Origin of the sequence: Fuerstiella sp. (assembly GCA_022447225.1) — a bacterium.
GTDB lineage: Bacteria > Planctomycetota > Planctomycetia > Planctomycetales > Planctomycetaceae > S139-18.
In genome coordinates this window covers 253,886-311,556 of record JAKVAZ010000009.1, presented here as the reverse complement: position 1 = coordinate 311,556, position 57,671 = coordinate 253,886, and the positions used below count along the sequence as shown (strand labels likewise).

Annotated in this window: 32 protein-coding genes (1 of these 32 cut by a window edge); 16 read left to right on the top strand and 16 right to left on the bottom strand. The window is 52.9% G+C overall.

What is annotated here, in order from left to right; genetic code table 11:
• Both MK110_11890 and MK110_11885 read right to left on the bottom strand, forming a co-directional pair.
• On the bottom strand, nucleotides 1–2,343 hold the 5' portion of the coding sequence (locus MK110_11890) for a PSD1 and planctomycete cytochrome C domain-containing protein (protein ID MCH2211997.1). Its footprint begins 78 nt before the window's first position; only the first 2,343 of its 2,421 coding nucleotides appear in the window; it begins with the start codon at nucleotides 2,341–2,343; the stop codon falls past the left edge of the window.
• Between the two features lie 28 nt (nucleotides 2,344–2,371).
• Complete coding sequence (locus MK110_11885; protein MCH2211996.1) at nucleotides 2,372–4,885, bottom strand: DUF1559 domain-containing protein; 2,514 nt, start codon at nucleotides 4,883–4,885, stop codon at nucleotides 2,372–2,374.
• A 374-nt stretch (nucleotides 4,886–5,259) separates the two neighbouring features.
• On the opposite strand from MK110_11885, the gene MK110_11880 reads away from it, so the two are divergent.
• Together MK110_11880 and MK110_11875 are read left to right on the top strand one after the other, a co-directional pair.
• A complete protein-coding gene (locus MK110_11880) occupies nucleotides 5,260–6,453 on the top strand; it encodes an aldose 1-epimerase family protein (protein MCH2211995.1) in 1,194 nt (397 codons plus the stop codon).
• A 130-nt stretch (nucleotides 6,454–6,583) separates the two neighbouring features.
• Nucleotides 6,584–7,375 (top strand): class I SAM-dependent methyltransferase, encoded by a 792-nt coding sequence (locus MK110_11875; protein MCH2211994.1) that lies wholly within the window; start codon nucleotides 6,584–6,586, stop codon nucleotides 7,373–7,375.
• Between the two features lie 5 nt (nucleotides 7,376–7,380).
• Here the strand turns inward: MK110_11875 and purE are convergent, their stop codons facing one another.
• Nucleotides 7,381–7,839, bottom strand: coding sequence for a 5-(carboxyamino)imidazole ribonucleotide mutase (gene purE / locus MK110_11870; GenBank protein MCH2211993.1), 459 nt, complete (start codon nucleotides 7,837–7,839; stop codon nucleotides 7,381–7,383).
• 1,125 nt (nucleotides 7,840–8,964) lie between these two features.
• On the opposite strand from purE, the gene MK110_11865 reads away from it, so the two are divergent.
• Entirely contained in the window at nucleotides 8,965–10,968 is a 2,004-nt protein-coding gene (locus MK110_11865) for a DEAD/DEAH box helicase (protein ID MCH2211992.1), read from the top strand.
• A gap of 414 nt (nucleotides 10,969–11,382) precedes the next feature.
• Here MK110_11865 and MK110_11860 read toward each other — a convergent pair whose 3' ends face one another.
• The 3 genes from MK110_11860 to MK110_11850 form a co-directional block, all read right to left on the bottom strand.
• Nucleotides 11,383–14,070, bottom strand: coding sequence for a hypothetical protein (locus tag MK110_11860; protein MCH2211991.1), 2,688 nt, complete (start codon nucleotides 14,068–14,070; stop codon nucleotides 11,383–11,385).
• The gene (locus tag MK110_11855) at nucleotides 14,067–17,123 is read right to left on the bottom strand and encodes a hypothetical protein (GenBank protein ID MCH2211990.1); all 3,057 of its coding nucleotides are present in this window, start codon (nucleotides 17,121–17,123) and stop codon (nucleotides 14,067–14,069) included. The genes MK110_11860 and MK110_11855 overlap by 4 nt, the downstream gene beginning before the upstream one ends.
• Nucleotides 17,124–17,296: 173 nt before the next feature.
• Complete coding sequence (locus MK110_11850; GenBank protein MCH2211989.1) at nucleotides 17,297–19,750, bottom strand: DUF1553 domain-containing protein; 2,454 nt, start codon at nucleotides 19,748–19,750, stop codon at nucleotides 17,297–17,299.
• Nucleotides 19,751–20,129: 379 nt separating this feature from the next.
• On the opposite strand from MK110_11850, the gene ribA reads away from it, so the two are divergent.
• A complete protein-coding gene (gene ribA / locus MK110_11845) occupies nucleotides 20,130–21,353 on the top strand; it encodes a GTP cyclohydrolase II (GenBank protein ID MCH2211988.1) in 1,224 nt (407 codons plus the stop codon).
• A 190-nt stretch (nucleotides 21,354–21,543) separates the two neighbouring features.
• Here ribA and clpX read toward each other — a convergent pair whose 3' ends face one another.
• From clpX to MK110_11830, 3 genes are all read right to left on the bottom strand, one after another.
• On the bottom strand, nucleotides 21,544–22,830 hold the full coding sequence (gene clpX, locus MK110_11840; GenBank protein MCH2211987.1) for an ATP-dependent Clp protease ATP-binding subunit ClpX: 1,287 nt from the start codon (nucleotides 22,828–22,830) through the stop codon (nucleotides 21,544–21,546).
• A 359-nt stretch (nucleotides 22,831–23,189) separates the two neighbouring features.
• Nucleotides 23,190–23,534, bottom strand: coding sequence for a hypothetical protein (locus MK110_11835; protein ID MCH2211986.1), 345 nt, complete (start codon nucleotides 23,532–23,534; stop codon nucleotides 23,190–23,192).
• Between the two features lie 313 nt (nucleotides 23,535–23,847).
• Nucleotides 23,848–27,468, bottom strand: coding sequence for a hypothetical protein (locus tag MK110_11830; GenBank protein MCH2211985.1), 3,621 nt, complete (start codon nucleotides 27,466–27,468; stop codon nucleotides 23,848–23,850).
• Between the two features lie 59 nt (nucleotides 27,469–27,527).
• Here MK110_11830 and queF point away from each other — a divergent pair, with 59 nt between their 5' ends.
• The gene (queF, locus tag MK110_11825; protein ID MCH2211984.1) at nucleotides 27,528–27,926 is read left to right on the top strand and encodes a preQ(1) synthase; all 399 of its coding nucleotides are present in this window, start codon (nucleotides 27,528–27,530) and stop codon (nucleotides 27,924–27,926) included.
• 32 nt (nucleotides 27,927–27,958) lie between these two features.
• The gene (gene argH, locus MK110_11820) at nucleotides 27,959–29,335 is read left to right on the top strand and encodes an argininosuccinate lyase (protein ID MCH2211983.1); all 1,377 of its coding nucleotides are present in this window, start codon (nucleotides 27,959–27,961) and stop codon (nucleotides 29,333–29,335) included.
• Nucleotides 29,336–29,442: 107 nt separating this feature from the next.
• Here the strand turns inward: argH and MK110_11815 are convergent, their stop codons facing one another.
• The 5 genes from MK110_11815 to MK110_11795 form a co-directional block, all read right to left on the bottom strand.
• Nucleotides 29,443–30,426 (bottom strand): ABC transporter ATP-binding protein, encoded by a 984-nt coding sequence (locus MK110_11815; protein MCH2211982.1) that lies wholly within the window; start codon nucleotides 30,424–30,426, stop codon nucleotides 29,443–29,445.
• A 53-nt stretch (nucleotides 30,427–30,479) separates the two neighbouring features.
• The gene (locus MK110_11810; GenBank protein MCH2211981.1) at nucleotides 30,480–31,517 is read right to left on the bottom strand and encodes an ABC transporter ATP-binding protein; all 1,038 of its coding nucleotides are present in this window, start codon (nucleotides 31,515–31,517) and stop codon (nucleotides 30,480–30,482) included.
• A gap of 28 nt (nucleotides 31,518–31,545) precedes the next feature.
• Entirely contained in the window at nucleotides 31,546–32,808 is a 1,263-nt protein-coding gene (locus MK110_11805) for an ABC transporter permease (protein MCH2211980.1), read from the bottom strand.
• The gene (locus tag MK110_11800) at nucleotides 32,805–33,824 is read right to left on the bottom strand and encodes an ABC transporter permease (GenBank protein MCH2211979.1); all 1,020 of its coding nucleotides are present in this window, start codon (nucleotides 33,822–33,824) and stop codon (nucleotides 32,805–32,807) included. Before MK110_11800 ends, MK110_11805 begins: the two co-directional genes overlap by 4 nt.
• Before the next feature lie 61 nt (nucleotides 33,825–33,885).
• Entirely contained in the window at nucleotides 33,886–35,748 is a 1,863-nt protein-coding gene (locus MK110_11795) for an ABC transporter substrate-binding protein (GenBank protein ID MCH2211978.1), read from the bottom strand.
• A gap of 379 nt (nucleotides 35,749–36,127) precedes the next feature.
• Here MK110_11795 and MK110_11790 point away from each other — a divergent pair, with 379 nt between their 5' ends.
• The 5 genes from MK110_11790 (at nucleotide 36,128) to MK110_11770 (ending at nucleotide 41,849) form a co-directional block, all read left to right on the top strand.
• A complete protein-coding gene (locus MK110_11790) occupies nucleotides 36,128–37,342 on the top strand; it encodes an iron-containing alcohol dehydrogenase (protein ID MCH2211977.1) in 1,215 nt (404 codons plus the stop codon).
• Between the two features lie 34 nt (nucleotides 37,343–37,376).
• Nucleotides 37,377–38,549, top strand: a complete 1,173-nt coding sequence (locus MK110_11785) for a PQQ-binding-like beta-propeller repeat protein (GenBank protein ID MCH2211976.1) — start codon at nucleotides 37,377–37,379, stop codon at nucleotides 38,547–38,549.
• 76 nt (nucleotides 38,550–38,625) lie between these two features.
• Nucleotides 38,626–39,936 (top strand): coproporphyrinogen III oxidase family protein, encoded by a 1,311-nt coding sequence (locus MK110_11780; protein MCH2211975.1) that lies wholly within the window; start codon nucleotides 38,626–38,628, stop codon nucleotides 39,934–39,936.
• Nucleotides 39,937–39,973: 37 nt separating this feature from the next.
• Nucleotides 39,974–40,516: a hypothetical protein gene (locus tag MK110_11775; protein MCH2211974.1), complete on the top strand. Its 543-nt coding sequence runs from the start codon at nucleotides 39,974–39,976 to the stop codon at nucleotides 40,514–40,516.
• Nucleotides 40,517–40,562: 46 nt separating this feature from the next.
• Nucleotides 40,563–41,849, top strand: coding sequence for a tryptophan 7-halogenase (locus MK110_11770; protein MCH2211973.1), 1,287 nt, complete (start codon nucleotides 40,563–40,565; stop codon nucleotides 41,847–41,849).
• 35 nt (nucleotides 41,850–41,884) lie between these two features.
• Here MK110_11770 and MK110_11765 read toward each other — a convergent pair whose 3' ends face one another.
• A complete protein-coding gene (locus tag MK110_11765; protein ID MCH2211972.1) occupies nucleotides 41,885–45,178 on the bottom strand; it encodes a hypothetical protein in 3,294 nt (1,097 codons plus the stop codon).
• A gap of 707 nt (nucleotides 45,179–45,885) precedes the next feature.
• Between MK110_11765 and MK110_11760 the strand changes: the two genes are divergently transcribed.
• The 5 genes from MK110_11760 (at nucleotide 45,886) to MK110_11740 (ending at nucleotide 56,298) form a co-directional block, all read left to right on the top strand.
• The gene (locus tag MK110_11760) at nucleotides 45,886–47,970 is read left to right on the top strand and encodes a flagellar basal body P-ring protein FlgI (protein ID MCH2211971.1); all 2,085 of its coding nucleotides are present in this window, start codon (nucleotides 45,886–45,888) and stop codon (nucleotides 47,968–47,970) included.
• Between the two features lie 107 nt (nucleotides 47,971–48,077).
• Nucleotides 48,078–52,028, top strand: a complete 3,951-nt coding sequence (locus MK110_11755; protein MCH2211970.1) for an AAA family ATPase — start codon at nucleotides 48,078–48,080, stop codon at nucleotides 52,026–52,028.
• Between the two features lie 361 nt (nucleotides 52,029–52,389).
• Nucleotides 52,390–52,755 (top strand): STAS domain-containing protein, encoded by a 366-nt coding sequence (locus tag MK110_11750; GenBank protein ID MCH2211969.1) that lies wholly within the window; start codon nucleotides 52,390–52,392, stop codon nucleotides 52,753–52,755.
• Between the two features lie 82 nt (nucleotides 52,756–52,837).
• Nucleotides 52,838–53,890, top strand: a complete 1,053-nt coding sequence (locus MK110_11745; protein MCH2211968.1) for a TIGR00730 family Rossman fold protein — start codon at nucleotides 52,838–52,840, stop codon at nucleotides 53,888–53,890.
• A 518-nt stretch (nucleotides 53,891–54,408) separates the two neighbouring features.
• Nucleotides 54,409–56,298 carry a hypothetical protein gene (locus MK110_11740; protein ID MCH2211967.1) on the top strand — a complete coding sequence of 630 codons (1,890 nt, stop codon included), beginning with the start codon at nucleotides 54,409–54,411 and terminating at the stop codon, nucleotides 56,296–56,298.
• A gap of 264 nt (nucleotides 56,299–56,562) precedes the next feature.
• Here the strand turns inward: MK110_11740 and MK110_11735 are convergent, their stop codons facing one another.
• Nucleotides 56,563–57,447, bottom strand: coding sequence for a dihydrodipicolinate synthase family protein (locus MK110_11735; protein ID MCH2211966.1), 885 nt, complete (start codon nucleotides 57,445–57,447; stop codon nucleotides 56,563–56,565).
• Nucleotides 57,448–57,671: the final 224 nt, after the last annotated feature.

Sequence of the window (57,671 nt, the reverse complement as noted above, 5' to 3'; positions counted from 1 at the left end):
GATGTCCGGTGGTGGCAGGCTGAGCCCGGCAGAGATCAACTGATCTGCCCGATTGCCCGACTGCCGAAAGGAATTCTGAGACTGCTTCAGCAGTTCGGTAAGTAGCTGGATTTCCGTGGTATCCGGTGCGCGGTTTAACGCATTGAGCATTGCAAATCGCAAACGATCCGAGGTGTTGGATGTTGGATTCTCAATCAGTATTCTGGTTGCAAATGCGCCAGCTGCTTCAACAAACGTCGGGTCGTTTAGTAGTGTGAGCGCGGCTAACGGAGTATTACTTTTGGGCCGTTGAGCAGTGCATTCTTCTCTGCTGGGTGCATCGAATGCCTTAAGCATTGGATGCAGAAACTGCCGTTGCCAGTGAACGTATACGCCACGTCTCCACTGGCGTTCATCATCGTGATGTGAGTAGGTGCGCTTTGGAAAATTCAGATGTCGATAGTATCCGTCCGGCTGATAGGGACGAGCACTTGGTCCACCCACATCACGCACAAGCAATCCTGCAACGTACAGCGCATTGTCACGAATCATTTCAGCGGGCAGTCGCATGGAGGCTTGTCGAGCGAGTAGCCGATTTTCCGGGTCCCGCTGCTGCAACAGTGACGTCCATTTTGAAGATTGCCGATAGGTATGACTCATCACGATCTGCTTCAGCATGTGTCTGACATCCCATTTGCTGTCAACAAATTCAAACGCCAGCCTGTCCAGCAGTTCAGGGTGGTCCGGGGGTGTTCCCTGGCCTCCAAAGTCGTCCAGTGATGCGGCCAGTCCCCGTCCAAACAGCAGATGCCAGAATCGATTGACGAACACTCGTGCTGTCAGCTGACCAGTGCCCTGTGCAGGATCCGTGAGCCAGTTAGCCAGGTCCAGTCGCGTCGCCCGATTGCCTGCAGCAGAGTTAACCGTTCCCAAAAATTCCGGAACGGCCGGGTCAACGATTTCACCAGTGTCGTCCAGCCAGTTCCCTCGCGGCAGGACGCGAATTGTTCGAGGTTCTTTTGCAAGGCTGATCATCGTACGACGTTTAGACTCGTTCAATTGTCTGATCGACTTCGAATGTCTCTGTTTTAAATCCAACAGCCTTCGATCATTCCTGTGGCTGACGAGTTGAGATTCGACCTGACGCAAGTTCTCTTCAAGTGCAGCCAGTCGGCTGCGTTCCCGCTTTGACAGGACGACGAGTTCCGGAGCACGCTTTGTTGGTAAGCGGTTGTTACCGTCATGAAAGTGCTGGTCCTCATCGAGGTCAGCGAAAAAAGCCACCAGAGAATAGAAATCCCGAGTCTTGTACGGATCGTACTTGTGGTCGTGGCATTGTGCGCAACCAACCGTGGCGCCCATCCACACGGCTGACAAATTACGAATTCGATCTGCCGCATAAATTGACAGGTATTCTTCAGGCTGGACTCCACCTTCGTGCGAAGTCTGCAGGAGTCGGTTGTAGCCGGATGCGATTTTTTGGTCGGTGGTCGAACCGGGAATCAGGTCACCTGCCAGTTGTTCCCTGGTAAACTGATCAAACGGCATGTTGGAAGCAAACGCATCAATCACCCAGTCTCTGTACGGTGAGATCGGATGATCCTGATCGCCATGATAGCCTACGGTGTCCGCATAGCGGACGAGATCCAGCCAGTAGACGGCAAGTCGTTCGGCAGATGCGTCGGATTCCAACAGTTCGTCAACAATCTGCTCGTAGGCTTCCGGCCCGGGCTTCGCAGCATACTGATTGACGATTTCAGGTGAGGGTGGCAGTCCGGTGAGATCGAAATGTATTCTTCGCATCAAGGTCACGACATCGGCATCGGCAGACGGTCCAATGCCTTCAGACTCCAGTCGATGGAGAATAAAATCATCGATCCATCCTTCAGGCCAGTCGCGGTCGCTTGGAACGGGAGTTTCATGTCTCTTTGGTGGCACAAAGGCCCAGTGCTCGGTCATTGGTGCACCGGACATAATCCAGCGTCGCAATATGTCGGTCTCTGCCTCGGAGAGTGGCTTGTTGGCATCGGGCGGCGGCATGCGGACGTCCGGGTCTTTTGCTGTGATTCTTTCCAGCAATGTACTGCGAGTCGGATCCTCCGGATCCAACACCTGATGACCGTTACGATCTTTAAAATAATCTTCAGACTGATCCAGACGCAGATCGGCCATTCGCTGTTCCTCATCCGGCCCATGACAGGAAAAACAGTGATCCGACAGTAATGGGCGAACGTCTCGACTGAAGTTCAGAGTCTCCGCAGATTCCGCGGGACCTGGTGCCAGGCAACAGACGAACGCCGCAACAGCGATCAGGAACTGAGTCGCTTCTGTTTTCGAAACGTATTCCATTGGTGCAGCATTCAATTCCCTGGTCCCGGCAGTAACATCGGTTCTAAAACTGTCCCACGACTTCTCCGCCGGCTTTGGTTGCCAAAGCTTCCAGCACAGTCGGATCAATCGATTCCGATATGAAACGAACGGAGCCATCTGCGAAGGCCGCCTGCATTCCTCCTGAATGCGATGATCCGATTCCGTCAGGACCGTTGATGTACGGCTTTTCTGAAAAACCGCGAATGGTAAGATGGCCTTGGGTGTATGGATTCGGTTTGACGGAATCCGCGATCATCATCGTATGTGACGTTCCGTCGGTGATGTCTCGAATGCGAGTCCTGCGGTTGTAACCGAAGATTCCGGCATTCGGATCGTGATTCTTAAGTGACGCTGCGTTCGGGCCGATTCCGGCGACACCCAGATAGTCGAGGTCTCCGGCAGGGCTTTCGTCCCGAGGCATACTTGGATTGCGATAAACAGAAAGAGTCAGTTGGGAAACAACGTCGTCCTGATCATTCCATCCCGCTTTCATATCGACCCGTCGATAGGCATTCAAGGCCTCGATGAACGGCAGAATCGAGACGGCCCATCCAAGACGTTCCTCAGGGGCCAGCCGTTCATTTTTGACGGTACCAGCAGGAAAAGCTCCGTAAGCATCGTGATAGTTGTGCATCCCGAGTGCCAATTGTCTGAGATTGTTTTTCGACTGAGTGCGGCGAGCTGCCTCGCGTGCCTGTTGAACAGCTGGCAGCAGGAGGGCTGCCATAATGGGCACGACCGCTGTTGATCCCACGCTTCCGAACGGTGTCGCAGGTACCGAATTGCGGGACAATAATGTTGCTCCGGATGAATTTGTAAAGCCAACGTTCACATTCGGAAACATTGGTTCGGTGATTTCTTCCGGAACCGGCATATTGTCCATGTCAAACGGCATCGTTACTGGAACGCCAGACCGTTCCGACAGTGCGGGCAGTAGAGTCGTCTCCAGAAATCTGAGGCCCATCGGGACAAAACTCATCAGCTGCGTGTATTCGGGTCTCGGGTCCATAACCAGAATCGACCAGAAATCAGCCGGGAGGTCTGACATGGCCTGTTGATGTTCGGGGCCTGGTTTCCAGGACGCCAGGCGTCCTGTTCGGCGTTTGATATGAGCCTGAACCGCTCCCGGAGTCATGCTGGCAAGGAACCAGTCATTCGACACCAATATCGTTGGTGCCAGCGGAACGTTGGGAATGACGACCGAGTACACCGTCCCGTACTCTTTATCCTGCTTCCGGACTCTCAGTCCCTCCAGGTTCGGAACGGCCCGAGGTATCTGTGACAACATATCGAGCGAACGTGTGAGGGCCTCGCGATCTCTGACACTGGCGGTCAGCACCGGTGAAATGCCCAACGGCAACATACCCGGTTCGGAATACACGCAGAATACGTCGCCGAGTCCGGATGACAGCACATCTCGTGGTGCACCGAGTAACTGATTGAACCCTTCCAGTCCCTGGTCGAATTGATTAAGGCCCTGCGGTTTCATCAGGGACAGCCCACGGCGCACCGTGTCAATCGTGATATCGACTGCTTCAGCGATATTGAACGTTGTGGCAAAAAATGTATCGGCATTCGCTGGCAGTGGCGGAAGTTCTTCGATTGTCATCTTGCGTTGATTTATGAGTGCAAGGAGACCTTTGCGGGGCTCCGGTGCGATCACATTCACACGATCCCACGTCGCTTTACCATGGTATCCGGAACTCATTGTGATCGCCTGCAGATTCACCAGGCCGAGTACCTCCAGAATTTTGTGGATCTCTGTCTGCTGTCCGTTTGGTAAAAGTGGCAGTGGAAGTGTCTCCAGACTTTTCACCAGCGTTTGCAGATCAAACCATCCGAGCTGACTGACCGTGAATACGTTCTCTGCGCGAATTGAGGCAAAGAGATCATTCTCTACAACACTCGGCGCGGTCCCTTCGAGTATGGCAATGACTCGATCTGATGCGTTGATTCCTGCCGCGACGACCAAATGCTCTTCTTCTTCCCACAGAGCGAGTTCCATGCCCGGCAGTGGTGTCCTTGAAGGCATCGCAATCGAAATCGGACGACCCGATTTTGAATAGGTCTTAATGTCGAGGCGCATCGATTTGCCCAGTTCGGACAACATGGAGATCAGGTCGTGTTTGAGTTCCGCGGCACCGTGGAGTACCAGCACACCGTAGGGACTCAGAACCGACGGTTGGTCCTCTGAGGTCATTGCGATTCCGAGTGACATTCCGTATTGATGGAAATTGTCCAGTGCCTTTCCCGCCAGAGTCGCAGCACTTGGACCACCGAGGGATGCCGCAACTTCCGCGATATCGAACACTCGTGCTCGAAGTCCGGATTCTTCAAAAGCATGCCATTTGGCCGTTTGTTTGATCGCCGGCAGGTGTGTATTCACACCGTCGAACTGAAGGAACAGGACCGTATTCTTTGGCACAATACTGGAAGGCGCAACTGGTGCACTCCTCGGTTGCTGTGTGGCCATGGCATACCAACAGCCTGCACCGGCCATGAAGGTAACCATTACAAACAACAGCAAATTCTTCATCGATTAGCCCCTGGATGCTGGCCTGGAGTGAACTGGCAGGTGATTTCAAACAGAACCTGATGATCGTCCCACGAATCAGAGTTCCGGGCAAGTATGGAACGTGCAACTTGGCAGGACATCGCTCTGTCTGCAGGATACACACGGAGATAAAACGTCCGAACATCGTCTGGCCGAATTCAGAACGCGAACCATTTCGCCGGCCGCACACCCAGGAATTCCTGTTTGAGGGGGCCGTGGAAACCAGGCAGCTATATTCGTCCTTGACAGGTTGCATCAGGTATTCACAGTGGGGTGAGTTCCATCGCCGTTGTTGCAGCTTCCAACCAACACCGTAGAATTCAGCAGATCAGACCCCGTCAATCGGAAGTTTTCAAATGACAGTCTACACCGTGACACTCCTTGACGTTGGAGAAGGAATCTACGCTGATGATGCGGTCATTGATACAGATTCGAGTAACGGGAGGCTGGCTGATCATGACTGGAGTGTCAGCCTGAATCGAATGCACGGAGGTCTATCTGACGGAATTGATCTGGTTCAATTGAACAATGGACACCTGCAGCTATACGTTCTGCCGACACGCGGTATGGGAGTCTGGAAGGGAAAATGTGGATTGCTTCCACTCCAGTGGAATTCACCTGTCACGACTCCGGTGCATCCTTCGTTTGTCGATCAGTCCCGCAGTGGCGGTATTGGATGGCTCGATGGCTTTAATGAGCTGATTTGCCGTTGTGGATTGGGATGGCATGGAGCTCCCGGGACCGATACGCAGTATGATGAGCATGGAACCGTTGTTTGCGAGCAGCTACTGACGCTGCACGGTCGAATCGCAAATATTCCGGCACACCGGGTCTCTGTCGAAGTCGACACAGACGGGCTCATCAGTATTATCGGAGTCGTCGACGAAACGAGCGTGTTTGGAGACAGGTTGAGGCTCACTTCCGTTTTGTCTACCCAGGCAGGTTCCTCACAATTCTCCATTCGGGATACAGTTACCAATCTTGGTGGGACACCGGCTGAAGTTGAATTACTGTATCATTGCAATTTTGGAACTCCGCTGCTCGGTGAGGGGGCGTCCGTTCATGTTGCTGCGAGCCGTGTGACTCCTCGTGATTCACGCGCATCGGAAGGAATTGACCGCTGGGCAACCTTCCGCGGGGCGACTCCAGGATTTGAGGAGCAGGTCTATTTCGTCTCCCCGCTGAGCGATGACTCGGGCAGGGCACTGGTGGTTCTCAGGAACCCCGACGGTCACGCATCTTTGGCGTTACGGTTCGACACATCAACATTGCCCTGTTTTACGCTGTGGAAGAACACGCAGGCTGTTGAAGATGGCTATTGCTGTGGACTCGAACCTGGCAGCAGCCTGCCGAACAATCGGGGATTTGAGCGAGAGATGGGACGGGTACGTACGTTGCAACCCGGCAACTCGATCGAATTCAGTCTGCAGTGTGAAGTGGCGGAATCGCAGGATCAGACGCAGCATTTCATCGACGAGGTTGTACAGCTGCAAAAGAACTTCGACTGTCACACAGAGATGATGCCGGTGGCCGACCTGTCTCCCACATGACCGAAGGGACGATTCGTGGTACACCTGACCAGCGGGTCACCGTGTGGATTGGTCATACTGTCGCCTGTCGATTTTGCGTAAAACGTTCTGTCCGTGTCCCAGGGCTGCCGGCCCGCATCGAAAGCCTGCTGTGTCGGAGTTCAGAGAAGAAGTTAAAGCCAGTATCTACGACTACCCGCGATACTACGATCTGCTGTTTGGCTCCGACTGGAAAGCCGAATTCGATTTCATTGAAGCCTGTTTTCAAAAGCATTGTCGAAGCAAAGTCTCTCGAGTTTTTGAACCAGCCTGCGGAACAGGACGTTTGCTGATCAAACTCGCAAACGCGGGCTATGCCGTCAGTGGCATTGACCTGAATCCCAAAGCGATTGATTACTGCAATGACCGATTCGATCGTTTTGGCCACGATTGCACTGCATTTACAGGTGATATGGCTGAATTTCGCCTCGGTCGCAGGGTGGACGCGGCATTCAACACAATCAACAGCTTCCGCCATCTGCCTACCGAACAGGCAGCCGTCGCACACCTGGAGTGCATCGCACGAAATTTGCGCAAAGGAGGTATCTACATTCTTGGCATTCATCTGGAACCAACAAAAGGCGCGCGCATCCAAGACGAAAGCTGGATCGCTCGGAGAGGTCACCTGATGATTAATTCGTATATGTGGTCCAAAGGAGTCGACAAACGTCGCCGCATGGAAATGCTGGGCATGGTCCTGGATGTCTACACACCCACGAAACACATTCAGATCGAAGATCACATGGAATACCGCACATATACTCACAGGCAGTTCAAGTCACTGTTGAGCAAAGTACCGACGCTGAGAATTGCTGAAAAGTACGATTTTGCCTATGACATCACAAATCCGATCCAGATCAACCCGACCACAGAAGACGTTGTTTTCATTTTACAGAAGCACTAAGTTCGTCACTCAAGTGTGGTCGCCAGAATGGCGTCTGCCTGTGCTTTACGTTCGTCCCGCAGTTTATCCGCCAGACTGTCGTCAGTGAGACTCAGGATGCTTACTGCCAGCAAACCTGCATTAATGGCACCGGCCTTGCCAATTGCCAGTGTTCCTACAGGAATCCCGCGTGGCATCTGGACGGTCGCCAGCAGAGAATCCATTCCATCCAGTGCCCAGCCATTCATTGGTACACCAAGCACCGGCAGGACGGTGTGAGCGGCCACAACGCCAGCCAAATGAGCAGCCCCGCCAGCGGCGGCAATGAACACTTTCATTCCGTTCTTTTCACCACTTTGGATGAAATCCGCCGTTTGTTCAGGTGTGCGGTGAGCAGACAGCACGCGGCACTCATGCGGAATCCCGAATTTTTGCAGGGTATCGCGGCAATGCTGCATTGTGTCCCAGTCCGATTTACTGCCCATGAGGACGCCGACTAATGGTTGTTTGTCTGTCACGGTGATTTCCTCTTTGTCTTTGCTGAATTTCCGGTTAGTAACGTGCATCGGGAGGATTCGCTTCCTCCGCGTTGGACGGCAGGACACACACTGTAAATTGTGATTCTCGTCCTGCAATCGTTTCGCTGATGTCACCGGTGAAAATGACGAGGTCAGTCCTCGTGGAAGCCGACCGGCCCTGCGACGGCGGTCTCCTGCAGTTCCATTGGTATGTATGCCATCGATGGTAGATGTCTTCCTGCACAGGTGACAGGATTGTCCGTTGTCTGTGAATTGAACGCGAATATGGTCGCGGTGTCCTGTCCAGCTGGTAACAGCATTCGGTCCGGAAAACTTGCGCTGAGTTACCTATTTTGATTCCTGATTCCCGGATGTTGAACAATTCCCTGGATCTCCTGTGGTATGACCAACTGGCATAGTTACTCTATCGTGGAATGAGTCTTCGAAGTTGGTACAGCTTCGATTTGATTCCGCCAGCAGGTCGACGCAGGAACTGCGACACGCTGCAAATCATTCCCGGCGGGCTCAAAAGCGATAGTTCTTAAGTTCGGTTTCCCGGCGTATTCCAGGGACACACCGCACCGAAACAGAGAACGAAGGAGCGTCGCTTTCTGTGTTTCTCAGATGTCGAACCGTGCGTTAATTGCAGTCGCTCGTGTCGCTCACGCCAGGGCCACCGTTGTTTGAAAAAAATGCGGTGCTTACCCGTCTGTCGGAAGAAATTCAATGTCTGATGGTTCAGTTCAACCAGAGCTGCCTGCTGACTCTGCGCAGCTCGCCTGCGTAAACGATAAGGCCACCTCAAGCAGCCCCAGCAGTATTTCCGAGCAAACCGTCGTTCCATTCAAAGATCGCGACTTCCGGTCAGTGGCAAGACGAGCATCTGCTCCGGAGAAACCGTCCTTACCAGCCGGGCCAATCTCAACACCAGCGCACGCCGAGAATGAACCCGGAGTTCAAGCCGTTCCGGAATCGCACACTACAGTCCAAAAAAAGGCGACGGAAACGTATTCAGACAACGTTTTACCAGTCCCGACTCAACCCGAACCATCCGCCGCTGCTAAAGTGAATTCCGCCGGACCGACTAAGTCCGTGGCCTCAACAACGAAACTTGATTCCGGCACACCATGGACCACTGCTGGCCTGTCACTCCAAGTGGACCGTACAGAGAAGTCGTTACAGCCGACCGCTGCCGCAAGATCGAAGGCTGTCGAGACGGTGTTGACGAAGGAAGAAAACGGTTTTGTAGCTCTCGCACTCAACAAATATGTGCTCAAGGCTGTCATTGATGCTGGTTACGAGCAGCCAACTCCGATTCAGTCTGAGATTATCCCGCACGTTCTCGCGGGACAGGACGTCCTCGCTCAATCGCAGACAGGCAGCGGAAAGACGGCTGCATTTGCTTTGCCAATTCTATCACTGATCGACACTGGCAAGAATGCATCCCGTAACCCTCAAGTCCTTGTTTTGGCGCCGACCCGTGAGCTGGCCATTCAGGTCTCGAAATCATTCTCGACTTACGGTGCGTATCTTCCAGGATTTACAGTGACCACGATTTACGGTGGCCAGAGTTACGACTCACAGTTCCGACAGCTCAAGCGAGGTGTCAATGTGGTTGTTGGAACACCGGGACGAGTGATTGATCACATCAAACGAGGGACTCTCAACCTCAGCGAACTCGGCTGCCTGGTACTCGACGAAGCGGACGAAATGCTCAATATGGGCTTTCTGGATGATGTCAAATTCGTCCTGGAGCATACTCCCGAAGAACGCCAGGTTGCTCTGTTTTCAGCCACACTGCCAGCACCGATTCGTACGATCGCCGAAAAGCACCTCGACAATCCGGCTCGAGTTACCATCAAGCAGAAAACGGCGACTGCTGATTCCATTCGACAGCGGGTTCTATTCGTAACTCCTCGCAACAAGATCGATGCACTCAAACGCGTTCTTGAGGCAGAAGAAACCGACGGCGTTATCATCTTCACCAAGACCAGAGACGCCACCGTCACTGTCGCGGATCAGCTCAAACGTGAAGGGCTGTCCACCGTAGCACTCAACGGTGACATGCCTCAACGAGTTCGCGAACGCACGATCGAACAACTCAAAGTGGGCGAACTGGACATTCTGGTTGCAACCGATGTGGCAGCTCGCGGGCTGGATGTGACTCGAGTCAGCCATGTGATCAACTATGACGCTCCCAACGACAACGAATCTTATATTCATCGAGTTGGACGGACCGGACGAATGGGACGTAAGGGCGAAGCGATCATTTTTCTGAGCAAGTCTCAGCGAGGTCGATTGCGACAGATTGAACGAGCGACCAAGCAAACGATTGAAGTGATCGATCTGCCGACCGCGGATGATATTAACGCAACGCGGGTTAAGAGGTTCATGCAAAAAATCACGGAAGCCGCTGCGAATGAAGATGTCTCTGTATTCGAAGAAATGATTCAGGAATTCGCTGAAGAGTCAGAAATCCCAATGCTCAAGATTGCGGCCGCACTGGCTCATCTGGGTCAGCAGGGCCGTCCGTTCTTCGTCAATGAACTGCGTCAGGCAAAGAGAGACCGGCAGGGTTGTCGTCCGGATCATGATCGTGAGTCGCAATTCAGCCGGGGTTCCCGACAGTCCGCGCAGGGATTTCCTTCATCGGGATCTAGTGAAGCTGGTATGGATCGCTATCGGGTTTCTGTTGGCAGGGAGGATGGAGTCAAGCCCGGGAACATTGTTGGCGCCGTAGCAAATGAAGGTGGAATCGACGGAGACGCCATCGGCCATATCCGCATCCATTCGACATACAGTACAATTGATTTGCCGAAACAAATCCCGGCCCACGTATTGAATGCACTGCAAAAAGTTCGAGTTGCTGGTCGGCCATTGGGACTGCGCCTCTATAGCGAAGACACTCAGGCCTCCCGGCGGAGTGCAGTCCGATCTGGTGGGAAATCACGACGTCGCGGAACTTTTGGAAAGAAAGAGTCCGGACATCCAAAGGACAAATCCGGCAAGCGTCCCTTCAGTAGAAGGACGAAAGGAAGTGGCAAACCCTCGCACAAGGCGTCAAAGGACAATCGACGCAAAAAAAACGGCCGGTGAGAATGAGATGTTTGCAAAAGAAGTCGAACAGGATGTTACGCCAGTTGGCGTGTTTTGATTCGATCGTGGCGTTAAGCTTTGCTGTCAGGTCGTGTCGGCTGTTATCGTCAATGTCCTTACGGCACTGCAGCACGTTGTAAGTCAGCGATGACGAGCGGACGGATCTCCCGATTCATGTTTTTGGCAGATTGTGATGAATCCGTACGGTCGATCGGCTGTGCGCATTAATCGTCGGTGGTGTCCAGTTCAGGACGGCAAGTACCGCACCCCGTTATTGCCCGTGAAGATTTAAAAACTGTCCCCGGGGGCGAATTCTGTTACAGAGTTCGAACAGTGAAAGTGGTGGAGCCGTTCTTCCATCTCCAGCTGGCCAACTGAACCATTGATGAAGCGTGGTTGTTCGTGACAAAATCTTTATGGTTCAAAGGTGCTGATTGTTGAGGCGTCTGCTCCATTCCAGACGCGAACGATACCGTCTTCCCCGCCGGCGACAACCAGTTTGCCGTCACTGGTTATTGACGAACAATACACGTAGTCACTGCTTCCGGGAAATTCACGGATAGCGTTTCCGTCTCCGGCCTGATGCAGGGCAACTCGTTTGTCTCCGCCGCTGCTGAGAAAATTGTCTTCCAGACCGACATACTCAACGGAAGTTACCTGTTTCTTATGACTACTGATGGTCCGCCGCTGTTCACCGGTTTCCGCATCCCAGACTTTCAGAACGTTATCTGCGCCGGCACTGACCAGTGAGGTTCGGTCGCCCTTCCAGCTGACGTCCATGACATGATGCGTGTGTCCCTCAAATGATCGCACATGCTCACCTGTTTCCACGTTGAAGACTTTAACGAATTTGTCAGCCGCACCCGAGGCGAGAAACCGTCCATCAGCAGAAAAGTCGAGTCCATAAACTGTATCGCTGTGAGCATCAGTGATTTCTCGCTCCAGCGTCCAGTCTGCGGTTTTCCAGACGGTTAATTCTCCGGATCGCGATGCTTCTCCACCGCCCACTGCCAGACGTGAACCGTCAGGTGAAAAAGCAAGACTCAGCACACGAGCGACAAAAACAGATTCTGCGTCTTCCTGCGGTCCAAGCTGATGCACCAGTTGCCATTCTGGAAAGAGATCAACTGTTCTACTGACGTTATCGTCAGTCACAATTGACAGTAACCGTCCATCACAAGCTGCTGATTTGATACTGCTGTCTATGGCCTCACCTGCAGAGATTTTATCCACTGGAGTACCGTCTCCGGTACGCCAGAGGCGGATGGTTCCGGAACGCTCAATGGTAGCCACCAGTGGTTCGTCAGGAATAAAGACTGCTGCCAGAACGTTCATTTCATCAGCGACCGCAGCACTGGCTTCATCCCGACTTGTCGTTGACTGTTCCAGTTCAGTTTCGGACAGCGCCTGCAGATCCTTGCGAGCCTGAAGTCGTTCCTCCGCGCGAACGACAGACTGCTTTGCCAGTTCGATTCCTCGTGACGCCGACTTAACGGCACCCTTCGCATCAACAACGGCCTTTTCTGCATCGGTGACAGCTTTTTTAAGTTCTTCAATCTTCTTGTTCAGTTCTTCCTGACTCTTGCGGAGTTCTTCGAGTTTCTTCTTCAGGTTTTCGTCACCGGGAGCATTAGCCAGCTGTTTCTCTGCGTCAGCAATCTCAGACTTTATCTCTGCAGGGATCTTCTTGTTGAGCTCCTCGACAAGTTTTTTGAGGTCTTCAACCTTCTTTTTGTGGTCTTCATCGTCCGGGGATTCTGTCAGTTGTTTTTCAGCTTCGACAACGGATGCCTCCGCGTCAGCGAGGGCTTTTCTCTTGAGCTCGACCACGCTGCCTCGAAGTTCGTGTACCTGCGTTGTCTGTTTTTCGACGCTTTGTTTGAGTTCGGTAACTTTGTTGCTGAGTTCCTTATTGTCCGGGGATTCGTTCAACTGTTTTTCAGCCGCAGTGACAGCGGTTCGTGACTCGGCCAGCTGTTGTTCCGAGTCGGCGAGTGTAATTCGGGCTTCGGCCAGCGGGTGATCAGGTCCCGTGACCGCGATTTGGGCTTCCGTCAGCTTCTTTTCAGCTTCCGCAACCGACTCTGTTGCGTTTTTATGTTTTTCAACGGCAGCTTCGACGGCTTTATTTTGTTCATCCAGACGTTTCTGATTCTCCTCGACCTGGGCTTTGACCACATTGACCCGTGCTTCTCTCATTGCACGTTCGGCTTCCCGTTTTGAGATCAGGCGTTCACGACTAAGGTCCTTATTAAGATCAGCGACCAGTTTGTCTTCTGCTGCCTGGAATAATTGAGCGGATCCAGTGTCGGATATTTTTACCAGCAGAGTTCCATCGCCGGAGACATTCACGTCCAGTGACGGAAGATCTGCCGTTGAATTCACCGCGAAATTTTCTCGTTTCCACAGTTTCACTACCCGATAACCAGAGGTCGCAACAAGATCTCCGGCCGGATTAAATGCAACAGCATGGGCATAGTCGCGGTGTGAGACACCAGGCTGTTCCAAAGCCGGGTCGATCAGGGACCGCACCACTCCGGGTGCTGCGAGGTCATAGACCGTAACTCTGTTGGCGCGACCAGCCGCAACGAAACGTCCAAAGCGATCGGCATCAATCGAATACACAGCCTTGAGTGTTTCATCAAGGACCTGCCAGGAGATGCCATCGTCGCCGGATTTGTCGTCCTTTGCACCTTCCAGGATCCACTGTCGCAGAAGACCGAGCTGTTTGGGAGTCAGAGGCTTTGCCTGAACTTCGTTGGGCATCGGAGGCATGGCGGGTTCCTCTGTCCGCGCTGCGACCATATACATATAACTGTCGTCCGGTTCTCCCGGAACAATGCCTTCGCCGGCAGCACCACCCTGGATCGCCAACTCAGCTGTTTCCAGAACATAATCACTTTCGGCTTTGGTCCTGTTGTGACATGCCAGACAGCTGCCCGCGAGAATTGGGTAAATGTCATTTTTGAAAGACACAGGACGTCCGAGATTCACAGCCTCAGGGACAATCGGCTGTTCGTCGTTGTTGGGATCCGCCAGGCAGACAGTATTCAAAACGACACACGCAATAGAAACGATTGTGTACGGTCGTAGTTGCATCATTCGGTTACCTTGAGTGCAATGGGGACGTCAAATGAGGCGGGACGTCCGTTAAATTCTGATGTGGTGGCGCGGAAAACCGCATTGGAAACATCTGCGACCGGTGCGTCGTCGGCAGCGATGATCGTGATTTTTCCTTCTGTCTGATCCGCCGCAATATTAACGGGCGAAGCCGTTAATCCGGTACCGTCGGCCAGCAACAGAGTGACTGTGGCAGCACCTGCGAAGTCATTCTTTCGAGCAATCGTTACCGGAATTTCTATAGAGGTGCCGCGTTTAACAGCCCCACCTTCCGGAACCGCAGCCGTGATCTTGCCGGGCGTTTTATAAACGTTGAGGTCAATTGCTGAAGCAACTGCGCGAACGTTGACGTCCTTGGGTTGTGTGGCGGCGTCAGCCGCTTTTGCTGCTTCGTCGGCTTTGGTTTTTTGAGCGTTAAGTTCATCCTGTTTTTCCTGCGCCGCGGCTGCCCCAGCCTGTGCCTGTTTCAGTTTTTCCTGAAGGACAGCGAGACCTGCCTGAGCTGCATTACGCTGATTTTTATTTTCCAGGGCCTCACCAACGGCGATCTTCAGGTGTTCAGTCTGGCCGGCAATTTCCTCTGTAACTCTGGTCAGTTCGGCGGCTGCAGACTCCAGAAACTTAGATGCCGTCTCAAGTGCCTCAAGTGAAGTGTCGGCTGTTTGTACGGTTTCCGCTGCTGTCAGTTGGGCCTGTTGAATCTTTCGAATCGCCGCCAGTGTCTCTCCTTCTTCACCGGTGGCTGCGGCGATTTTCGCTTTCAGTTGAGTGATTTCTGCTTGTTCCGTGTCGAGCTGTTTTTTCAGTGTGGCGATTGAGCCTGTCACCCTCGCAACATCATCGTTAATTGAATTCATTGCTGCAGTTGAGTCGTCCAGGATTGTCTGCTGCTGATCTACCTGTTTCTGTATTTTTGCGACGCGGGCATGTGCCCGCTCGGCCATCCATGGGTTTCGCCGATATTTGACCGGCCCGGCGCCATAAGCCATAAGCTGGACGGACCCGGTTTTCGCATTTTCTTTGAAGTAGAGTCGGGCCGTGGCAGTCACAACGTCGGCTGCGAAAGACACCGTCGGCACATCAACGTTCTTAGGCTGACCGATGAAGGTCACATCAACCTTACCATTGAATCCGTTACGTCTGGTCAGTGTTACGGGAATTAACAACTGCTGATCCTGATGAACCTCGGCTTTGGCCAGTCCGAACTGGACGGTAAACGGTTCGTCATCTCTCATCACATTGAGCATCAGTGCATGAGTCAATCTCCCGGTTCGCGGCAACCCGTTAATGCCGTCGTACAACAGCGTTGCCACATGTGCTTCACGTTTCAATTCCTCGGTAGTTCCGGTAATCCGAATCTGAACTGTCGCTTCCGGAGCATCGTCGGCAGCCTTTAACAGCAGTTTTGTTCCGGGTTGTCCGGATGCGATCGTTGCCGGAATACAGGTGATGCCGTCCGGCAATCCTTCGGCAGTGACAGTGACAGCCGCTTTGTGCCCGTCTTCGCGTATGACATAAACGGGGATTTCGTAATGTCCGCCTCGACGTATACTGACGGCCCCGGTTGTTGCCGGGGCAGCCCCGTCCGCAGAAGCGATTGATTCAAATGCGATGAGTTCATAGTCCGGCTGAGGGGAGTGAACATCAACAACAAAGAATCGTTCCGGACTCGAGGTGGATCCCGCAAAACGATCTTTGACCCGCAACTGGTAGATAGCGTCTTCATCTGCCTTCAGGCGGTAAGCAGGGTCACTGGTAAACGTGGGTAACTGATTTCCCCCGGGGTTTTGACGTCCATCCTTTTCAGAAGCCAGTAGTTTTACTGTTTCCGTGCCGTCTTCTGCCTTTGTAACCTTTTCGACGTAGAGAATGGAATTGGCAGGGACACCCAATCGTTGAGACACTACCTCAATGTCTCTTACTTCCCCTTTGCGGGCGAAGAAACGCAACGTACTTTCATTTCCACGGGATCGAAAACGTCCTGCAACGGTAAACGGACCTGTAAGAGCATGACCCGTGGCTGTGATGGGGTCAGAATCTCGATATACCGGAATCCCTCCACGGCAGACAGCCAGACGCAGCACGTTGCCGTCAATGTCGTTCCACCACCGTGTGTCGACTGCAGATGCTGCCGGGGATGAGCCGGTAGACGGTCCGGAGACGCTGACAGCGTTGATGAAATGTGGCTTCCGTGAAAGTGGTGTGCCGTTGATCTTCAGGTCCGTGGGTTCACCGTCGGGCAAATGTCGTCCGTACAGCATAACAACTGTTTCTGCACCGGATGGGACGACTGGTGGCCAGACGAAATCCACGAGCGGTCGGGTGTCAACGGTGAGACGATAAGGGTATCTGTGCCCTCCGGCGTAAACAATGTCATGGACTTTTACAGTCAGCACCTGATCACTGTTACTCGTGACTACGATGTTTGCTTCCTGGTCCAGTGTGCGACGAGCACGCCCGATTCGACGTCCTGTTTCATTCCGAACCTGGACAACCGGCTGCATGAGCGAGTCGATGCGGGCCGCTTCAGCACGGATTGTAATAGTCTGTCCGGCTTTGACAGAAATTCTGAAGTTGTCAATGTCGCCGGCAGCGTCGGCACGCGCATTGATGATCTGACCGATGGACGCAAGCTGAGCAGCATCCGTCGTGTTGTTTGGTTCAGCCTCATTGATCTCATCAAGCGTGTCGACTCGAAAGGTGCGGGGATTACTGACACCAAACAGACCCCGCAGTCGGACTTCGTAATAGCCCGGCTCAACTCCTTCACCAACAGACACGTCGAACTTGTTGGCAATGTCTGCTCCGGAATCATCAGTGGCCTGCACTGCCGTGATTTCCGGATTACTAAACAGCAACCCAGAAAGTTCGTCGTTATCCGTGCTTTCAGTGATTACCACCCGAACTGTTGAACCAGCTGCGCCTCCCTGAGGAAACAGAGCCCCGAGTCGAATCTGCGGCAGCTGTGCGGTTGCAACCGGCAGTAGAATGGATAGAAGAATCAGGCCAATTGGAATCCGGAGCCATCGTGTCATCGAGAGTTGCCGGTATATGAGAAAACGTGACGGGAGGGGAAGACGAGGTGATTGAGGCTGCCCTGCCCCGTGAACGCGGCGAAATTCCTGGAACCATGCAGTCGACAATTTCAGAGGACCTTCTTTACCTCCGGGGTGTCGGGACTGCACATTTTGCTGTGCAAACAGGATCTCTAGTGATTGAACAGGAATTCTTTGGTGTTGATGAGTGCCCACAAAATATCTTCGTATGCGGCAGGCACATTGTCCTTGTGAGATTCAATATAGCTAATCGCAACCTGCATTTCGTCGGGTTCAGCTTGCCGTGAGAAGGCGGCCCGGTACAGTTCCTGAATCCTGTCGCGATGAGGTCGTTCGGTATCAGCGGCCAGAGTTTTGGCTCGCGCTCCGTCTTTACCTACCTTGTTCTGAACTTCGCTGCTGTTTAACAGGTGCAGACTCTGAGCCAGATTTGCATCCGGGCTCCGTTCGCATTCGCAGGCAGTGTCGCCGGCCGGCTGTCCGAATACCTTAAGGAAATAAGGTACTTTCGAACTGTCAACAAGCTGTAGCGCCCGTGTACCGGCCGGCATGTCAGCAAATGACTCATACGTGCCGGTGACTTTGTGGAAAGCATCGTACAGGGCTTCTGCAGCCAGACGTCGAGGATAGTAACGTGAAAAATTCTGTTTGTCGCTCCCGTTGTACTCGTTTGGAATGGCACTGAGCTGGTAAGTTTTTGAATTGCAAATCGTGCGAACGAGTTCTTTCATGTCGTAACCGGATTCAACGAAATAATTCGCCAGGGAACTGAGGAGTTCCGGGTTGGTTGGGGGATTCGTCTCCCGCATATCATCTTCGGGTTCGACGATTCCGCGATTAAAGAAGTGTTTCCAGTACCGATTAACCAGGGTGCGAGCGAAGAACGGATTGTCCGGAGACCGCATCCATTCCGCCAGTTGGGCACGCGGGTCATCTTCTGCTGCAACCGCGATCGGAACCGCTCCCAGTCCTGAGGGCTTGAGCATGGTGCCGTTCCGGGGATTCTTTGCCTCAGCAACTCCACTGTTATGCACGAGTTGCTGATCACGAATACCGGCCTGAGCATTTGGAATTCCCTCACGACCGATTTGACTGAAGAACGCAGCCAGACTGTAGTAATCATTCTGGCTCCAGCGTTCAAACGGATGGTGATGGCATCGGGCACACTGAATCCGAACTCCCAGAAACAGTTGTGCCGTATCTTCGACCTGCTCTTCGGCCTGATCAACTTCACGATACCAAGTGACAGCCGGATTGATTGTGGGTTCACCGGTAGCAGTCAGCAGTTCGGTGACGAAATCGTCGTAGGGTTTGTTGTCATAAATACTGTCACGGACCCATCGGTGAAACAGAAAGGTACCGGTTTTGTCTTCGCCTTTTGTCCGTTTGTTGCGCAGAACAAAATTCCACTTGTTGGCAAAATTGTCTGCGTATTCATCACTGTCCAGCAATTGATCAATCAATCGGGCTCGCTTGTCCGGGCGGTCATCTTCCAGAAACGCATTCACCTGTGTTATGTCCGGCAGAGCTCCGCCGATATCCAGCGAAACACGACGCAGGAATGTGGCATCATCACAGACCTCGGACGGCGGAATGCCAAGTACTTTGAGTTTATTGAATACGGCAGCGTCGACCAGGTTTTCCGATTCCGGAATTTGCGATACATCTGCTCCGAGCGGAATTGTTGCACGATATGTCGACACCTGTCCCTGATATCGGGCCATGATTGCGACTTCGCCCGCCAGAGTCAGTGTATTTACAAGACCTGTCTCACTGCATTCAGCCATTTCAGTGTCATTGGCTTCGTAAACCGTCATCCGGGTGACATCTTCGATGGAGCCGTCGCTGTACGTTGCAATCACGGAGACCTGTTGCTCTGTCTCTTGTGTCATCACTTTGGCGTCCGGAAAACACTGAATTCCGACAACCTCGGGAGCCGACTCATCGCCATACGGCATGCCCTGTTCAATCCAGCGGACAAGCATGCGATACTCGTAACTGTCCGTATCCATCCGTTTACCACCACCATGAGGCGTTTCGCCGATCGCTTTCTTGACAAGCAGGCTTTCCTGAGGAGCACCAGGGAAGGCACGACGACCGCGGTTTTCTTTGCGGATGAATTCGTAATCTTCGTCCGGATAAAATCCAAGCAGTGACAGTTTGAATCCGTTTTGACCTCCTGATTTTCCGTGGCAGCCTCCACCATTGCAGCCCAGACGCGTGAAAATCGGAACAATCTGATTTCTGAAACTAATGGAAGGTGGCGAGGCAAATCCGCTGACCAAGACAGAAACCTGACTTGTTGCCTGATTTTGCCACTCAGCCGTCACCGTTGCTTCACCGTCTGACAACGGTGTGACAAGACCGCTGTCATCAACATTAACAACGCCTTCCGGAGCGACGCTCCATTTAACTTCACGCGTTACGTCAGGCTGCTGACCTTCCGACCTGAGGGCAGAGACGAATAGCTGCTGACGTGCATCCGGACTGCGAATCAGGATGGTACCTGAATCGGGCACAGGATCGATTTTGATATCGACACTGTCAGCAAAGACAGCGGTGGAACCGATGACAACAGCTAACACGGGAGAAAGAAGTCGCATCATGACGAACAGCTCCGGTGGAAAATGGCGTCCTGCCAGCAAAGGGAGGAATTGAGTAAGAAAAATACGCAGTATCCGCCAAAACCCAAGCGGACCCACTGTATATTAGCGTAGGAAATGTGGGGGAGGAGTCAAGAATCATAGCACGTTTTGACAATACATCCAAAAACTGCACAGCCCTCAGCAGAGCCGGTCTTGACAACTCCGGTGATCCCCGTCGATGTTATTTAAAAGTAATTGTGACAAATTACATATAAAGAACACCCGCCAGATAACGGTTACAAACTGAAAATGCTGCAGAATACGCCCTGTAGAGTCCGTAAACTGAAGATGGGTATGAAAATGAATCAGCACTCATGCCTGTATTAACGAGGTGAAATCCGTGTCGTTGGATTCTATTGAGACAGCCCTGGAGGCTCTCCGACATGGTCAGATGGTCATCGTCGTGGACGACGAAAACCGTGAAAATGAAGGGGATTTCGTATGTGCCGCTGATTCAATCACGCCCGAGCAGGTGGATTTTATGCTGCGAATCGGACGTGGTCAGATGTGCGCACCGATGTCCGGAGAAGAAGCCAGACGCCTGATGCTGAATCCGGTCGTCGACCACAGTCACAATACTGCTCCGCAAAAGACTGCTTTTCTAACTTATGTGGACCATGTCAGGGCCGGGACCGGCGTTAGCGCTGATAACCGCGCTACCACGATTCGTGAACTGGCAAATCCGGCGAGTCGAGCCGATGACTTTGTGATGCCGGGCCACGTGTCTCCGCTGGAGGCCATGGATGGTGGCGTGCTCCGCCGTGCCGGCCATACCGAAGCATCGGTTGATTTGATGCGGCTTTCGGGACACCGTCCTGTTGGTGCATTGATTGAGATCTGCAGCCAGACCGGCATGGGCATGGCGGATTTGAAAGAATTACAGAATCTGGCCGAAGAACATGCCGTTCCGATGATCACCATCGAAGATTTGATTCGTTACCGTCGCATGCGTGAACAGCTGGTTACACGCGCTGTAGAGGTAGAGATTCCCACTCGCGACTGTGGCTCACCGACTGTGGTGTGTTACTCGGTGGCCCATGAAGACCAGGAGCCTCTGGCCCTGATCTGGGGAGACCTGGCCGCAGCGGATGCTCCCCTGATTCGGATGCACTCGTCGTGCTTCACCGGTGACGTTCTTGATTCGCTGCGGTGCGACTGTGGTGATCAGCTGCATATGGCGATGAAAATGATATTTGATGAAGGCACCGGTGCTGTGGTCTATCTGCCACAGGAAGGTCGTGGCATCGGATTGATGGCGAAACTCAGAGCATACCGACTTCAGGACGAAGGGCTTGATACTGTCGAAGCCAACCACCGACTCGGTTACAAGGCTGACATGCGGGACTACATGGTCGGACTGCAGATCCTTAAAGATCTGGGCCTCAGCCGGGTACGTCTGTTGACGAACAACCCCAAGAAAACCGACGCCTTTGTTTATTCAGGCGTGGATCTGAATGTGATTGAACAGGTTCCGATTGTTGCACCTCCGCATGAACGCCGAGTCGAATATATGGAGACGAAAAAGACGAAAATGGGGCACCTGTTGCCTGACAGTGAATTGTGACAGCTGTCGTTTAGTGCAGTCTGAGCTGTGTTCCGAACCATCATGGATGATCGCCTGTTTCAGAAATTCAGCGAGTGAACGATGTCTGAGGCATCAGACGGGTGACGGACATGAGCTCTGGAAACAAAAGCACCCCGACCCTATTCACCGGGACGGGGTGCTTTTTCAAGTTTTCTTAAACCTGGTCTGATTACGCGGCGGCAGAATCGTCGTCAGTCAGTAGTTTCTGATTTCCCTTCGCCATTTCTTCAGTGATAACGAAACTTGATCCGCGTTCGAATTCCGGCAACTCGAACATAATGTCAAACATCACATGTTCCACGATGCTTCGCAGCCCGCGAGCACCGGTGTCGCGTTCTCTGGCAACACGGGCGATCTCATCAATGGCTCCTTCCGCGAATTCCAGACTGCATTCCTCCATTTCAAACAGCTTTTGATACTGTCGGACGAGTGCGTTTCGTGGTTCTGTCAAAATTCGGACGAGCGCCTCTTTAGAGAGTGGTGCCAGACTTCCCAGTACCGGCAGCCGGCCAAGTAACTCCGGAATCAGTCCGAATTCCATGACGTCATCGACTGTTGCCTGTGCCAGTATATTTTCCCGTTCCTGATCATCTGCCGCGGACCCGGCAGCGTTGCCAAAGCCAATGACCTTACGACCAAGTCGTTGAGCGATGATGTCTTCCAGGCCCACAAAGGTTCCGCCGCAGATAAACAGGATATTAGTGGTGTCCAGCTGAATATACTGTTGTTCCGGGTGCTTACGACCGCCCTGCGGGGGCACATTGGCCACAGTCCCTTCCAGCATTTTCAACAGGGCCTGCTGAACGCCTTCACCCGACACGTCGCGTGTAATCGACACATTCTGACTGGTCTTGCCGATCTTGTCGATTTCGTCAATGAATACGATGCCTCGCTGCGCTGCTTCAATGTCGAAGTCAGCTGCATGCAGAAGTTTCAGCAGAAGATTTTCGACATCTTCCCCCACGTACCCGGCTTCAGTCAGAGTCGTGGCATCTCCGATCGCAAATGGTACCTGCAGGATCCGTGCAAGCGTTTTTGCAAGTAATGTCTTGCCACAGCCGGTGGGGCCAATCAGCAGAATATTTGATTTTTCAATTTCGATTCCGTCATCTTCAGTTTCCTGAAGATGCATCAGGCGCTTGTAGTGGCTGTGCACTGCCACGGAGAGCAGTTTTTTGGCGCGGTCCTGACCAATGACATATTCATCGAGTTCGTGTACGAGTTCGCGTGGTGAAGGAACCCGGGTGAACAACTGTTTGTGAGAGCCGCGGCGACGCTTCTCCTGATCCAGAATCGATGTGCACAACTCGATGCACTCGCCGCAGATATAGACGTCATCAGGCCCTTCCACCAGTGGACCGACTTCTCGGTAGTTCTTGCGGCAAAAGGAACAATTGGCGTTCCGCTTTCCCTGAGCGTTCTTTTTTCCGCTCCCAAAATCCTTACCAGATGGCATCACATGTCCTTTAGGTCGTCAAAGAACCACTAACCACGACTCCTGACTTTGGAGGTAAAGTCCGACGCAGCTGAGAATTCAATGAACGGTTGACAGGTCTCCGAATTTGTCGGCGTCCCTGCCAACGTTGTTTCTGTATTTGTGCAAATTTTGCAGGTTTCCACAGTTCGGCGGACCATACCTGCGTTTCGTTCTAAATGACTATTTGACCGGTCCGATGGGGCTGAGACAGATTCTGCCGGTTGCTATGAATCAGGTTGTTGAGCTGTGCGAATTTTCGATCCAAAGGTTTTGACCACGGTTTCTATTCTGGCGCCCACACCGGTCCGCATTAATATGTTGCCGTGATTCTTCTCAGACTAGGAAACAGCGGGATTCGTACCTGATTCGTTCAACTCTTCACAATCTTCTGTATCGGAACGATCGAGAGAGGCTGATTCCTGTTCTTTCTTCAACCGTTCAACCAACTGACTTTTGATGGATCGGAATTCTTGCTGAGACAGGTCACCTTTGCGATGTAAATCGTTGATAGCTGTCAACATCTGCCGGTCGGTTTCGGTAAGATCCGAATCTTCGGTCGCCCGTGTTACCAGACGGGCAGTCAGCCAGATAAAAATCATTAGCGCAATGAGTACAACTGTGAAGACCCCCCACGATTCTGTCCCCAATGGAACCTGTGGCAGTCCCCAAAATTCTTGGTTCATAACTGTTTTCCACAATTCGGTTTGTGGATCCTGATCGATGTTCGGCAGTTTCTGTCTCTGACAATGCCCTATGCTAGCAACCGTGGTGCCAATCAGCCACAAAGTTGTTCACTGCCAGGGGTTAAGCGCTGTTTCGGCGAATCTCGCCGCCAGTGCACTTATAGGGAATCGTTTGTCACCGAAACTCAAGAGGTAATTTTTGATTCAGTCAACGATCGTTCAATTGTGTTTGTCAGGATTACAGGGGGACTGACACTACACTCGTACGTCAGCACAGGAGAGCCGGTCGACGGGAATGCACATACTATGCTGATTAGTCTGGTTCCTGCGCAGCGGTGTTGGCTGATTTGGACACGTTCCGCACACAGGTTTCCAGTTGCTCGACCACTTTCCGATGGTGGTTCAGATCACAAAGCGAGACTTCGTCACTGTAAATTCGGGCAAGCCGACGCTCGAGCTGTTGCCATTCATCCGATCCTTCAGAGGGAACCATCAGGTCCTTTGCATTTCCTCTCACCATACGTAAACAATCAATCAACTGGCGAAAATACATATAGGACGTCATTGAAGTTTCGCAGACTTCTTTTGGAATTAATTCCGTGTGTTGAATGGCCTGAAGGGCTTCCAGTGTGTTGGCGGTCCTGAGACGATGATGGCATTGGCCGAACGTCAGCTGAAAGGCCTGGACTGAATACTCCAGGTCCACTAGACAGCCTTCACTCAGTTTTGCATGGATTGTCCCTGGCCGAACATGCTGTCTGACCTGCTGTTCCCGAAGTCCGTCCATTGCCGCAAAGTCGAACGGTCGGCTGTCGTAAATCACTCGATCTCGTATACCCGTGACCGTTGTGCCAAATGTTGTATTGCGTCCGAAACTTCGCATTTTGATCAATGCCTGGCGTTCATAGGGCCAGGCATTACCTGTTTCTGAATAGTATTTCTCGAACTGTTCGAGTGAGACTGCCGCCGATCCGGCATGCCCCCACGGTCTCATGCGAAGATCGATTTCGAAGATTCCATCTCGACGGGAAGCAACTATATCTGCGGTTCTGGTGATTAAATGTTCGAACCAGCGTCGATCCTGCTGCTGATTCGGGCTGTCGTAAACGAGCAGTAATTCAACATCCGATCCATACCCCATTTCCACCCCCCCAAACTTTCCCAGGCCGACAAGTGTCCACCGACAGTCCGGGGCCGGACCGGTTTTGGCATTGCGTTTCAACAGTTCTTTCCATGCCGTCTCGGCAGCCATTTCCATACACACTTCGGTCAGTGCCGTAATTTCGCGGCTGAATTCTCCGAATGCCCGGCAATAGCCGAGTACGTGTCTGAGTTCGGTCCGGAAGAGCTGTGTGTCTTTAAAACGGTTCAATGCTGCGATTTCGCCGGCACTGTCCGAAGATTTGTGTGTGTCTTCGATTACTGTCTGCGCTTCCCGCTTCAGCGTGCTGGTTTCAACCGGCTGCTGCAGTTGGTCGGGCGCGGTCAGGAAGGCGATCAGATGCGAGTCATGATGGAGGGCATCTTCCCACAGATGTCGACTCAACCCCAATACACGTGCCACGCGCCGCAGAACTTCGGGATTGCGCAATATACGGGCGTTTTGAGCATGATTACCGTCGCGAAGCAGATGTTGCAACAGGTGACGAAATCGCAGCAGTGCCGGACCAGGGACGGCTGTCGTTGGCAGCCACAGCATGAACTGTTGAATCAGAATTACTGCCGTATGGATTTCCTGAATTCGGAGGTGATTCAGTGGATGCTGTTGGCCCGGTTCCGTAATCCACAATTCATCATGAATCTGGTCTTTGACGGCATCGATTCGGGCCTGACGAACCCTAAACCCGCACAGATTGAGCGCATTGCATAATTCGAACAGAAAACCGGGACTGTCCGTTGAGCGAATTGTTACCACCGTAGCTGATTCATTTGTCGCGGGACAATCAATAATGCTTACATCAGACGGCACCACAACGCTGCATGTTGTTGTTTCCATACGCTGACAGAACAGAGCGATCAGCTTCTGCCGTACCCCGTCAGGTCCATCCTGACGATTGACGGCAATCAATTGTTCGATCTTACTGCGCACCAGGAGATGCAGATCGTCCGGAAGACACTCCGAAGATTGTGACTCAATCGACAGACGGCCGGCAAAGATGCCTGGTGGGATGTCCAGCCCGTATAAAGAAGCGGGACCTGTCGCAACGGTTCCCTGGCGAATATCAAGGCCTGACGAAAATAAAACACCGCTGACAATCGTCAGCATTTCTGAATATTCCGGCATGCAGATGATCAGCACAGATTGCCGCGAGTTGATCCGGATCTGTTCGACAGCAACCGTGCGGCCGTCAGTGACATCCTGCAGCTGTCTTCGTAGTACGGCCAATGCCCGGTCATCCACCCCCAGATCAGTGGATTTGCGAGCAAACGGACCCGGAATCGGGGATGTTATCGGCTGACGGACGGATCCATCAGACGGAAAATTGCGGTCGAAAACATGCCTGATTGCCCGGCGGTGTTCGTCAAAACGTTTCATGAACGCAGCTGTGTCAGGGTAGTCGACGCGAAGTGCCAGCCATTCCCTCAAATCCGGCCGACTCGGAATTTCGTGCGTCTGGCGATTATGCTGCAGCTGCAGAGCATGCTCGATCGCCCGCAGAAACACATAGCCATCCCGTAACTGTTGAAACTCGGCTGCTGACAATAACCCGAAATCGGTGAGGCGAATCAGGGCCTCCAGCGTGTTTGCGCTGGCGATCCGAGATTCTACTGCTCCATGAATTAACTGCAGCGACTGAACGATGAATTCGACGTCCCGAATGGAACCGGTTCCCAGTTTGACTTCCGTGTCGGCCCTGCCCCGTAAACTGAGTTCGATTCGGTCTTTCATTCTCCGTATCCCCGTGCGAACGCTGTCAGCGGATTCCGTAAACAGAAGTTGAGGAATTGCCGACAGCAGATGGTCACCGGCTGCGGCATTACCCGTAACGCAGCGAGCCTTCAGCAAAGCCTGTTTTTCCCAGAGCCCCGCATGATTCTTCAGATAGTCCAGCCACGATTCGATCGTTGTCACCAGGGGACCGGCACTGCCCCACGGGCGCAGACGCAGATCAACACGGTATAGAAAACCGGTACCGAGATGTTCATGGAGTCCGTCCACCATGCGGCGGGCTACCAGCTGTGAGTGAGGACTTATCCGGTCTGCAACCAGTACCAGATCTATGTCGGAGCTGTAATTGAGTTCTTCACCTCCATGTTTTCCGAGAGCGAGGACAGCAAACGGAGGTTCTGTAATACCACATTCATTCATCGCGGATTCGAGACACATGTAGACGATCGCATCCGCAAGCAGGGACAGCTGTAACGTAACGTGCCTCAGACTAAGCAGGCCGAAAACATCGCACATTCCGATGCGCAACTGCTCGCGTCGCTGATAGAGTCTCAGATTCAGCAGTACGGAGCGGGCGTTGCCAGCAGGCAGTTGACCGGCTTCTTCACAGAAGTCATTGCGGGATTTAAGTTCTGAAATCCTGCGGTGCTGCGCGAGAAAGGGTAGTGACTGCGGATCCCGAAGCAGGACCTGGGTGAGATAGGGACTTCCGATTGAGAAACGTGCCAGAATGTCGAGTGATCGGGGTAAATCTGAAAATAACCCGAACGCATCGCCGGAATGCTTTGTCACTCGAACAAATTCGCACGTCGACTGCAGCGTTGCTGTCGGAGCCAGAGATTCCTTCAGTAGTCGCGTGAGAATGACGTACCACTCCGGCACGTTCTCGTCAGATCCGTCAGATCCGACAGATTCATGCCACAGGCGTCGAAGTTCAATGAGACACTCGGCCGCCCGATGCGGCTGCAGCCAGCCGCAATCATCCAGACTGGCGGAGATCGGACCCAATTGCTCCGGGACGAGGTTTTCAAATCGAGGAAACATGCCGTAACGGACTTCGCGATGTTGTGATCATCCAGGATGATGATCATAAGAGTTGAGGGATGATCAAGTCCAATTTCAATACCGGAAAAGATGTCATGACGGATCCCACGCCGGACCTTCTGGAATCATTCGAAAATCCATATCCTGGTCGCGATTATGTGATTGAAACAGTCGCTCCGGAATTCACGTCGGTTTGTCCAAAAACCGGGCAGCCGGATTTCGGGACATTGACGATCAGCTACATCGCCGACAGGAGATGTTTTGAACTGAAATCATTGAAAATGTATTTGCAGCAGTATCGCAATCATGGCGCATTCTACGAGCAGGTTACAAATCTGATTTTGGACCATCTTATCGAAGTCATCCAGCCGAAGTGGCTCAGGATTCAGGCTGAATTTACTCCCCGTGGTGGTCTTCGCACCTCCGTCACAGTTGAACACGGGGACCACTCTGATTGACTGTCAGACAGAACAATTTTCGGGAATAAATCATGGCGAAGGCATGGGGCGGACGGTTTCAGCAGGAGACCGATCTTCGTGTGGAAGCGTTTACTGAATCAATCAGCTTTGACAGACGTCTGTATGAGGTTGATGTGCGCGGCTCACAGGCGCACGCCCGTATGCTGGCTCACGCAGGACTTATCCGTTCTGATGAGTGCACGCAAATCTGCGACGGGCTTGATCAAATCAGGTCTGAAATTGAGGCGGGTGAGTTTGAGTTCCGTGTGGATCTTGAAGATATCCATATGCACATCGAAAACGCTCTGATCAGCCGGATCGGTGACGTCGGTCGAAAGCTTCATACCGGACGCAGTCGAAATGACCAGGTTTCTACTGATCTGCGGCTTTATGTACGCGACAGTATCGATGAAGTCGATGCGTTGCTTCTGCAGTGCCAGCAGGCCTTTCTGGAGCGTTGTGAACAGGATGAGAATGTGATTTTGCCCGGTTATACTCATTTGCAGCGGGCACAGCCGGTTCTGGCGGCTCATTACTGGCTGGCCTACTGCGAAAAATTTCAGCGAGATCGTGAACGACTGCGGGATTGTCGCGGACGAGTCAATATTTCACCTCTGGGTGCTGCTGCGCTGGCGGGTTCATCGCTTCCCCTCGACCGTAACTTCACCGCCAAGGAGCTCAACTTCGATGGTGTAGCCGCCAACAGTCTGGATATCAGCAGTGATCGGGACTACCTGATCGAATTTGTGTTCACGTTGTCACTCATCGCGACTCATCTGAGTGCCTGGTGTGAGGAATGGATTATCTGGTTTACCACGGAGTTTTCCTTCATCACATTTCCGGATTCTTACACAACCGGATCATCGATCATGCCTCAAAAGCGTAATCCGGACGTGTTGGAACTGATCCGCGGAAAAACGGCGCGGGTCATTGCTGCTGTCCCGCAACTGCTGATATTGCTCAAGAGTCTGCCAATGGCCTACAACCGTGACTTACAGGAAGACAAAGTGGCACTTTTTGATGCGTTGGATACCGTTAAATCCTGTCTGGAGTTAACACCGTCGATTGTGGTCGGGGCCGAACTGCAGCGGGACAATATTGAGTCACGTCTGGAAGACGGATTTCTCGATGCAACGGCACTGATGGAATATCTCATTCGGCAGGGAGTACCGATGAGGACCGGACATACAACTGTTGGAAAACTGGTTACCGTCTGTGAATCACGTGGCTGTCGCCTCGCCGAATTGTCACTGTCAGAGTTGCAGTCTGCCTGCGACCTGATACAGGAAGATGTCTATTCTGTGCTGGGGACAAAGAACGCGATGCAGGCTCTGATCAGTTTCGGGTCCGGGGGAGAAAGCTCCGTGGCAGATCGGGTCAAATGGTGGCAGCAGAAAATCGGTGTCTGAGATCCGGCCGGCGGCGACTCCGGTGCGGACCGAATCTGAATGAAAAGCGACGCGATATCTGCCTGGATACGCTCGTCAAAGGAAACCTGTCTGTTTCTCTGGTCGCTTTAGGCCGTCTCTGTTGCCGATTCTTTCACCAGCCAGCAGGCGGCTTCCTGGTGATTGTTAATCTGCACGAGTTGAGGTCGGTCTGTGTGACAGCGGTCTTCGGCCAGTTCACATCGGGTCACAAACGGACATCCGGCCGGCGGATTGCGCGGACTGGGGACTTCACCTTCCAGAATGTACAATTCTTTGCGATCCCGCGGGTCGTTGATCGGGTTGGACCGCAGCAATGCCTGGGTGTACGGGTGTTTCGCGTTTGCGTGTATGTCCTCACACGACAGTTTTTCAACGAGCTGACCCAAATACATCACGACCATTTTATCGCAAAAATGTTCAATCACCTTCAGGTCGTGACTGATAAACATCAGGGTCAGGCCAAATTGCTCCCGCAGATCCATCAGCAGATTCAGAATCTGTGCCTGGACTGACACGTCCAGCGCCGAGACCGGTTCGTCGGCAATGATGAATTCGGGTTTCACTGCCAGAGCTCTGGCGATGTTGAGCCGCTGTCGCTGGCCTCCGGAGAATTCGTGCGGATAACGATCACGGGCGTCCGTTCCGAGCTGAACCATTCGCAAAAGTTCGTCAATGTATCCCGAACACTGTCGGGCCGGAACAATCTGATGGAATCTAATCACTTCCGACAGCATTTGGCCGGCTGTCATCTTGGGGTTGAGTGACGAATACGGATCCTGAAATATGAACTGTATCCGGCGACGCAGCGGCATGAGTGTACGATGAGAGGCGAGGTGGATTGGGTGCCCGTCAAATCGGATTTCACCTGAAGTGGGATCGAGAAGGCGAACAATGAGTTTGCCGAGTGTCGACTTCCCACACCCGCTTTCACCGATGATTCCCAGGGTTTCTCCTCGCTGCACACGCAGCGTGACATCGGTAACCGCATGGATCTGAGCGATTTGTCGACCGAGCATCCCCCCCCGGACCGGAAAATATTTACCAAGATTATCAACTTCGACAAGTGCCATCTGTTTGAGACGTTCAGAGAGAATCGAACGGAAATTCGGTGGTGAAAAACGGATTAAGGGGAATCCTGAAGCGGGTAGTGACACCGGATACAGCGGTCTGTTCCGAATGTCCGCACTTCCGGCAGTTCGTCCACACAGTTTTGTTCGCGTCCGGGACAGCGTGCGGCAAACCGACAGCCTTGTGGCATTTGAAACAGTCCTGGAACGAGCCCCTCAATTGTGGACAGACGCCGGCCCTTGATTCTGCCGCCTGCCTGGGGAATTGAGTCGAGCAGTGCCCTGGTGTACGGGTGTCCGGGACAATGAAACAGGTCATTCACCGGTGCGGTTTCGACCACCTGTCCTGCATACATTACCACGACGCGGTCGCAGATTTGAGCAACGACACCCAGGTCATGAGTGATCAGCAAAACAGCCGTACCGGTCCGATGACGCAGATTGTCCATTAGTTTCAGAATCTGAGCCTGAATCGTCACGTCAAGTGCCGTTGTTGGTTCATCGGCGATCAGGATTTCCGGTTCACAGCACAAAGCAATCGCGATCAGCACACGTTGACGCATTCCGCCGGACAGTTGATGAGGATACTCATGATACCTGCGCTTCGGATTCGGGAGATCAACCGTGCGCAGCATTTCGACGGCCCTGGTCCGACGTTCCGCACGATTCAGCCGTGTATGAAGCCGGAGGGCCTCATCCAGTTGCCATCCGACAGTGAAGACCGGATTGAGAGCCGTCATTGGCTCTTGAAATATCATGGCAATTCGGTTCCCCCGAATTTCACACATCTGTTTCCGGTTCATCTTCAGGAGATTGTCGTTCCCCAGAACGATTTTGCTGTTCACGCCGTAAGTCGTGACATGTTCCGGCAGCAGCCGCATGATTGATTTGCCGGTCACAGACTTGCCGCATCCGCTTTCTCCAACAATACCGAGAACTTCACCTGGGTGCAGGTCAAAACTCACGTCTGTCACGGCTGTTGCGGGGCCATGTTCCGTCCGAAATGTGGTTGCCAGACTGCGAACACTCAGTACGACTTCGGCTGTGTTCACCGATGGGGCTGTCGATATTGTTCCATCAATTTGTGACGGCACTGAAATGAATCCTTCTAGATCGTACGGTTTAGACGTGTTTTGGGTCGAGAATATCCTGCAGTCCGTCTGAAAGTATGTTGAAAGCAAGAACCAGGCCGAACATGAATACAGTGGCGACTCCGATCTGCCAGAAAAATCCGTTTACGACTTCATCTTTTGCGAAACTGATCATGAGTCCCCAGCTGGCTCCTTCCTGAACACCAAGGCCAAGAAAACTCAGGATAACTTCGGACTTGATCGCCCCGATAAACAACAGCGAGAAATTGATCAGTATCAGGTGCGACACGTTTGGAAGCAGATGTCTCAACAGGATTCGATGTCGACCGTAGCCAAGGACCCGGGCTGCCTGAATATATTCAAGTTCCCGAAGCTTTAAGGCTTCACCACGAATGACACGGCACGGGCCGATCCAGAACGTAGCGCAAAAGGCGACATAAACAGGCACCAGGGTCTCATCCAGTCGGACCCCGCCCAGCAGTCTTTTGAGCAAATCTCCGGTGGCGTTGTTGATCTTTTCGTCGATGGTGCCTTCCCGAAAGATATAGACCATCAATATCAGCAACACAATGTTTGGGATCGAAGCGAACGTGGAATACAGCCACGAGACTGCAACATCAACCCATCCCCCGAAATAGCCGGCGACCAGCCCCAGTGTGGCTCCTGTGGCAACTGACAACAGTCCCGTTACCAGTCCCACAAGGATCGCAACACGAATCGAGTAAACGGCTCGTAACAAAATCGAGCGACCCAGGCGATCTGTACCGAGAGACAAATGTATCCGGCGAACCGCGGGACTTACGCCCGGAGCCAGAGTGAATAATGCTGCGGAATCCTGCTCAAGTGTCTGGAGCTGAATGATGGCCTGCTGTCCGTCACTGCCTCCGGAAGCGACTAATGTGTTAATGTCCGGGAAGTGGCGCAGCTCGATCAGCTGCCGGTCGGCGGCGGCAAGTCGTGCCCGCAGTTCTGCGACCGACAGGTCTGCCGGAGCAAGACCTTCAATGGGAAAATTCTGAAACGCCTCTACGGGATCCAGACTGCTCAGTGGAATCCGGATCCTGTTCAGATACCAGGCCACATCTTCAATACGTTCGTCAGGTTCGGGTAACAATCCGAATCCCGGAATCTGTGGTGCAGCGTACGCTGCGTCTGTATGTTCAACCGTTACCCACCCGCACAGTACTGCCGCACCTGCGCCTACATAGGCGAGGATTACAAACAGTGAGATGAGTGCCGGGCGGTGCTGGAGCAGCTTTCTCCAGACTCGCGAACGGGACAGGGGTGTTGTCATGACAGTCGTACCCTGGGATCAACCATCGAATAGAGCACGTCAGTCAGAAGGTTACTGGCAAGATACACTGCCGCAAATACTGCGGCGATGGCCTGCACCACAGGAAAGTCAGCCTGGAAGACGCCAGTGATCAGTGCCCGACCGATACCGGGGATCCGGAAATACATTTCCAGCAGGAATGACCCCGTGATCAGAAATGGAATGCTGATACTCACACGCGTGATCACGGGAATCATGGCATTCTTCAACAGATGGATAAACATAATGCGTGGTTGGGAAGCTCCTTTAGCTCTGGCCGTGACGATGTAATCCCGCTCCGATTCATCCACCATGACGGCCCGATAGAATCGCGTGTCGTATCCCATCGAAACGATGACACTGATCATCACCGGGAGCAGACAGTAGTAGGGCCATTTTGCGGTGACATATTCGAAAAGGGACGTCTGCTGAAGACTTTCGTATCCGCTGATCGCAAATGGTGCGGCCCCTGTGGAACCCCTGACGGCAAATCCAAGGAAATACTGGCCCACAATAATGTAAACCAGAAAACTGATACTCATGCCGAACACCGCACTGATCACCAGCAGGCGGTCCGGCAAACGCCCGCGAAACCAGGCAGAAACCAGTGCAACAGAAACGGAAATAACGGTGGTCAGAAACAACGCCGGAACGGTCAGCGCCAGTGTTGGACCAAGACCGCCGCGGAGAATTTCACCAGTTGAACGCCCTTCCTGCTGCCAGCTTTCCTGCTGAAAGTTCATGGTCAGCAGTTGTCTGACAAATACTCCGTACTGGACGACGAACGGCCGGTCCAGTCCGTAGTCACGTCGCCTCTGGTCAATTTCTTCCACGGTTGCATTCTTCCCCATGAATGCCGGAACCGGATCCCGAACCCGCAGTGCCAGCATCATCAGCAGAACAATACCCAGATAAACCGGAACGCAGTACAATGTTCGCCGAAGGATATATTCCCACGGGACCGCCCCGGCCATTCCGTTCAGCAGATGGAACAACATAGATAATCATTTTCTGTTGAGTGCGGATCTGCAGGAAATTCTCGCGGCCCCGGGGCGAACGCTAATCGGCCCGTGAAGCCATCTGCGAGCTGTCATCCTGAATGTCGACGTACTTAAACCAGTTCTCAAAAGTTTCAACGGGCTTGAAGTACTTCATGCGATGGTGAATCACATAGTGACGTGTTCTCGCCATGCTGCCTGCATACGGACAGTCTGTAAGAATGATCTGCTGCATGCGCTCGTAGATGGCAGTGCGTTCCGGGCAGGGCTGCATTCCCAAAATCTGCTCATATAACGCATCATACTCGGGGTTCCTGTAATTATAGTGATTCGACCCAGGGCTTTCATTCGGACCATAGAACAGTGCCAGGTTGTTCTCACCGTCCGGATAGTCGGAACCCCATGCGAATGAAAAGAATGCAGCCTTTCTGCGATCGACCGTTGATATCAGTGTGGGGAAATCAACCAGGTTATTTTTGATCCGCACGTTGATTGTTGCCAGCTGTCGACGCAACATTTCACTCTGTTCGCGATTGTTGCGTCCCTGAGAAGTGAAATAGTCGATGACCGGCAGGCCGCGCCCGTCGGGATATCCGGCCTCGGCCAGCAGCCGTCTGGCGCGTTCAATGTTCGGACCACGATAGCTGTGAGGGGATTGACCGGTTGGAGGATGACCGTCCAGTGATGGCGGAATCACGCCGTCATACACCACATTTAATCCGTTATAGAACGTTTCGTTCCGTTCGTTCCAGTCCAGAGCCAGGCAGATTGCCTGTCGAAGTTTCCTGTTATTTTCGGACATGCCACCCAGCAGTTCATCATCCATATTGAAACCATAGAAAATGAAATCCAGCAATGGAACGCCCACTGAACGAATGCCCTGATCCTTCCATCTTGGGCGCAGCGCCACGGTCGTCTTTTGATTGACAGTTCGTTTGGTGAAGACCTGAGGAAAATTTTCTGCCGGAACCTGGGCGAAGTCGAAATCTTTGGCGCGAAAATGCAGCCACATCGGCTGATCCTGCTGAAAGAATGAGATATGAATGACATCCAGCAGGGGCAGTTTTCGGCCAGCAGCCTCGTGCAGGCCGTACGTCTCGTCTTCCGGCATGTGTTCGTGTGGAAAACGACATTCGTGATAGTTCGGATTACGTCTGAATGTCATTTTCAGTCCGAACTGCCAGTCACCGGGTTTGAGAACGAACGGGCCTGTCCCGACCGGACGCAGTCCGAAACGGGAGCCATATCTGTCAATGGCTTCGCGGGGCACCACACCGGTCTGAAACATTGCAAGCACCCAAAAGAATCGTGCGGACGGCTGAACAAGTGTCACCTGAAATTCATAGTCATTGACAACGGTGAATCCGGCAACCGGAGCGTCGTAGTCAAACTTTTCTCCTGAATCGACCCGGCGCTGCTGTTCTCTGCGGAAATCATCGAACCCCACGATCGTATCCTTAATGACCCACCAGACCTTTGAGCCGGCCTGAGTGTCCGCCATACGTTTCCATGAATAGAACACATCGGATGCGGTCAGTTCGCGGCCCCGACCCTGGGGAAAACAGGGGTCATCGTGAAAGCAAATTCCTTTCTTCAGACGAAACGTCCACGTACGCTGATCTGCTGACGTGGGCATCTCCGAAAGCAGCAGTGGTTCGAGTTCAAACGGCCGTTTGAGATACTTGTACTGCAGCAGGGTTTCGATGATCTGGCTGGCACAACGATTTTCATAGACCGTCGAGCCACGAATCGGATCAAGTGACTTGGGACCCTCACTGCGCATCGGAAAGTGTCCGATACGCAGCGGGGGTCCTTCTGAGGATTGTGTGAACTCCGGCAGGTCGGCGGCAGTCTGAGAACAAGCCCACAGAGCCACCCAGCTCAACACGGTCACTTGCAGAAATGGTCTCGTATGGTGATTCATCGTTTACCTGAACGGCCTCGTCACCGAAGGAGATGTTCTGACGACTCTTCGGATTTCGTCGATTTAGCAGAAAAGTTATGCCGTGGCAGACAGCGCTGCAAGGGCAGGCCACACCTCCATTATTCCATGTTTATCCGGTTTTACGAACCGGACAGGTCGGCAGGGGGGACCAGCTGAGTCATCACATTTAATCGCGGTCAAGTGCTGTCTATGGAATTTGCCTAATGTTCTCATCAGGAACACGGTCGACGAGTCGGTTTTCAACCGGCTTTTGACTCGGTATTCTTGTGGGTCCTGCCTGTTTACTTTCGTTTACCCTCGTGCCGGCGAGAGTGCTGTCCGCAATTCTGTCTTTCCACGTATGAGATCCAGCGGCAACATGACGTCATCCGAACACGGGTTATCTTCCTTTCAGTATCAGCCCCGAACCCGTCTGATATTCGGACAGGGGGCCGTTGACCGTCTCAGTGACCTGGTCCTGGAGTTGGGTGGTTCGCGTGTGTTGCTGGTAACCGATGCCGGGCTCAGAAAAGCCGGACACTGCAGTCGGGCGGCGGGAATGTTGCGGGCAGCCGGCATCTCAGTGTTCGTGTTTGACCGTGTGTCCGAAAATCCCACCACGGAAGATGTGGAACGGTGCACCGCGTTTGCTGAACCGCACAAAGTGGATTTCATCGTCGGTTTAGGTGGAGGCAGCAGCATTGACTGTGCTAAAGGCGCCAATTTTCTACTGACAAGTGGTGGGCAAATGCAGGACTATCGGGGCGTGGGCAAGGCAAAGGCGCCAATGCTCCCGATGATCTCCGTTCCGACAACTGCCGGTACGGGAAGTGAGGCACAATCGTTTGCCGTCATCGCTGATCCTGTCACACACATGAAGATGCCGTGTGGCGACCCCAGGGCTGCGTGTCGGGCAGCAATACTGGACCCCGAATTGACAGTCACAATGCCGCATTCAGTGGCCACCGTAACCGGCATCGATGCAATGACGCACGCAATAGAGAGTTTTGTGACAAAAAATCGCAACCCTGTGTCGCAGATGTTTGCCAGACAGGCATGGAGGCTGTTGTCAGACGCGTTTCCGGCGATACTGGACAATCCTGGCGATCTGGAAGCTCGGGGGCGCATGCAGTTGGGAGCGCATTTCGCCGGAACGGCGATCGAAAACAGCATGCTCGGGGCCGCGCATGCTCTGGCTAATCCGCTTACAGCGCACTTTGGCACTGTTCACGGTCGGGCCGTTGGGCTTCTGCTTCCCCGTGTGATTCGATGGAACATATCAACAGTCGGGGAGCTGTATCATGATCTGGCGGTCTCGGCGGGCTGGGCCGAGTCAACGGATTCACCGGAGCACGCTTCGCGGGAACTGGCCGATCGATTTACCAAACTTCTGGTGAGAGCTGATATGCCCACATCTCTTGCGGAACTGGCCGACGAGAATGAACTGCTGGAAAACATACGGACTCTGTCTGAAGAAGCGTCGCAGCAGTGGACCGGGACTTTTAATCCTCGAAAAATGGATGCAGACGATTTTTGTCAGGTCTACAGAAATGCTCTGGCAAGCGGGACTGCCTCCGTTAAACATGTGGGTTGAGACAATTTTGCGTGATGATAAGGGAGATTCTGTGATGCGGCACTTCCATCGTCGCATGATTCTGATTGCATTGTTCACTGGAGTAGTAGGGTTTGTTCTGCCACAACGTGCTTTGTGCCAGGAATCGACGGGAGAGTTGCCCGGCGGTTGGCCCGCCTTTCGGGGGACACCGGATCAGCGTGGTGTGGCCCGGACGTCGTTGTCAGACCGTCCCGAATTGTTGTGGGAACTCGAATCCAAAGATGGCTGGGTGGGCACATGCGCAATCGTTGGTGACTTTGTCTACGCTCCGGCACTGGAGGGTTATCTGTACTGTTTGGAACGAGATACAGGACATGTGGTGTGGAAGTGTCGCTCAATTGCCAGCAGCGACGAAAAAGAGTTTGCTCCTGGTTTCAAGGCGGCGCCACTTGTCGTTGGTGACACAGTTTACGCGGGAGATGAAGACGGATATCTGCACGCCATTGATATTAAATCGGGTAAGCATCGCTGGCCGTCACCGTTCGAAACCGGAGCGGAGATTGCCGGCGGGGTCGGTTACTGGAATGAGCAGCTGATTCTGGCGTCACACGATTCGTTTCTATATTTTTTGTCACTGGATGGTAAAGAAATTTCCCGGTTTCAGACGCGAGATCGCATTAACTGCTCGCCGGCAATCGTTGACCATTTTACATTTGTGTCAGGATGTGACTCAGAGTTGAGAGTCATCGATCTGCGGAGTCGAGAGGAAGTTCTGTCAGTCGATATGAACGACTATTTGATCGCTTCACCGGCAGTTGTTGGCGATTCCTTGTATGTTGGCTCTCACAGGGGCGTGATGACGGCATTGAACTGGAAGACCGGTGATGTGCTTTGGCGTTATGAGGGAGAGCGACAGCAGTCGATTCATGCGTCGGCCGTAGCGACAGATGACCTGATTCTTGTTGGATCGCATGACAAGGTTATGTATGCCATCGATCGTGAAACGGGAAGGTCCCGCTGGAAATTTGCGACGAATGCCCGAATTGACTGCTCGGCGGCGGTAGTTGGTTCTCGGGTCTTCTTCGGGTCAGGTGACGGAAATATCTATGGTCTGTCGCTTGACGATGGTAAAGAAGTCTGGAAGTACCATGCAGGACATCCGATTAGTGCCGGAATGGCCATTGGGGAGAAATGTATGGTGGTTGGTGAAGACACCAGCGGGGGACGTTTGCTGTGTTTCCAGTAGCGGCCGGTCGTTAAAGAATCTCGCTGAGCGGCAAGTCGATTATGTTTTTCCGTTATCAGTTTAGTTGCTGTACGTTATGACCATCGATACCTCCTCGACAACAGAGCCGGGCAGCTATTTTATCTCGAATTATCCACCGTTTTCACTGTGGAATTCGTCTCATGTTCCCAAACTGAAACGGGCGTTGGATGTTCCTCCGACGACGAACAGTCCGCTGGGACTGTACATTCATATTCCGTTTTGTCGCAAACGCTGTAAGTTTTGTTACTTTCGCGTATACACAAATCAGAATGCGAAGCGAATTGAAGAATATGTCCAGAGTCTGATTCGGGAAATCGAACTCGTTAGCCGGTGCCCCGGTATGGGTGATCGGGAACTGTTGTTTGTTTATTTCGGTGGTGGCACACCGTCGTATCTCAGTGCGCGTCAACTGCAGTCACTTCGCCGGCGTATGTCGGAGCACGTTTCCTGGGACAATGCCAGCGAAGTGACATTTGAATGTGAACCAGGAACTCTCAGTCTGGAGAAACTCAGAACACTTCGTGAAATCGGAGTCACGCGGCTGTCATTGGGAGTGGAGAACTTCGATGACGGAATTCTTGAAAACAATGGCCGTGCGCATTTGTCTCCGGAAATCCATAAAGCGTGGGGCTGGATCCAGCAGGTTGGTTTTCCTCAGGTGAACATCGATTTGATTGCAGGAATGGTGGGGGAGTCCGACGACAACTGGGAACACTGTATTGAACAGGCAGTTGAGTTATGTCCCGACAATATCACGATTTACCAGATGGAATTGCCTTTCAATACCGTATATTCAAAAGAGATGCGTGACCGGGGAGTTGGCTCCCCTGTTGCTGACTGGGCAAAAAAAAGGCAGTGGGTCAGTCAGGCGATGGATCGACTGATTGAAGCGGGCTATCACATTTCAAGCGGCAACGAACTCGTGCGTGATCCGGATCTGGATCAGTTTGTTTATCGGGACAATGTGTGGCGCGGCTGTGATCTCATCGCTACCGGTGTTTCTTCTTTTGGACACTTTCAGGGTGTGCACTATCAGAATCTGGACGTGATTGAAGACTATACGGCAGCGGTCAGTGAGGGACGATTACCACTGAATCGAGCCCTGCAGCCATCGGCCAGACAACTGCTGATTCGTGAAATGGTGCTGCAAATGAAGGAAGGCCACATTCAGGCCTCATCCTTTGAGGAAAAATTCGGCGTGGATATTCTGGAAGAGTTTCGACAGGCTTTCGATAATCAGTGTGCTGCCGGTTATCTGACAGTCAATGGTGATCGAGTCGAACTCACTCGCCGGGGCCTGTTGCAGGTTGACAGCCTGCTGCCCGAATACTTCGAAGAAGAGCATCGGGCTGTTCGCTATTCGTGATCCCGTTTTTAGTTAAACATCTTCGGTCAATATCAACGTGAATCCACTCATCGAACTCGAAAAACTTGTATCTCTTTTTCCCGAAACTGAATGCACACCGTTGTATCATCAGGCGGAGCACGTAGCACGGGAAGCCGTGCCGGAACCGTATCACCGCATGCTGGTTCACGAACATCATATGACCGTGACCATGGAAGCCTATCATGACTGTGCTGTTGAAGTGGAGGTCATTGATTCCGGATTTGTCGACGATTTGTATTGTCGTAAGATTCTCCTGCGGAATGACGCTACCCGTGAAATCGTGCAGTTCGGAATCGTTCGTTTCAACTTTAATTTCGTAACGGATTCCGTAAGACAGGAGATTGAGTCCCGGAAGATTCCAATGGGGCGTGTGCTGATTCAGCACAACGTGTTGCGACACATCGACCTGGGAGCAATTATCAGACTGAACGCAGGTCCGGGACTGGCGCATTATCTCCGGATGAACGAGAGAGAGACAACGTACGGTCGGATGGCAACGATTTTCTGCGATGGGCAGCCTGCAGTGGATTTGTTTGAAGTATCATCCCCATTGTCGTGACGGAATTTGGTTCTATGATGAGTGGTAAAGCACAAGTTGTGAACTAATGAATCCAGTGACCCCTCAAACCACAGTCGATTACCTGCCGTCCGTCGCCGGACACTGGGATGTCATTGTGATCGGTGGAGGTCCGGCAGGAGCAACGACAGCAGCGCTTGTTGCAGAGTACGGTCATCGTGTTCTCCTGCTGGAAAGATCCACCGTTCCCAGGTTTCATGTTGGTGAGTCGCTGATTCCCGAGACCTGGTGGACTTTGCGACGACTGGGACTGCTGCAGCAGCTCACTGAGTCTGCATTTCCCCGCAAATACAGCGTTCAGTTTGTCAGCGATGGATTCCGAGAGTCGGCACCGTTTTATTTCGACCTGCACAAACCTCACGAAAGCAGTGTTACCTGGCAGGTCATTCGCAGTGACTTTGATCGCATGATTCTGGACCGGGCCCGCGAACTCGGTACTGTGGTGCACACTTCTGCACAGGTGACCGAAGTACTGTTTGACGGCGAGCGGGCGACCGGCGTGCGGGTTCAGCTGAAACCTAAGAACGGGCAAAAAACGGAAACAACGGTTTCGGCCACAGTGGTCGTTGATGCGACCGGTCAGTCGGCATTTATCAGCAATCGTCGTCGGGACCGCGTTCGAGATCCGTATTTGAGAAAAGGAACTGTCTGGGGCTACTTTCGTGGAGCACAGCGTGACTCAGGCCGCGACGAAGGTGCTACGCTGATCATGCAGACCGGCGGCAAGAAATCCTGGTTTTGGTACATTCCACTTCCGGACGACCTGGTCAGCGTTGGGTGTACCGGTGACATACCTTATCTGTTCGGGAAGGAGACCGGAACTCCTGCTGAATCGTTTGCCCGCGAACTGGCACGCTGTCCGGCGATGGCCCAGAGGCTTACTGCTGCAGAGCAATGCGGAGATTTTTTCACGACACGTGATTTCTCGTATTATGCGGGGACCGGAGCGGGGTCCGGCTGGCTGCTGGTAGGCGATGCGTTTGGGTTTGTCGACCCCGTCTATTCCAGCGGAGTATTTCTGGCATTAAAGGGAGGGGAATTTGCGGCTGATTCGATTCACGAAGCACTGGAGCGGGGTGATACGTCCGGGGAACGTCTGGGGCAGTGGCAGCCGTTGTACAAGCAGGGTATTGAAAATTTTCGGCAACTGGCTTATGCCTTTTATGCCCCGGATTTCAGCTTCGCTTCCTTTCTAAAGCAGTACCCTCAGTTCCATTCCAATCTGGTCGATATTCTGGTTGGCGATGTCTTTAAACCGGGTGTTGGAAAAATGTTTGAGGCAATGGGGCACATTCAGCCTCCGGTTGCCCAATAGACTGGCACCGGGTACTTCGTGAGTTGAGAAACAGTCTACGACACTGGCTCTTCAGTGACTGGCTCTTCAGTGACTGGCTCTTCAGTGACTGGCTCTTCAGTGACTGGCTCTTCAGTGACTGGCTCTTCAGTGACTGGGTTGATAAATCCGAGATCAGGCCAGTCTTCCCAAGGATACATCGTATTCTGTTCAGCAAAATCCCCCAAGTCCTCTTCCAGCATCGTCAGATACAATCCGGCAAGTGTCCGGTAAGGTGTTTCGCCATACTCGGTCATTACGCTCTTCAGACTCAAACGGGCCGTGTCGACACTGCCTGCTTCGATTTCAATCATGGCCTGGATGAAGCGAGGTTCAACATGGGTCGCTGGTGCTGAACGCATCGGCACACTGCACTGGATCAGCTGTGACAAAGGCCATTGAGTCACAGCATTTGAACGCAATGTGGTCTCTATCGATGCGATTAGTGGGAGTGTGGCCAGCGAGCGGACACGAATTTCCGGACTGTTGCCGGTCATTTTCAGTTCATTGGCATACTGCCTCATTCTATCTGCCGGACTTGGTGTTCCATCGGGCGTGCTTTCATACGATCCCAGCCCGAGTTGAGCAATCACTGACATGGTGGTCCAGGGGTAAGCTTCGGATTCGGCTTCGGATTCCTGGCCGGCCATTGAATCCAGCTGGCGGTAGAGATTGTAACCGTCCTGCAGTGCTCCGGTCTCCATCAGGAGTTGTCCGCGCAGCGTCTCTGCCAGCCCAAAGGCCTGTGGGGCCTTTCTGATGTCCTCCAGGTTTGTCTGTAACTGGATCAAGGCTGCACGGAGATGTCCTCTGGAGGCAGCATTCGCAGCAATCGAGTACTGCACTGCTCCCTGCTCAGCAGGATTCTCGGAGGATATCTGCTGAGCTTCTTCTGCCAGCTGGACTTCCAGGCTTGTTACCGTATCTCTGAGTCGTTCCTGTGTTTCCCGAAGCTGTGTTATGTTCTGCCGCTGCTGGTCGCTGGCATCGTTGCTTATATTCCGTTCCAGTAACGGCAGTGTCCTATTCAGACATTCAAGTGCCTGATCAAGTTTTCCCCGTTGAACATAAACGGTGTAAAGTAAATTCCAGGCAGATACGTGCTCCGGATCAATGGTGACAGCCTGTCGTCCGGCCATCACAATCTGCATATATCTCATGTCGTCGGCATATCGACTACCTGTTTGCTGTACAATTCGGGATTCCAGTAAAGCCAGGCGAGCGTAGGCCGTCGCCAGAAAATAGAACCCGTCCGCATTCTGGTCATCCTGGGTGACAAGTCGGTTGGCCGCCCGAATTGCGGTCATGAGAGATGCCGGAGTGTCCGACAGGGCCAGAAACAGACGCGTTTTTCTTAACTCTTCGGGATGAGTCTTTCGCGTTCGATAGAGATACCGTTCGTAGAATCCTTTTTCCCGGGCGAATTCAAATCGAAAGTCTGTCGTCGGTTCAACATCACGAAAAGTGTCCTTCACCAGATCCACCTGCATCGCGTCGTCTTCCGCATCGTTTCTGGGCAAATAGGCGAATACAGCGGATGAGGATTCTAGACTGGTTAATCGCCACGATTCGGAATCGGCGCTGAGTGCCAGCAACGTGTTCATGTGCGGCGATTCAGGCGGATACAGGCCGGCGATGAAATGTGTAATTCCTTCTGCCTGCAGTTGTTCACGCACTTCGCTGTCATCATCCACAGATGTTTTATCCTGCTCGGTCGAAGCCTCCTGACTCTCCGAATCTTCCGAAGCTGAAACGGTATCGCTGTTTGCGATAGTTCTTGCTGCATTGAATGTCTTCTTTCGCAAATTCAGGTACCGACTAATCGCTGAGTCCGTCGCGTCCGGATGGCCAAACTGAGTAAGTCGGGTGTCGATGTAGCTCTTTCGGTTGGTCCAGATTAAAAAGTTGCCGAGATCGACGCGTGAGTGCAGTACACGTGCTTCCTCGGGTAACGTCTGTAACTGTTTATCCAGTGCCGTCAACGTCGTCTTCAGATCCTTTGTGAACCCTAAGCCTACCGGTGTGCGAGTAGGCAGGCGGTCCATTACCACGAGAAACCCAAGTGCGGCAAAAGACAGGACCGTGAGTGCCCGGCCAGTTCGTGAAAACAGAACTTCCGACGCTTTAACTGTATATTCCTGAGGAAATGTCTTCTGATACCACCGCTGACCGACTGTACCGGCGACGGCAGCGGCAACCAGTGCTGTCGCCGGCAGTTCATGGATCGACAAAGCGGCAAGAATAATGAAACCGGACAGTACAAAGGTCCATGGAGCGTCGCGTCGATCCCTGGACAGAACCAATGCAACCACAGCCAACAGAATCACTAAAATTGCGGCCACATATCCAAACTCGAATCCACCCCACACCTCAGGATTGAACAACGAATAGTACTCCGTTCGTCCGTCCAGAATTGTGACTGTCTCTGCATTCAGTGGATACAGTGCCCGCAGCGCCGGATATTCCACCTGGTATGTGTGAAGAACTGAGAGGAAAGACGCAGCGGGAAACGGATTGAACAATAATGCGGCCGCGGAAATTCCGGTGGTTTTCCACATTACGGATGGTGCGGCTGCCGGCAGAATCTTTTTCGCGCCTGATGCAAAACTCCATCCGGCACTGAATAGGAGCAGTGCGACGACACCAAGCCAGGCATGTGGATCCATGTTGGTCCAAATGGCGATTGTGAGCGGGGTCTTCCAGATTAATCCGGCGACTTTGCCCTCGATTGCCCCATGCAGCAAACAGAGGATCACCATCAGTCCGGATAGTGTCACCAAATCAGTGACTGGCATCAGGTCGGACGTACAGGCAGCAATGGCGATCACTCCGCAAATTGAATTCCACCACGTCGGCAATCCGGCGACGGAAATACGTGTGAGCAGCCAGGCGATCAGACCACCCGCGCAGACCTTGAGGATCGTCAGGCCGGTCGCACCGCCCACAGCCCAGACCGAACCAATTAAATGATCGAACAGCCAGTTGAGATTGGCCGTCGGCTGCCCCTCGTTGGCGAAAGAAAATACGTCCGTCCTCGGAGGCAGAAAACCATTTGCCTGCATAAAGTTGCCGGACCGGATGTGGATCAGAACTCTGCTGTCGGCAATCTGACCGAAACTGAACAGCACTGCCAGCAGAATGGCAGCACCCCGCAGCATGAAGTCGCCTCGGATTGCCTCTTCTTCAACAAGTTCGGGTGTCAATTCCTCCAGCTCAGGAAGGTCGTCCCCGGAAGCAGTCCACGCAGTGCCCATTGTGAGTTGCGAGTCATCGTCCGCAGACTCAGGAAGTGATGCATTTGAATCTGTCACAGGGATATCCTAACGTTGCGTGGCCCAAAAATCTCGTAAGGTGTTGTTATTGTTATGGTTGCGTTAATTTTTGGGCGATGGGCAAGAATGAGCAGCGTCACTGTTCATCGACTACGCACGGATTTACAACGGCGTTGGCGAATCGCATACAGCGAGGATCGCCCCTTCCCATTTCCACAATTACTCATTTTGGCACCGGTGAAGCTTGCTGTTAACGCTTATCGTGAACGTATGACGACCTGACTAACGAATTTTTACCACGGTGATGCGTCCTCAGACGCACAACCTGCAGGTTAGCTTCAAGCTTATTGCCGAAGGCTGATTCGCAAAGCAGGATTTTGCCGGAACAGGTTTGCATCTGTCCGACGACCGACTGAATGGTCTGGTCAACCGGTTGAAGCATCTTGACCATCCTCTCAACTGCATCGTAGTGTGCCGCTGTTTTCCACGTGGTTTTGTGCTCGAATGGTGGTTTTCCGGTCGTAACCTTCCGTGTTTGACTCCAAAACAGGGAACCAACCTCCGATCGCAACACTTCTTTTTTTTACACGTCGCGTTCGCGACCTCGTCCTTGTGTCCCCTCTCTGCCTTCCTGCACTTCCGATCATCACTGGTTTTACGGGCTCACGTTGATTTGTGACCGTTGAATCGAATCGCGACAGTCAGGTCGGGCGGTTTTGGTTAATCCTTCTGCCGGAAACCATCCCATGAACGCTGATCCTGACATTCAGCACGATACCCGGCAATTTCTGTTCCTGTTACTTGCCGCAATGGCTTTTATTTGCTGCGGTTGCACCAGCAGCCTGCTTCAATTGCCGTCTAACGCTGTCACGTCACGGCTTACGGAATTCGTCCGGCGAGATTCAGTAGATAAAGACGCGGTCAAAAAGACTGTATTGGACGACTTTGACACCTCACTCGAAACTCCGCTGCTGGGTGACTACATCAGTGTTCAGGGAAACACACTGGTGCCACTTCGAGGTGTGGGGCTTGTCGTAAACCTGGACGGTACGGGGGGTAATCCGCCGCCGTCAACGCTGCGAACTGATCTCCAGAGAGAGATGGCGCGACGCAGGATTCCATCACCTTCTAAAATTTTGAGCAGTCCTAATACAGCGCTGGTAGTGGTTACGGCGTATTTGCCGGCTTTTGTCCGTAAGGGACAGCCGTTTGATGTGCGAGTGACGTTGCCGGTAAACACAAAGGGTAACAGTCTCAGAGGAGGCTATCTGCTGGCAACTCGATTATTTGAAGAAACTGAAATTCGCGGCCACGGTACGCACAGAGGCGATGAATATGCCCTGGCGGAGGGGCCGGTGCTGACAGCCTTCGGGGCAACTCAGGGAAGTTCTGAATCAAACGGGCTTATGGGAAGAGGAAGCATTCCGGGCGGAGCAACCGCAACGACAAATCGTGAACTGGATATCGTGATTCGCAGGCGATTTCAAAGCGTGCGAAAGGCAAAGCAGATCGCCGACGCAGTTTCAGCACGCTTTCAGCGCTATGACAGATTTGGACGTCAGCAGGAACTGGCAGTTGCCAGAACTGATGCTTTGATCAAACTGCATCCTCATCCGATTTACAGAAATAATTTTCCTCGCTTCCACCATGTTATTCGAAGTATTCCGCTGGCAGAGAACGAAGTCGCCCGACGGCTGAGACTGGAAGGACAGGCTGAACGTCTGCTGGTCCCCGAGTCGTCAGCACTCGCTGCTGTCCAGCTGGAGGCCGTTGGAAACGATGCAAAACCGTTTCTGCTGGCGGGCCTGAAGTCTCCGCATGGTGATGTGAAGTTCTTTGCAGCTGAAGCACTCGCCTATCTTCAGGATTCACAGGAGTCGGACGCCGTACACATTCTTAAAGTTGCAGCACGGGATGAACCGGCTTTTCGCGTTTATGCTTTAGCCGCATTGACGACAATGGATACGGCTCAGTCCATGCTTGCTCTGCGCGAACTGCTCGATGCGAAGTCACTGGAAGCTCGCTATGGAGCCGTTCGTGCTATTTCCGAAGTTAATGACAATGACCGTTCTCTTAATACCATACGTTTCAAAAATAGATTTGTTTTGCGGCAGATTGATTCCAGCGGTGCGTCTGCCGTACATCTGGCCCGGCGTCGCAGTCCGGAAATCACAGTTTTCGGAGTCAATCAGAAACTGCTGCTGCCGGCAGTGCTGAATGTGGGTAACAAGATCCGTGTCATCGGTCACGACGGTGATGAGACGGTCGAGATTTCACAGTATCAGCTTGGACAGGATACCGTACGTCGAACGTGCAGTCGCCGGCTGGTAGACATACTTAAGACAGTGGGTGAATTGAAAGCGGCGTATCCTGACGTTGTTCAGTTCATGATTGAGGCTGAACAACAGGACAATCTGCCGGGAGAACTTGGTATTGATCGACTGCCGCAGGCGGGCCGTACCTACATTCAGAAGGTAGGCAGCGGTGAGTTGGAAACGGACAGGAAGGTAGGGACTCCATCCAGAACACCGGGTATCTTCGATCGCATTGATGATGTGCAGGTAGACGGAGATATCCAAGACCTTAATCTGACCACACTTCGCAATCCGTCTCAGCATGCAGAAGGAACAAGCCCCGAAATTAATGAAGAGCCTGCAACAGTGTCGGCGAATCAAACGAGGGATGACAATTCATCAACGTTTCGGCAGACTGATGTTTCAGACGTTGAAGCAGGTCTGCGCACCGACACTGAAGAACCGGTCAACCACAGAAATTCTGCCGGCGTGCTGAATCGATTCATGAAGAATCCATTTGGCCAGCACAAATTCTAAGTGTCAATCTCTGGTTGATTTGTGAGGGCCGACCGGTTGACTGAATTGCACGTCATCCACGTTGGTTTTATCCCTGTTGACATTCACCTGATTCCGATTGTTTTTTAATGCTCCGGTCGCTGGAATTATTCGGCTTCAAGAGTTTTGCCGACAAGACTGTATTCGAGTTTTCCACCGGAATTACCGGAGTGGTGGGCCCGAACGGCAGCGGCAAGAGCAATGTCGTTGATTCGATCAAGTGGATCTTAGGGGATCAGAGTCCCCGGAGTCTGCGCGGCCAGGAAATGACGGATGTCATTTTTAATGGATCTTCAGGTCGTGGGCCGGCTCAGTTTGCGGAAGCCACTCTGGTTTTTGACAACCGCTCCGGATATCTGCCGGTTGACATGGACGAAGTCACGATTGGGCGGCGACTGTGGCAGTCGGGTGATTCCGAGTATCTGATCAATCGTAATGCCGCACGGTTAAAAGACATTCGTGACCTGTTTTCGGGAACCGGTGCGGGAGCGGCTGCCTACTGTATCATTGAGCAGGGGCGTGTGGATCAGATTTTGCAGTCAAACGCTGCGAATCGTCGGTTGATCTTTGAAGAAGCTGCCGGCATCGCACGCTTCAAGTTGCGTCGGTCTGAGACGACACGCCGCCTGGAACGCGTGGAGCAGAATCTGCTGCGTTTGACTGATATCGTGGACGAAGTCGAATCTCAGGTTGGGGCAATCCGCAGTCAGGCTCAGCGTGCAGCCCGGTTTCGTGAAATTTCCTCTGAACTTGAAGCGTTATGGGTGGGAATGGTCAGCGATGATTTCCGTCGTCAGACTGTGGTTCAGCAGGATCTTGCATCGCAGCAGGACAAGGCGTCTGCAATGCTCAGAGAGATGCGGACTCAGCGGGAACAAGCCGAGCAGCGGTCAGAGGATGCCGAAACTGCATTAAATTCAATCGAGGAGGAAATGCGAGCACTGGAATCCAGACGGGCGGATCTGCGCAGTCGGATTGCAAGTCTGGAAACCACGTTGCAACATCAGTCAACTCGTGAGACGGAACTGGAACTGGATTTAAAGCGACTGGATCGTCAGTTGAAAGTTATGGATGGACGCGTCACTGAAGCTGCCCGGGAGGAATCTCACATTTCACGGGTGTTTAATCTGGAGCAGCAGAAACTGGAAACATCGAGATCGCAGCAACATACAGGCAATACTCAGCTGAATCAGTTACGCGAGAGTCTGGAACAGACCCGAAACAAAATTATAACCACACGTGAGCAGGTGCTGCAGCAGGTACAGAAAAATTCAGCACTATCCAGCTGCATTACGACGTTGTGTTCTGAAGAAGATTCTGTCACGCGCCGAATGAGTGAGCTGAATTCGTCACTGGAACAACAGTCGGCGGAATGTGCTCAGCTGCGTGAAAAAATGAATCAGCTGGTGGATTCCGGGAGTTCGGCTGCCGACACTCTTCGGAACGCTCAGGACAGGGCCGGCCAAATCCGGACAGGTCAGGAATCAATTGTGGTTCAGCAGTCGTCTTTACGGGAGTCACTGGCGGAGATGCGTGAACAGCGTAGCGCGTTGCTGGCGCGTCGCTCCGTTCTGGAAGACCTGGAAGAACGACAGGAAGGTTTCGGAATTGGAGTCCGGGATATCCTTAGCCGGGCCGAAACGTCAGCTCAGTCTCCCTGGAATCTGATTCGCGGAAGTGTTGCTGACCTGCTGGATGTCGATATGTCCCAGGCGGCATTGCTGGAAGTCGCACTTTCCGGCCGGGCTCAACTACTGGTCGTCGACCGCATGGGGCCGCTGGTTGATTATCTGGGTAGCGGCCGCTGCCGTATCAGCGGTCGCGTTGGATTTGTCTCGCTGGAGTCAGCCGGTGATGTTCCGGCGGGCGATGACTCGGTAACGTCGAATACCGACAAAGACTCACGGTGTTCCGGCGACGATGCCGATCCGCTTCGGCTGCCCGAATTCGATTTGGAATGGCTCGATGACATCGGCAGTGGTGCTTTGGATGTTGAATTTTCTCCGGAACTCAGTGTGACCTGGGTGGACGGACAAACTAACACTCCGGTGCGACAGTCTGTTTTTTCACCCTCAGAGACTCCCTCTCTGACCGGCCGCCCGGGAGTGATTGGCAGAGCTGACAGTCTGGCCCGTTCTCCACGTCATCTGCCACATCTGGCGTCGTTCCTGCTGGCTGATACCTGGGTCGTAAAGTCACTGTCTGATGCCGTGCGAATTGTGGAAGAATCGAGTGGCATGGTCCGGGCTGTCACTCCACAGGGAGAACTGGTCGAAAGTGACGGTACCTTGCACAGTGGAATGCTTCGCAGCGAGTCAGCAGTCGTGTCACGTAAAAGCGAATTGCGGCGACTAAAAAATGAACTGAACCGAACTGAACATCTGATTGTGGAAGGCGAGTTAAAGCTTAAGCGTCTGGCCAGTGAATCAGAGGCGAACGAATTACAGTTGGCGAACGCTCAGCAATCCGTTGCTGAAGCCGCTGATCAATGTCGTGGAACGGAGCAGGACACTGTCGAAACACAGCAGGCAGTCAAGTTTTCCGAACAACGGATTGAACGTCTTACGACCCGACAGGAGCAGCTCAACGCAGAACTGGATTCACTGGAGCTGCGACGGCGTACGACTGGTGACCAGCACACAGCCGGTGAAAATCAGTTGAAGGGGCTCCGTGACAGTCTGGAAAAATATGAAGCGGAAGTGACAGACGGGCAGCAGCAGCTGGAAGAACTGAAGCAGGGACGCACTGAATTCAGTCTCGAACTGACACGCTTGGAAGAAAGAGCTCTTTCGCTGCAGGAGGCAGCCCTGCGTGTACGCGACGATGTGAAAGAGCGGTGTCTGCAGCGGCAGGAAGCGGAACGACGACGGTGCGCCGGTAAGTCCCGTGTCCTGGAGCTGACTTTGGCGAAACTGAATGTGCGCGCCGAACTGGCGGAGATTTACGTGGATGAAGACCGAACGGCAGTCCAGATTGCAGCACATGGTTCGACCCGGGAGTTGCTTCGGAATCGCCAACAGGAAGCCAGCGAACGTGAAGTGGAAGTACGTGAGCAGTGTTCAGTTAAAGAGCGACAGCATCATGAACTGGAATTGCAGATCAACGACATCAGACATCAGCTGACAACGGCGGCCGAACGCATCAGGGATGAATATGAGATTTCTGTTGAGGAGGCGGTGCAACAGGGGCGTTCTGCGCTGACAGTCTGGCTGAATCAGCTAACGACCAGTGAGAATGCTGATGGTGCCGAAGAAGGGGCCGGACCTGAGGTCAGACTGACGGTGGATTCTCCTGAAGTCTCAGCCATTCTGTATGACACAGCTCAATATTCGGAATTAAGGGAATCAATTGAACAGCGTATAGATCGGTTACGTCGGCAACTCCGGAAGATTGGCAGCGTCAGTACAGAAAGCCTGGAAAATCTTTCCGAACTGGAGGATCGATTTGAACGACTGCATTCGCAGTTGCGTGATCTCGAAGCTGCGCGCGATACCTTGAAAGACATGGTGCGTCGAATCAATGTGGAATGCCGACGAATGTTTTTAGAATCGTTTTCCTGCATTCAGGAGCATTTTCGAGATATCTTCCGGCGGCTGTTCGGCGGCGGGGAAGCCGATTTGATTCTTGAAGATTCTGACGAAGTGCTGGATTGCTCGATTGACGTGGTTGCCCGGCCGCCGGGTAAGGAATTGCGGAGTATTACTTTGCTCAGTGGTGGCGAGAAAACACTCACTGCAGTTGCACTGCTGCTGTCTATTTTTCGCAGTCGTCCGAGTCCGTTTTGTCTGCTGGATGAGGTTGATGCAGCATTGGATGATGCCAATATCAGCCGTTTCGTAGGCGTGCTTAAAGACTTTCGCGATGCGACACAGTTCATCATGATTACACATCGCAAACCCACCATGGCTGTCACAGACGTGCTTTATGGAGTGACAATGGAGGAATCCGGCGTGTCAAAACGGCTTTCGGTGTGTTTTGAGGAGATCGACGAACGGGGTAATTTTATTACCCGGCAGGACGGTCAGGCTCGAGCCGCCTGATACCGTTTATCAGCAACGGTGTGGAGTCTGCGGGGCCCCGGTACCATACCCGTGGTGGTTTAGTGTGACTCCTCGGGTGTTGCGGGGAACGATCAGAGAGTTCTGCAGGGACAGATTTCCGGGTAATTGCTGTGAAGCAACTTCCGGCACCTGGGGGACCGGAGTAGAGGAGTTGGCGGGATCGACCTAATGATCATGTCAGCTGACTCTACATTCAGTATCTGCCGTTATACCGTTTCAGACTGCATCCTGTTTCTTCAGCCTGTCTCAAGTCTGACGGACTGGTGAGACAGACCGGTGATATGTTAGGCTGTTAAAGTATATTTTTCCTGGTTCTTTGGCTGTCAGAAAGGCCGGTCTTGTGTCTGAAGTCCTCGAAAGCTTTGACATCGAATGGCACGGAAATACTGTTGTCGTCGTCCCTGCCGCCAGTGTGGAGTCCCTTCAGTGGGATTTGGTGGAGCAGGCGGCCGACTTCGTCATGGAATCCCTTGCGAATCAGGAAGTGCCAATGGTGGTGTTCGATCTCACGCAGGTCGGATATTTTGGTTCCGTGTTCCTCGCACTGATTTTGCGATGTCATAAATTTCTCAAGCGTCGAGGTGGTGAACTGGTCCTGTGTGGGGCCAATGAGATGGCCCGAGAGTTACTGAAGATCACAGCGCTCGATACAATCTGGGCGATTTATGATACGCGTCCGGAAGCCATGCAGGCGATCGATTCATGATTTGCAGAAGACGCGACCCGGTCGGTGTAGTTCAGACTGATCGGAGAATTTGATTGAATGGTCCGGGAGGAAATTTAGCCTCGTGAAAAGGAAGTATCTGCGACATTCCAGGGCGTCCGAACTGGACGTGATTGAGCATTTGTCGGAACTGACTCAGCATTCTGAGCTCATAAGCGAAATCAAAGCAACAGCCGATCTGCTGGCAGCCGACAAAGCCACACGAGGTGACCTGAAAATCCTGAGTCGTGCCCTGCGTGAACTGCGATACGCGTTCAAAGTTTTTACGCCGTACCGTCGGGACCGTAAGGTGACGGTTTTCGGGTCTGCGAGGACTCAGCCGGATGATCCGGTGTGGCAGCAGGTGGAATTGTACGGTCAGCGCATGGCCGAAGAAGGCTGGATGGTGGTTACCGGTGCCGGGGGTGGCATCATGGAGGCAGCGCATCAGGGGGCCGGCCGAGAGATGGCCATGGGACTCAATATTTTGCTGCCGTTCGAACAGGAGGCGAATTCTGTTATCAGCGGCGATCCGAAACTGGTGAATCTCAAATACTTTTTTACTCGAAAATTATTATTTGTTAAGGAAGTACATGCTGTGGTTTCCTGTCCGGGAGGGTTCGGAACTCAGGACGAAGCCTTCGAAACACTGACACTCGTACAGACAGGTAAACGTGACCTGATGCCCATGGTGTTTCTGGACAAACCTGGCGGAACGTACTGGAAACGCTGGCTGGAGTTCGTAACCACAGAGCTCATGGATCAGGGAATGATTTCGCCCAGTGATATGTCGCTGTTCAAGGTCACAGATGATGCGGAAGAGGCAGTGGATGAAGTACTTGGTTTCTACAGCGTGTACAACAGCATGAGGTTCGTACGAGATCGACTCATATTGAGACTTCACAGCGAACCCGACAACGATCTGGTCGAGCAGCTCAACGATGAGTTCAGCGACATTGTTGAATCCGGTCGGATTCAAAAGGCATCGGCGCATCGCCTGGAAGCGGACGATGAGCACCTGCAGGACCTGCCGCGATTGTCATTTGTGTTCAATCGAAAAGCTGTTGGACGACTGCGCGAACTGGTTAACGTACTCAATGAATCACTGGGGCCGGCTGACGCATCTCGTGACGATTGACTCTCTGCTATACGCAACGCTGTTATGGGCTCCGGGTTCGGGTGTTTTGGTTCGCTGAATATCGAGTTGGGATGCGATGACATTATCGGCGTGCGCCGGTAACTGCGGACTCTGCGATTACGTGCGAAACAGGCATGTCTCCGACCAGGAGTCCTGAAGGGCACTGTTCGGTGCATCGTATTCTGATCGTTAAATCCCTCTTCACTCCGAAGAAAAGAACAAAGTCCCTGTTTCCTTTCTATACTTCTGGGCCGCATGGTGTTCCGAGGACTCCGGACAGATACAAATCTGTGACGACGTCGGCAGAGAACAGAGTATTCGATGAATACTGCGGCGTGTTTCTGAGTCCTCACCTGTCAATGACCTGATCGAGGTCGGCCTAACCGTCACGTCTGATCAGATCCTGGAGAAGATTAGCGAGTTTGAAAGAACCATCATCGAACCGTCAGTGGTAGCACGGTAGAGTACTGGCGGTTCCGGTGAGTACCTTCGTAATTTGTAACATCAGAATTGGCAACTTGGACCCTCTGCATTTTATTCCCGTTGCTGCTGCATTCGGCATTTGTGTCGTCTTGACGCCGGTCATCCGCAGTTTTGCCAGACGATTCAGCCTGGTTGCTCAACCGAGCGAAGACCGGTGGCACCAGACTCCGACTGCGCTCTGCGGCGGCATTGCGATTTTCGGATCGGTGATGGTCGTGTTATTTGTTGCGGGACCGGATGGATTTCAGTTTCGCAGCATACTTGCTGCCGGCAGTCTGTTGTTTCTGGTTGGACTGATTGATGATCTTCGATCGATCAAACCCTATCAAAAGCTGATCGCACAAATTCTGGCAGCAGCGATCGTCTGTGTCAGCGGAGTTATTCTCCCGTGGACACCTTTCCCTCTGATCAATATGGCAATCACCATCCTGTGGCTGGTGGGGATCACAAACGCAGTGAATCTCCTTGATAATATGGATGGTCTTGCTGCAGGGATTTCTGCGATTGCCGGTTCGTTTCTGACCGCGAATCTTTTGATCAATGGTCAGATAGCCGAAACCGTTGCTGTTGCTTCATTCGTTGCAGCGTTGATTGGATTTTTGGTCTACAACTTCAATCCGGCATCCATCTTCATGGGTGATTGTGGGTCAATGTTTCTGGGGTTCTTTCTGGCTGGAACATCGATGCTGAGTATCACCGGAGGCCGTCTGCAGAGTCTTCCGGTGCTGGTTGTTCCGGTCCTTGTGTTGCTGATTCCGATTTTTGACACCACGCTGGTGGCCATTGTGAGGCGGATGTCAGGTCGAGCGATTTCGCAGGGAGGACGCGATCATGCCTCGCACCGACTGGTGGCGCTTGGGCTTTCCGAACGACGTGCCGTTTTAATGCTGTATGGGCTGGCAGCCGTTTCCGGCTGTCTGGGACTGGCCGTTCGGTGGCTTCCGATCGACACCGCGGTGGCATCGGTCATCGGACTGACGATCATCCTCTCCCTGGTCGGTATCTATCTCGCGCAGGTGTCTGTTTACGATGCGTCCGAGGTGGCTGAAGCCCGCCGCCAGCCACTTGTGGCTTTTCTCATCGATCTTTCTTACAAACGTCGGGTGTTTGAGGTCCTGCTGGACGCCGTTCTTGTGCTGATGTCCTGGTACGTGGCCTCGTTGATTCTGTTTGGCAGAGCAGCACTGAACGAAGGCTGGGGGCAATTCGTGCATTTTGCTCCTCTGCTGCTCGCCGTTAAACTACCTGTGATGCTGATGACGGGAGTGTATCGTGGCCTGTGGCGCTACATCGGCCTTGACAGCGTGCTGACCTACGCGAAAGCAGTTGCCTCTTCGTCCGTTGGGCTCGCTCTCGCGTTACTGTTGATGTATCGCTTCGAGGGATTTTCTCGTACGGTGCTGGTGCTGGATGCCGTTGTGTTATTCACCTGTCTGACAACCAGCCGATTTATGTTCCGTTTACTCCGTCGGGTCCTGCCAGGGGGTGACGTGGCGTTCGGTCGCACCGAGAGTAAACGTGTTCTGATTTATGGGGCCGGCGACGCTGGTGAACTTTTGGTTCGGGAACTGCGCAATAATTTACGCTGGGGATGCCACCCCATTGGATTTCTGGATGACGATCCGCTCAAGATCAACAAAGTCATCCACGGTCTTCGCGTTCTTGGGGGCAACGATGATTTGCTGGAGATCTGCCAACGGCAGAATGTGGACGAAGTCCTCGTTTCCAGCACACGTATCTCCGATGGTCGGATCATGGAGATCTCGGAAGAGTGTGGGAGACACGGTATTGCCCTCCGTCGTATGCGTTTTCATCTGGAACCGATCTCGACACTTCCCGACCATCCACTCGTTGGTGCGTATGAATCATCAGACGGCGACGCGGATGGTGATGTGAATGATCGCTGGAAAACCCTGCCGCGATGAACCGTCGACTGACCACTGGAGTCAAGTGGCTGAACAATTCGAAACAATTCGGGTCGATAGTGTCCTGAGGTCAACTTCAGAGATGAGCGTCAAAGGCGTGCACCTGGATGTCGAGACGAACACAGTAGTGTCTGCATTTACCGCCTGACCATGCTGCTTTTGACCGTTGTTGCAAAGCCGGCCGATTTTGGGATCGCATTGATCCGGTCATTGACGCGACTCTGGTCCGTCAATGAGGAGTCCTCGGTTATTTCCTCTCCGGAACTATCCGGCTGTGAGGCCCAGGGCATCCATTCGCTCTGTAATGAGCGTTCGTTCATCGGGCGTTAGGGCTCGCAAAGGACGGCGGGGTTCCCCTACGTCGAAGCCCAGATGTTGCAGAGCGGCCTTAGCCACGCCCATGCCGTAAACCTGGAAGCCGGCATCGATCATCGCGCAGGATTTCTGCTGAAGTTCGCGAGCGCGGGCAATGTCGTCGGCCAGGAACGCTTGATAGATTTCCACGTAGACCTGTGGCATGAAATTGTAGGTCAGGCCGATGCCGCCATTAGCTCCCAGATTCAGGGCCGACAGAAACACCTCATCGTTTCCGGAATAGACGATCAAATCCTCGCGTAGTAGTCGTATTCGGTGCATGTTGAAATGATCGTAGTCTGAGAACTTCAATCCACTCACGTTAGGAATTTCCAGCAATTGCCGCATTTCGTCGACGCTCATTTGTTTGCCGGTTAACGCTGGTATGTGATAAACAAACAGAGGCAACCTGGTTGCCGAAGCGATCAAACGGTAATGTTCCATCGCAGCCAGTGAATCAACGTTGTAGTAAATCGGCGGCAATACGCTCACCGCGGCCGCGCCACCGGCTTCAGCGTGCTGCGCCAGATCGATTGTCGTGGCGGTATCGAGCGTTGCCACGTGTGCGATGACTTTTCCCCGGCCGTCTGCGGCGCGGACGGTGGCTTCCAGCATTTGTCTGCGTTCGTCGGGCGAGAGCAGCAGACCTTCACCGGTGCCGCCACAAATGTAAAATCCATCGACGCCTTCTTTCAGATGCCAGTTGACGATCTCTTTAACGACTGTTTCATTGATGCCGCCGGTTCTGTCGAAAGGAGTCACAAGTGCCGGGTAGATCCCGTGGAACTGTTTCATTGATTCTGTCTCCGTGAGATTGATAAACATGTCCGGCCGCCGTCAGATATGGCACGGAAGGTCATCCGCCCCCTGTGATCCGTTGTCAATCAATTTAAACGACCACCAGGTGGTGGGAAATAATCGATTCAGAAGTCAGAACTTCCTGTCTGTCTGTCTGTCTGTCTGTCTGTCTGTCTGTCTGTCTGTCTGTCTGTCTGTCTGTCTGTCTGTCTGTCTGTCTG

Bases quoted from the DNA above. Each gene is read 5' to 3' on its own strand.
- MK110_11755 (MCH2211970.1), top strand. From the start codon at position 48,078: ATGCTCCGGTCGCTGGAATTATTCGGCTTCAAGAGTTTTGCCGACAAG.
- MK110_11830 (MCH2211985.1), bottom strand. From the start codon at position 27,468: ATGTTTCCTCGATTTGAAAACCTCGTCCCGGAGCAATTGGGTCCGATC.
- MK110_11805 (MCH2211980.1), bottom strand. From the start codon at position 32,808: ATGACAACACCCCTGTCCCGTTCGCGAGTCTGGAGAAAGCTGCTCCAG.
- MK110_11770 (MCH2211973.1), top strand. From the start codon at position 40,563: ATGAATCCAGTGACCCCTCAAACCACAGTCGATTACCTGCCGTCCGTC.
- argH (MCH2211983.1), top strand. From the start codon at position 27,959: ATGGCGAAGGCATGGGGCGGACGGTTTCAGCAGGAGACCGATCTTCGT.
- queF (MCH2211984.1), top strand. From the start codon at position 27,528: ATGATCAAGTCCAATTTCAATACCGGAAAAGATGTCATGACGGATCCC.
- MK110_11835 (MCH2211986.1), bottom strand. From the start codon at position 23,534: ATGAACCAAGAATTTTGGGGACTGCCACAGGTTCCATTGGGGACAGAA.
- MK110_11735 (MCH2211966.1), bottom strand. From the start codon at position 57,447: ATGAAACAGTTCCACGGGATCTACCCGGCACTTGTGACTCCTTTCGAC.
- clpX (MCH2211987.1), bottom strand. From the start codon at position 22,830: ATGCCATCTGGTAAGGATTTTGGGAGCGGAAAAAAGAACGCTCAGGGA.
- MK110_11800 (MCH2211979.1), bottom strand. From the start codon at position 33,824: ATGTTGTTCCATCTGCTGAACGGAATGGCCGGGGCGGTCCCGTGGGAA.
- MK110_11885 (MCH2211996.1), bottom strand. From the start codon at position 4,885: ATGAAGAATTTGCTGTTGTTTGTAATGGTTACCTTCATGGCCGGTGCA.
- MK110_11855 (MCH2211990.1), bottom strand. From the start codon at position 17,123: ATGACACGATGGCTCCGGATTCCAATTGGCCTGATTCTTCTATCCATT.
- MK110_11815 (MCH2211982.1), bottom strand. From the start codon at position 30,426: ATGGCACTTGTCGAAGTTGATAATCTTGGTAAATATTTTCCGGTCCGG.
- MK110_11880 (MCH2211995.1), top strand. From the start codon at position 5,260: ATGACAGTCTACACCGTGACACTCCTTGACGTTGGAGAAGGAATCTAC.
- MK110_11850 (MCH2211989.1), bottom strand. From the start codon at position 19,750: ATGATGCGACTTCTTTCTCCCGTGTTAGCTGTTGTCATCGGTTCCACC.
- MK110_11785 (MCH2211976.1), top strand. From the start codon at position 37,377: ATGCGGCACTTCCATCGTCGCATGATTCTGATTGCATTGTTCACTGGA.
- MK110_11795 (MCH2211978.1), bottom strand. From the start codon at position 35,748: ATGAATCACCATACGAGACCATTTCTGCAAGTGACCGTGTTGAGCTGG.
- MK110_11780 (MCH2211975.1), top strand. From the start codon at position 38,626: ATGACCATCGATACCTCCTCGACAACAGAGCCGGGCAGCTATTTTATC.
- MK110_11860 (MCH2211991.1), bottom strand. From the start codon at position 14,070: ATGATGCAACTACGACCGTACACAATCGTTTCTATTGCGTGTGTCGTT.
- purE (MCH2211993.1), bottom strand. From the start codon at position 7,839: ATGGGCAGTAAATCGGACTGGGACACAATGCAGCATTGCCGCGATACC.
- MK110_11790 (MCH2211977.1), top strand. From the start codon at position 36,128: ATGACGTCATCCGAACACGGGTTATCTTCCTTTCAGTATCAGCCCCGA.
- MK110_11760 (MCH2211971.1), top strand. From the start codon at position 45,886: ATGAACGCTGATCCTGACATTCAGCACGATACCCGGCAATTTCTGTTC.